This window comes from Mycobacterium sp. NGS39, from assembly GCF_059812765.1.
Window position 1 is genome coordinate 55604 of record NZ_JCALDH010000015.1, and the last position, 57671, is coordinate 113274.

Sequence of the window (57671 nt, forward strand, 5' to 3'; positions counted from 1 at the left end):
ATCTCGGGCAGGCCGGTGATGTCGTCGCGGTAGTAGCTCGTCATGACCTCGCCGTCATGCGCCGCGCCCTGCACCGCGGCGGTGATCACCGCGGGCGGCCGTGCGAGGTCTCGGGCGCGTTCGACGCTGGTGACCACCAGCGCGACTCCGCCGTCGCTCTCCTGACAGCAGTCGAGAAGCCTCAGCACGGGCTCGATCACCCACCGCGAGTTCTGGTGGTCCGCCAGCGTGATCGGCCGCTGGTAGAACCACGCGTCGGGATTGCGGGCCGCGTGAGCGCGGTCGACCACCGAAACGCGCCCGAAATCCTCATTGCTCACCCCGTAGGTCGACATGTAGCGCTGCGCGTGCAACGCCACCCATGATGCGGGCGTCATCAGCCCGAACGGGGCATAGTTCGCCATGAACAACGGCGTCTGCCCGGTCGGCCGCGCCGAGCTGCCGCCGAAGCGGAAACCGGAGCGCTCGTTGAACGCGCGGTAGCAGACGACGGCCGTCGCGGCACCGGTCACCACCGCCATCGCCGCCTGCATGACCGTGCCCGCCGCCGCCCCGCCGCCGTGCGGCACGCGCGTGAAAAACGTCAGGTCGCCGATCCCGACGCTGCGGGCGACGTCGATCTCTTCGTTCTCGTCGGCGGTGAACGTGACCATGCCGTCGATGTCCTTCGGCGACAGCCCGCATTCGTCGATCGCCGCCTTCACTGCTTCGCAGGCCAGCTGCAGCGGGCTGCGCCCCGACTCCTTCGAGAACTCGGTTTGCCCGATGCCCGCAATCGCCGTCTTGTCACCGAGCGTGCTCACGTGCCGGTCCCGTCCAACAGACTCAGCGTCGCGGTGCCCGACACATGCTCGCCTAGGCCGTTGGCGCCCTTGAAGCTCACCTCGACGAACCCTTCGCCGTCGGCCCCTCGGGACTTGCCCGTGACGGCGCCGGTGAATCGCAGCGGGTCGTTGGGGAACGCCGGCACACCCAACCGGATCGCCAGCCTCGTCACCATCGCCTCCGGACCCGCCCAGTCGGTCAGGAAGCGGGTGCAGAGCCCGTTGGTGGTCAGGATGTTCATGAACATGTTCGGCGACCCCTGCTTTCTCGCGAACTCGGGATCGTGGTGGACCGGCATGAAATCACGCGACGCGATCGCACCGGCCACGATCACCGTTGCGGTGACCGGGATCTCGAGTGTGGTGACCTTGTCGCCGACGTTGATGTCGCTCCAGGCCAGCGTGGTCGTGCGGAACGTCGCGGTCATTCGTCTCCTCCTACGTACACAGTGGCCAGCCGAGCCAAGTGCGCAGACGCGCAACCGAGCGCCAACTCGTTGTGCTTGGCCCACAGGAAGTAGCGGAACAGGGGATAGCTGATGTCGATGCCGATCCCGCCGTGGACCTGCTGGGCGGTGGCGGCAACGCGAGCGCCGGCTTCCGCGGCCCAGAACTTCGCGATCCCGGCCTCCCGGGTGGCGCTTCTACCCTCGCCGAGCAGCCACGCCGCCTGCCATGCGGTCCACCGGATCGCCTCGACGTCGATGAACGCGTCGGCCATCCGCTGCTGCACGGCCTGAAAACTTCCGATCGGCCTGCCGAACTGCTCCCGTCCGGTGGTGTACTTGGCGGCCATTCGCAACGCACGCTCGGCGACGCCCACTTGGACAGCACACAGTCCGACGAGCGCGCGATCGTAGACGTCCCTCATGGGTGCCAGCACCAAATCCTCCTGTGACGCCGCCGCCCCGTCGAGGAACACATCGGCATGCGGCTCGCGACTGGTCGTCTCGACAGGGCGCACGTCGACGCCGCCGTCATCCGCGTCGACGACGAAGACCCCGACCTCACCCTCGTCGGTGGTCGCCGGGATGAGCATCATGTGGGCGAGTTGAGCAGCCGGCACCAATTCCTTGACACCGGTGATGCGCCAGCCGTCACCGTCGCGGCGTGCTGTCGTCGAGGGTGTAGCGGGGTCGGACCTCCCCGGCTCGCTCAAACCCGTTGTGAGCAGCAGGTTTCCGGCCGTGACGTCAGGAAGATACCGCTGGTGTTGAGAATCGCTGCCGTGCCGAGCGATGGTGTCGGCGCCGAGGAGAGTGGCGTAGGCCGGCACCGGGGCGACGCTCCATCCCACTTCTGACAGAAGCAAGGCCAGCTCGAGGAAGCATTGTCCGCTGCCACCGACCTTGTCCGGCAACGCAATTCCGAGCAGATCGGCCTCCGCCATCTCACGCCACAACCCGGCGTCGAAGCGCACGTCGCCGGCTTCGAGTTCGGTGAGATGCTCTGGTGTGGCGCGGTGTTCGAACAACTGGCGGGCGACCTTGGCGATCGTCTCTTGTTCTTCGGTGAACGTGAAGTCCATGTCAGCGGGCCGGCCGGAATTGGTGCAACACCAAATCCTGGTTGTCCAGGGTGTCGAACGTCTGGTAGAAGACCTCGACGGGCATGCCGACTTCCACCTCGCCGGGCGCGATCTCGCAGAGGTTGGACACCAACCGAACTCCCTCGTCGAGTTCGATCAACGCGACGATGTACGGATACTCCATCAGGGGCATCCGGGGGTGCTGCGGAATCACGTAGCTGTACACCGCGCCGCGGCCGGACGATTCGACAGTGTCCCAGGCCACAGAGTTGCACACCGGACACATCGGCCGCGGCGGATGACGCAGTTGCCGACAGCCCGTGCACCGCTGGATCAGGAGCTTGTGATCGCGCAGGCCCTTCCAGAAAAACTCGGTGTCCCGGCTGACGGTCGGTGCCAGTCTGGTCGCCACTACTGTGCCGCCTTGAACCGGAACACCCGGAATCGTTGGCGTCCCAGCACTTCACCGTTCTGGTCGGTGTACGTGGACAGCCACGTGATGAAATGTCCGGTGCCCAACGAAGTTGTCTTCTCGTCGGAGATGTCCTCGAACACCTGGGTCACCGAGATCACGTCACCGAGGCGTGGATAGCGTTCGATCTCGAACTCCGAGTTGGTCGCCACGATGCCGGTGAACCCGGCTTCTTCGATGAACGCCGCCGGGTTCTTGCCCATCTCGATCGGGACGCCGCCGCGTTCGGCGATCCCTTCGATCTTCGGGGCCGGCATGGTCCACGCCTGCAGCATCGCCGGAGGGGACACGATTCCGCCGAATCGCGACTTCTCGGCGAAATCCGGGTCGAGGTAGACCGGGTTCATGTCGTTCATTGCGTGGCACCAATGCCGAATCATCGGTTGGTTCACCGGATCTGGAGCGACAGTCGGCTTGGGGGAGCCGCCGGTGGGTTGGCCGATGAGGGCATCGAGCTTCTTGCGGAATTCGGATTTGTCACCGCTCACGTCTGGTCCCCGTTCGTGGTTGCCGCGGTTCGGAGGTCGCGCGGCGCGCGCGGCATGAGAAGCCCCGCCATCGCGATGATGTCGCGCTGAAGTTCGTTGGCGCCACCGCCGAAAGTGTTGATCACCGCGAGCCGGTACGCCGATTCGAGAGCGCCGCGCAACGGTGCGTCGTCGCCCTTGCGTACGCCCGCGCGGTCGAGAACCTCGAGCAGTTCACGCGCGACTTGTTGCGTCAGCTCGGTACCGAAGACCTTCACCGCCGACGCCTCGGCCATACCCAGCGCACCCTTGCTCATCCCGGCGTTGGCCCGCAGGTTCATGACCTTGTACGCCGCCACCTGCGCCTCGACACGTGCCAGCGTCTGCTGCACCCACGGCTGGTCGATGACGCGGCCGCCGTCCAGCTCGCTGGTCTGCGCCCAGCGCAACGTCTTGTCGAACAGCGGTTCCAATGCGCCCAGGTTGCCCAACGCGGCGCGCTCGAAGTTCAGCTGCGTGGTGATCAGCTTCCAGCCGTCGTTCTCGCCGGCAACGAGCGAACAGGCCGGCACCCGCACGTCGTCGTAGAACGTGTAGAAGGTCTTCACGCCGGGCATGGTGTGCAGCGGCTTCCAGGAGAATCCCGGGGAATTCGTCGGCACGATGAAGATCGAAATGCCTTTGTGCTTCTTGGCATTCGGGTCGGTACGGGCGGCCAACCAGATGTAGTCGGCATATGCCGCACCGCTGGTGAACATCTTCTGTCCGTTGATGACGTAGTCGTCGCCGTCGCGCACGGCCGTGGTGCGCAGCGAGGCGAGGTCGCTTCCCGCGCCCGGCTCGGAATATCCGATCGCGAAATCGACTGTGCCGGAGAGGATTGCGGGCAGAAGCTTCCGCTTCTGCTCCTCGGTGCCGTACTCGACCAGCGTGGGCCCGACCGTGTTGAGCGTGACGAGCGGGATCGGTGCGTTGACTCGCCGGGCTTCTTCGAGGAAGATGTACTGCTCTAGGGCCGAGAAGCCGCGTCCGCCATACTCTTTGGGCCATCCGACGCCGAGTAAGTGAGCTTCGCCGAGGGCGCGCAGGCATTCCCTCACTGCCGGGCCGCCCTCCATGTGGTCGGCGACGGAGGCGATCCGCTCGGGCGTCATCACCGCTTCAAGTGAGGCGCGGATCTCGGCGCGCAGCCTTTTCTGGTCCTCGGTGAAATCCAGATACATTGCTCAGACACCCGTTCCGAGCCGTACCGGCATGCGCTTCACGCCGGGGACCATCGTCGCGCGCATCCGGTCCACATCGCCGGTGAGCTCGAGCGTGGAGTAACGCCCCAACAGCACCTCGAACAACACGCATGCCTCGAGCCGGGCCAATTGGGAACCGACGCACGAATGCTCTCCGCAACCGAATGCGATGTGTGGGTTGGGATGGCGGGTCACCTTGAATTCCTCTGCGTCGCTGCCGAAGACGTCTTCGTCTCGGTTGGCCGATCCGTAGAGCATCACGACGGCTTCGCCCGCTTTGATGCGCTGGCCGCGCAGCTGGACGTCGGCGGTCGCGGTGCGGGCCATGTGCGTCACCGGAGTCGTCCACCGCAGCATCTCCTCGACCGCTGCCGGGATCAGCGACGGATCGTCGACAAGCTTGGCGCATTCGGCTGGATGGGCGATCAGCGCCAACGTGCCCAGTGCGATGAGATTGCGGGTGGTTTCATTGCCCGCCACCAGCAACAGGAACGCAAAGTTGAGCAGATCCTCGTCGGTGAGCTTCGCGCCGTCGATTTCGGCGCAGGACAGTACCGACAGAATGTCGTCCTGAGCGTGCTTGCGTCTGGCTGCGATGAGTTGCGTGAAGTACTCGTAGAGCTCTCCCATAGCTGCGACCGAATCGAGCTCGATCTCGGGATCGGCCACTCCGGTACACGCGTCGGACCATCGCCGGAACTGTTCCCAGTCTTCCGGCGGCGCGCCCAGCAGCTCGGCGATCATCCGGGTGGGCAGCGGTGCGGCGATTCCTTCGGCGAACTCGAGAGCGCCGCCCGGCCTGACCTCGTCCAGCAGCCCGTACACGATCGCGCGGATCTTGGGCTCCAGCACCTGCACCCGTCGGCGGGTGAACCCGGTGTTGATCAGCTTGCGCAGCTGCCGATGCCGGGGCGGATCGGTGAAGATCAGATTTCCCTCCTGCACCGGGTTTCCCGGCAGCCCAGGGTCGGGGATCGTGATGCCCTTGGTCGACGTGAACAGCGCCGGATTGCTCGATACCTGGCGAATGTCCTCGTATTTGAGGAGCGCCCAGAACTTGGTGACGTCGTTCCACACGACCGGTGAACTGGCGCGCAACTCTTTGTAGGCCGGATACGGATCACCGATGAAGAAGTCCGGCGAGTGGAGAGGCACGGTCGTCTGCACTGCCTGGCCCCTCTCGCGCGGCGGCACTGTCGGACAGATACAGCATGTCTGTCGGATACGGTCCTGTCTAGTGCAACGCGATCACCTTGTCAATACAGGGGATTGACGACGTCGGTCGGACAGGTGTACACCGAATGTTGACTGCGAGCCCGATGAGGATGCAACGATGGCCGACCTGTGTGCACTCGTCGACAGCTACGGTCTCTACATCGACGGACGATGGGTCGACCCACGGGAAGGTCGCTACGACGACATCTCGCCTGCCACGGAGGCGACGATCGCTTCGGCCCCCGACGCCGGGCTCGCCGATGTCGATGCGGCGATAGCCGCGGCGCGCAGGGCCTTCGACTCCGGATGGTGGCCCACGGCCGCGCCCGAGGAACGCGGTAGGTGCCTCAACCAACTGGGCACGGCGCTGCTCGACCATGCAGACGACTTCTACGCACTGTCACAAATCGAATGGGGCTGTGTAGCCAACGAGCGCTTGATCCAGATCGACGGACCAGCCTTCATGGCGTTGCACGCCGGCGAACTCGCTGCGCAACTGACCGATCAGCCGATCGATGCATTCGGTGCCACCGGTTCGACCGTGCTCTGTCACGAGCCGCTGGGCGTCGTATCCATTCTGACGCCGTGGAACTTCCCACACAGCCTCAACGTGATGAAGGTCAGCAATGCGCTCGCCGCGGGCAACACAGTGGTGCTCAAGCCCTCCCCGCTGACACCGTTGTCGGGCCTCGCGCTTGCCCAAATCATCCACGAACACACCGATATTCCGCCTGGCGTCGTCAACGTCGTGACACCCAGAAGCGTCGAGGCCAGCAAGCTGTTGACCACCGACCCCCGAATCGACATGGTCAGCTTCACGGGAAGCTCGGCGGTGGGCCGCGAAGTGATGGCCGCGGCGGCCGGCACCATGAAGCGGATCCTGCTCGAATGCGGAGGCAAGTCAGCGGCCATCGTCCTAGACGACCTTGAGCTGAGTGACGAACTGCTGCAACGTTTTCTGTTCGACGGATGCTCACTGCACGCCGGGCAGGCCTGCATTCTGCAGAGCCGGTTGCTGCTGCCGGAGTCACGTCACGACGACGTGGTCGACCGGCTGGTCGACATGGCGGGGGCGGTGAAAGTGGGCGACCCAACGGATCCCGAGGTGCAGATGGGTCCGCTCATCAGCCGTGCACAGTTGCAGCGAGTAGAAGCGCATGTAGCGGCAGCGCTGACCGACGGTGCGACACTGGCTTTCGGCGGCCACCGCCCCGCGCAGCCGGACAAAGGCTTCTACTTCGAACCGACGATCCTGACCGATGTCGATGCTGACTCAGCCATCGCTCAGGAGGAAGTCTTCGGACCGGTTCTGGCGGTCCTTCGCTACCGCGACGACGACGACGCGGTCGCGATCGCCAACAACTCCCAATACGGGCTCTCCGGCGCGGTCTGGGGCGATGACGTCGGCCGCGCGGTCGCGGTGGCGCGACGCGTGCGCACCGGACAGATCGCGGTAAACGGTTGCATCCCAGGCGATGCGCCGTTCGGGGGGTTCAAGCAGAGCGGCTTGGGGCGCGAAGGCGGGGGCCTGGCGGGACTGCATCAGTACACGGAACCCAAGGCCATGGGAATCCCGACTTGATGGCACCCCTCGAAGGACTGCGCGTCGTCGAGATCGCGAGTGACATCGCGGGTCCGTACTGCACCAAACTGCTTGTCGACCTCGGTGCCGAAGTCACCAAAATCGAGCCACCGTCCGGAGATCCGCTGCGTAGCTGGGGGCCGTTTCCCGGTGACGTCGCGCACCCCGACCGCTCCGGTCTGTTCGAGTATCTCAACGCCGGAAAGCGCGGAGCCACAGTCGATTACGAAACAGACGCCTCGGCCGTGCATCACCTCATCGCTCGGGCGCATGTGCTCGTCGACGGCCTACGACCCGGATCGCTCGATCGCTTCGGCCTGGACGTGCCGACACTCGAGGGACTGCGACCCGGCCTCGTCGTCGTTCGCATCTCGGACTTCGGTCAGAGCGGACCCCTGCGCGACCGCGACGCGACACCGCTGACCGTGCAGGCGGCCTCTGGTTGGGTCAACAACCGGGATCCTGACCGTCCACCGGTGCAAGCCGGCGCGAGGATCGCCGAGTACGTTGCAGGAGGATACGCCGCGCTCGGCGCCTTGATCGCACTGAGAACCTTGTGCGCCAACACAACACGCGTGGTCGGGGTCGACGTGTCGGGACTCGAGTCGCTGCTGTCGACACTTCCGTATCCGATGCTGATGGCTGACAAGATGCGTCGCCTCGGGTTGCCGCCCAACACCCGGGCCGCCCCGATGATGGGCATCGTCCCCGCCGCCGACGGCTGGGTCGGAATCAACTGTCTGACCGGGCAGCACTGGCTGGACGTGTGCGCCATGCTCGGTTTGCCGGAATACGGCGAACAACAGGTCGCGATCATGCTGGGCGGCCTGGAGCGAGCGGAGTTCTTCGAGAAGGCCCAGCCATGGCTTTCCGAGCGAACTGTGGCCGAAATCGTCGAATTGGGTCAGGCGATGCGAATTCCGGTCGCGCCGGTCAACGACGGCGCAACCGTCATGGAATGTCCGCAATACCGTGAGCGCAAGTTCTTCGTCGACGGCGGCGGCGAAGGCTGGGCATTCCGCCGGCCCGGTGCTCCGTTTCGACTGTCCAGAACACCCGCTTTGCCCGTGCGGCCCGCCCCTCGTCTCGGCGAGCCGCCGAAAGCGTCTGATGCAGAGGCGAATTCGGCGTCGTTCGCGAGTGACACCGCCGATCCGGCGGCGCCGTTCAAAGACCTGAGGGTGCTCGACCTTACTACCTTCTGGGCCGGGGCATATCTGACGTGCTACCTCGGTGCCTTCGGCGCCGACGTCGTAAAAGTCGAGTCGATCCAGCGCCCCGACGGTCACCGCTATTCGGGCGCATGGGCTGACGAGGGGGATCGTTGGTACGAGCGCAGCGCAATGTGGCAGGGCACCAACCTCAACAAGCGAGACATCACACTGGATCTCACGTCCACCGCGGGGCGCGATCTGGCCCGCCGACTGGTGCGCGATTCCGACGTCGTTGTCGAGAACTTCTCGCCGCGGGTGATCGAACACTTCGGGCTGGACTACGAGTCACTCATCCAGCTGAGACCAGACGTGATACTCGTGCGGATGCCCGGCTTCGGCCTGCAGGGGCCGTGGCGCGACTACGTCGGCTGGGCACTAAACTTCGAGCAGACCTCTGGCATGGCGGCCGTCACCGGCTACGCCGAGGGGCCGCCGTGCAACCTGCAAGGACCGGCCGACCCCATCGTCGGAGTCCACGCCGGGATCGCCCTGCTCGCGGCGCTCGAACACCGGCGCCGCACCGGCCAAGGACAACTCGTCGAGATCGCGCAAATCGAGGTGGCGGCGGCTGTTGCCGCCGAACCGGTGATCGAGTACTCGATGAACGGCGTGGTTGCCCCGCGTGACGGCAACCGCCAACGCGGCCATCTGCAAGGCGTCTACCCCACAGCGGTGGCCGGCTCATGGGTGGCGATCTCCGCTCGCGACAAAGAGGACTGGCGCCGACTGGCGCGTGCGATGGGCCGCGCAGACCTACCGGATGAGATTCCCCACGACACGTTCGACGAGGTGGTCGCCGCTTGGGCCCAGACCCAGCCGCCGACCCACATTGTCGATGTCCTTGGCGCGCAACGAGTTCCGGCCGAGCAGGTCCTCACGCCCGATCGGATGTACGACATCCCTCACCTCGACGCGCGAGGGTTCTACCAGGAGTTGCGTCACCCCATCACCGGCCTGCACCGCTACCCGGGTTGGCCGTTCCGCATCACCCCGGGACCCGAGCAGCACCACCGCTTCCCGCCGCCGACGCTCGGCCAGCACAACGACGAAATACTCGGCGGCCTAGGGCTCGACACCGCGGAACTCTCGGCCCTGCGTGACCGAAGGGTCATCGGCGACGCTCTGTAGCTGCGCTCCGGCCCCGCTATGCGTTCATTGTGCGCCGAGGGCGTGGGCTACTCGAACTTTCGCGCCGTGGACGCACAGTCAACGAAGCTCAGGTAGCTGACGCTGCCGCGATCTCGGCGATCGCCTTGTCCAGCACCGCGTCGAACTCCTCGTCGCTCTGCTGCGCGGTCAGGCCCTCGGTCAGCGCGCGGGAGAAGCTCGCGATCACGCCGTTGTTGCGGGCGAGCCGGGCGCAGGCCTCGTCGCGGGAGTAACCGCCCGACAGCGCGAGCACGCGCAACACTTTCGGATGCTCGACGAGCTCGCGGTACAGGTTGTCCTCGTCGGGCAACGTCAGCTTCAGCATGACGGTCTGGTCGTCGGCGAGGCTGTCGATCCCGGCGAGCAGCCCGGCCTTCAGCTGCTGTTCCGCCTCGGCTTTCTTCGGGCTCTTGATGTCGACCTCCGGCTCGATGATCGGGATGAGGCCGGTGGCCAGAATCTGGCGGGCCACCTCGAACTGCTGCTCCACCACCGCATCGAGGCCTTTGCCCGGAAGCGAGATGAACGAGCGCATCTTGGTGCCGAAGATGCCCTTGTCGACGGCCCGCGCCAGCAGGTCGTCCAAGCCCGGCATCGGCTTCATCACCTTGGCGCCGTCCTGTTCGTCGGCCAGACCCTTGTCTACCTTGAGGATCGGCACGATGTTCTTGACGTCCCACAGGTAGTCGGCGGTGGGGCGGCCCTCGATGTCGCGATCCATGGTGTCCTCGAACAGGATCGCGGCCAGGATGCGGTTCCCATCGAAGCTGCGGCTGGTGATGATCCGGGTGCGCATCTGGTGCACCAGCTCGAACATCTGCTCGTCGGTGGAGTACTCGTCTTCGCCGATGCCGTAGAGCTTCAGCGCCTTGGGCGTGCTGCCGCCGCTCTGATCCAGCGCCGCGACGAAGCCGTCGCCCTTCGCCATCTTCTCGTACTGTTCTGCGTTCATCACTGTCCTTTGCACCTGTGAACCGCCTGCGCTGCTCATGTGCATGTTGGCACAGCGCCTGTGCCTGCAAGACGGCGGATGCGGCGCTAGGGCATCGGCAGCACGCCGGGCGCCGGTTTGCCCACGCGGGTGGCCGTCATCGGCTGCGACAGCGGGCCCGGCTCGTCACCGGCACATGCGTGGCCCACCGTGGCCACGGTGCGGGTACCCGTCAGGGCATCGGCTTGAGGCACCAGCGACCAGCTCAGCAGCTGGTTGCGGCTGTCGCCTTCTTCGCAGGGTGAGTCGTAGGGCAGCGACAGCTGCCAGGTGCCGTCGACGAACTGCAGGGTCAGGTCTGGGTTGTGGGCTGACACGGCCTCGGTGTCGTTGGTGTTCAGCAGCACGGCGCGGGCGATGCAGCCGTCGGCACCGCACGACGACGTGAACGAGTACGTCGCCGACGTGTCGGCCGTGGGCCTGGGCACGCCGTTGATAGTCCGCTGTGCGCCGTTGAACTCGACACGGTACGTGCCATCCAGTGTTGGATCGGCGGCGAAGGCGGGTGCGGTGGAGGCAAGCACACCCAGGGTGGCGACGACAGCGCAACGAAGCAGCATCCGTCGAAGGTACGTCATTCGGCGGCCAGCCGGCGCTTGATCACCTTGCCGGTCGGATTGCGCGGCAGCTCGTCGACCACGATTACATCGCGCGGCACCTTGAACCTGGCGAGCCGACTCCTGACATAGTCCTTGACGTCCTGCTCTGCCAACGACGCCCCCGGCCGCACCACGACGAAGCTGCGCAGCCGCTGCCCGTACTCGTCGTCGGGCACGCCTACAACGGCGGCGTCGAGCACGTCGGGGTGGGCGGCCAGCACATCCTCGACCTCCACGGGGAACACGTTCTCGCCGCCCGAGACGATCATCTCGTCGTCACGGCCGTCGATGAAAAGCCTTCCCGCAGAGTCGAAGTGGCCGACATCCCCGCTGCTCATCAACCCGTGCATGGTGTCCTTGGTACCTCCGCCGGTGTATCCCTCGAACTGCATGCTGTTGCCGACGAAGATTCGCCCCGTCACACCGGGGGGCACCTCCCGGCCGTCGTCGTCGAAGATCTTGACGACGGCTCCGCGCACCACTCGCCCGACACAGCCCGGTTCTTCGGCAAGGTCTTCCGGCGTGGCGACGCTGCCGTACGCGACTTCGGTTGAGCCGTAGAGGTTGTAGACCACCGGCCCGAAAGTCTCCATCGCGCGCGTACACAACTCCGCGCCCAGCTGCGATCCTGCGACGAAGATGATCCGCAACGACGACAGGTCGTACCGCGCAAGCGTCTGCGGGCCGAGATCGAGAATGCGCCGCAGCATGATCGGCACCACGATCAGCGCCGAGGCACGGTGTCGCGCAATGCTTTCCAGCGTCTGCTGCGGATCGAACCGCCGGCGCACCACCAGGGTCGAGTTCATGATCAATGCGATCAACAGGTGACCGAAGCCCAGTGAGTGGAAGAGCGGCGCGCAACACTCGGTCACCTCGCCGGCGCGAAACGGCGCCTTGTCGAGCAGCCCGGCGAGCGGCAGCAGCGATCGCGGCGCGGGCCGGGTGGCGCCTTTCGGCGTGCCCGTCGTCCCACTGGTCAAGATCACGACCGTGGGCCGTGCGCCCGGTGCCGGCGGCGGCGACGGATCGCCGCGGCGGATCAACTCGTCGAGCGTGTCGGTGCCCGGGCCGTCGGCCCAGGCGCGGAATCGGCCATGGGCCACGCCGATGCCCGCCACCGTGTCTTCGTATTCCTGGTCGTACACCAGCAGCTCGGCACCTTCTCGGCGCATCACCTCGCTGATCTGATCGCCCCCGAAGTCGGTGTTGAGCAACACAACTCGTGCGCCCACCTTCATGCCCGCGAACAACGCGTCGAGCAGGCCGCGGTGGTTGCGGGCCAGAATCGCGACACCGGATCCCGGCTTCAGACCAGTCCGCCGCCACTCGTTGGCCAGTGCGTTCGACCGCGCTTCCAGCTCGCCGAACGTCAGCTGCCCGCGCTCGTCGACAAGCCCGATCGCATCGGGACTGCGCACGGCAGCCAGCGTCAGTACCGCGCCCAGCTCCCCGTAGTCGCGGACAGCGCCCACGATTCTCGCGAGCTGTGCCGGGGATAGCGGACGCAGCAGGCCGGCCCGGCCCAGTTGCACCAGCGACCACGCTTCGTCGCCGGCCCGGGTGAGGAGGCGCCGCAGCATAGTGAGCAGTGTCGTGGATGGCCGCACAAAAATGAACCCGCAGCCGGGTTGCTCAGCTGCGGGTCCGCCTTGTCCGCCGATTACGACGACTCGACCGTGTGAGCCTCGATCGACTTGGCCTTTCCGGCGCTGGTTACTTGGATGCGGCGCGGCTTGGCAGCCTCTGCCATCGGAATCGTGATCGACAGGACGCCGTTTTCGTAGGTCGCCGAAATCTTGCTCGGGTCGATGCCTTCGCCGAGTGAGAGCTGGCGCCGATACGTTCCGTAGAACCGTTCGTTCGCAAGCCACTGGACGGAGTCTTCGGCGGGTTGGGCCGTGCGATGCGCGGTGACCGTCAGCGTGCCGTTGTCGACGTTGACGTCGACCGAACCGGGGTCGACGCCGGGCAGATCGGCGGTGAGCACGTAGTGGTCGTCGACTTTGTAGAGGTCCATTGGCATGAACCGAGGACTGCGGGCCGTTCCAGACTGGCCGGTGAGCCAGCTGCGGGTAAGGGCGTCGATGTCGCTGAACGGATCAAACCGAAGCACAGCAGTCACCTCCTGGTCACCCTCAGAGCCCGCCACCCTGGCGGGCAGCCGATTCAACTGTGCACTGACAAGATTAGCACTCAAGTGCGGCGACTGCTAATACTCGACAAGAAAATTTTCGGCAAATATCGTCGGCAGCATCCGGATGGCTGCCCGTACCCGACCATCTGACCAGCTGCCGCAAGGGGCCTGCCCGATGACCGTCGTCGCCACGGACCTCGGCTCACTTCCCGTGTTCGCCGGAATTCCGACAGACGAATTGGCGCCACTGGCCGCAGAGCTCACTCCGGTGCATGCTGCCGTCGGTGACGTGCTCATGCGCCAGGGCGACAAGGCGGTGTCGTTTTTCCTCATCGCGTCGGGTGAGGTCGAGATCCGCCATACCGACGACGACGGGCACACTTTGGTGGCCTTCCTCTCCGGGGGGCTGATCGGCGAGATCGCGCTTCTGCGCAACGCCCCACGCACCGCAACCGTGGTGGCCACCGACGAGGTGCACGGCTACGTCGGGGATGAGAAGGCATTCCATCGACTTCTGGAAATCCCCGGCATCGCGCCGCAGCTGGTCCGCACGGCCAGGCAGCGGCTGGCGGCATTCGTCACGCCGATCCCGTTCGAGGCGCGCGACGGCACCGAGCTGATGCTGCGTCCGGTACTGCCCGGCGACACCCAGCGGGTGGTGCACGGGCATGTGATGTTCTCGCCGGAGACGCTGTACCGCCGCTTCCTCTCCGTGCGGACGCCCACCGCGACCGTGCTGACGTATCTGTTCGAGGTCGATTACGTCGACCATTTCGTCTGGGTGGTCACCGACGGTGCCGACGGGCCGGTGATCGCCGATGCCAGGTTCGTACGTGATCCCCACGACCCGACGCTGGCCGAGATCGCGTTCACCGTGGCCGACGAATACCAGGGCCGCGGCATCGGCACGCTGCTGTTCGCGGCGCTGGCAGTCGCCGCGCGTGTCGACGGCGTCACCCGGTTCTATGCCCGCGTGCTGGCCGACAACATGCCCGCACGGGCGCTGCTGGACCGGCTGGACGCGCCGTGGATCAGAGACGAGCCCGGCATCGTGACCGCGACGGTGGAGGTGCCGGACCCGGCCAAGCTGCCCGTAAAAGTGAAGCAGCTCAAGGCAATTCAGGACGTCGCTCGTCAGGTCATCCGCGCGTTCGAGTGACGCGTCAGTTGGCGCAGTACAGCGAGATCTGCACGGTGCGGCTGACGATCACCGGAACCAGAAACGTCGGCCCGTCTCTGCGGCCGCCCACCCGCACCGGGCGGGTGATGGTGTTCGGGTTGCGGACGCTGGTGACGACGCAGTCCCGCAGCGGCCCGCTGCCCACCCGGTCGATGTTGACCGTGTACCCCTGCTGTTCCCAGTAGTTGATGGTGTCCTGTGCCGACTGGTCGGCTGCCGCCGTCCCGGCCGGTGCCGCCACGACGACGCCTGCTGCCACCACCGCTGCGGCGAGGGACAATGCCGTGCGCACAGCCCCGCCTCCTCTTTTCGAGTACTCATGAAGTACATCGCGTTTGGGGCGCCGAACGTTCCCGAATGGCGCGGCCAATCTGTGGTATCAACGGGCGTGCGCCTGCGCCGGTTCACCCTACTGGCGGCGCTCGCGCTCGCCGCCTGCTCGGTGCCGGCACACGGCCCGTCGGCGCCGTCGACCACGGCGCCCTCGGCCGGTCAGCCGATTGTCATCGACCCGGCCAACATTCGGCGTCTGCGCGGATCGTTTCCGCCCGGCTACGAGATCTCTGAGGTGCACGGGGTGGTGTCGCCGGCTGCCTACTGGGGCCTGCAACCCGGCTGGTCCGCGGAACCGCCGGCATGTGCAGCTCTCGCGGACCCCGGCGGCGCCTCGGCAGGCGACGGCCTGTCCGGATCCGGAAGCGGCGGAATCATCTACGCGGTGGTGGCCGGCGCACCGCCGGCGAGAGGACCTGACCCCGACATCGTCGACACCTGCCGGCACTGGTCCATGACCTCCGGGCGCACTACCGCCGCAATCCAATTGTCGGGGGCCCCGGCGATCGCGGGGGTCGCGACAATCGGCATGACTGCGGCGATCCGCACCGTCGTCGAAGGCGGCACCAAGACCGACCTGCACGCCACCACCGCCACCGCGTACCTCGGCGATCACGTCGCGTTCGTCACCGTCCTCACCGATCCCGGCTCCGCCGCGTCGTCGCTGCCGCCCGATTTCGCATCGACGTTTCTGGCGCGCACCGTGGCGACGTTGCGCGGCTGAGGACTCGGCGTTCGGTACATTGCCCGGGTGCGGCGGAGGCTGGCGAGTGTCGTCGGAGTGGTGCTGATCGGGGCCTGCTCGGCCAACGGGCCCAGCGGGACAGCGACGACGACGTCGGCTGCGCCGGTCGTCGACATCAGCAAGGTGCTGTCGGTCAAGCGCAGCTTCGGCCCCGACTTCCAGGTGGTCACCACGGGGCCAGCCGGGATCGACCCGAAACTGCTTGCGCCGCAGAAGATTCCGGATGGCGTCACGTTCGACCCGGCGGCGTGCGCCCAATACGCCACCAAGCAGACCCTGCCAGCGGGACTGCAGGGCAACATGGCTGCGGTGATCGCGACGGGCCAAGGCAACCGCTTCATCGCGATCGCGTTGGAGACCTCGCAGCCGGTGCCGTTCCAGCCGCCGGCCGACAACTGCCGCCACATCGCGTTCTCCGGGCCGAACATGCGCGGCGCAGTCGACGTGGTCGACGCGCCTCACATCGACGGTACGCAAACCCTGGGTAGCAGGCGCGTGCTGGAAGCCACCGTGGGTACCACGACGGGTGCCGGGCAGTTGTACACGTTCGCGGCGTACCTCGGCAGGTACATGGTGCTGGTGACCGCCGACCCGCTGATCGTGCCGAACCAGCCGGTGGCTGCGGTGAATGTTCCTCGCGCGCAACGACTTTTCACTGACGGGGTGGCTGCGGTGCGCGGCTGATCACCGCACGCCGCGGGGCCTGAACTGAATGCTGATCCGCGGTCCGCACGGCCTGCTGGTCTTGGGCACACAGTGCTCCCAGGTGCGCTGGCACGAGCCGCCCATCACCAGGAGATCGCCGTGCGCCTGTGGCAGTCGCAGCGATGCGCCGCCGCCCTTCGGCCGCAATGCCAGCACGCGTGTGGCGCCGAGGCTGACGATGGCGACCATGGTGTCTTCGGTCCGGCTGCGGCCGATCCGGTCGCCGTGCCAAGCGACGCTGTCGTGGCCGTCGCGGTACAGGCAAAGTCCGGCAGTGGTGAACGGCTCGCCCAGTTCTGCTGCGTAGGAGTCATTGAGGCGCTCGAGCAGTTCCGCGACGCGCGGATGCGGCGGCGCTTCGGTGGTGAGGTCGTGAAAGCTGAGCAGTCGCGGGACGTCGACCACGCGGTCGTACATCGGGCGGCGTTCCGCGCGCCACGGCGTGACGGCCAGTAACTCGTCGAACAAGGCGCCGCTGTCGTGCAGCCATCCGGAGCAGACGTCGATCCACGCGCCGTCGCCGAGCATGCGGCGGTCGGCGTGCTCGAACAGCGCGGTTTGCACTGCGATCGCCATTCCGCCACTGTATCGCACGAGTGTTCGATTTCAGAGCCTGACGGCGCCTGGTCCCTGCTGGGCGAGCACGTCATCGGGATTGGAAAGGGCACAGCTCTTCAGGCTGAGGCAGCCGCAGCCGATGCAGTCCGCCAGGTTGTCGCGCAGCCGCTGAAGATGCAGGATGCGGTCGTCGAGATCTTGGCGCCATCCCGCGGAGAGTCGTGCCCAGTCCTTGCTCGTCGGCACTCGGTCGACCGGCAGCGTGGCCAATGCCTGGCGCACCTTGGCCAATGGGATACCCAGGCGCTGCGACATGCGGATGAACGCGACCCGACGCAGCGTCTCGCGCGGGTACCGGCGCTGGTTTCCCGCGGTGCGGCGGCTAGCGATCAGCCCCTGGCGCTCGTAGAAGTGCAGAGCAGAGATCGCGACGCCGCTTCGCTGGGCGAGCTCGCCGGGTGTGAGCTCATGGTCGTCCATACCACCTCAACCATAGTTGAGGGGCTACGGTGCTATCTCGTGGCTGGCGTCGCGTTGGGCGTGGATTCAGAAGTGGGCAGGCTGCGCGCGGTTATCCTGCACCGGCCCGGGCCGGAGCTGCAGCGGTTGACGCCGCGCAACAACGACGCACTGCTGTTCGACGGACTGCCGTGGGTGAGTCGTGCCCAGGAGGAACACGACGCTTTCGCCGAGCTGTTGCGCTCGCGGGGTGTCGAGGTGATGCTGCTGGCCGACCTGTTGACCGAGGCGCTGTCGAGCGGGGCCGCGCGGATGCACGGAATCGGCGCCGCCGTCGACGCTCGGCGGCTGGGACACCCTCTGGCACAAGAGCTTTCGTCTTACCTTCGGAGTCTGTCACCGAACGCGCTGGCGCGGGTGCTGATGGCCGGGATGACGTTCACGGAGCTGCCGTTCACCGCGTCGGCCGACGTATCGCTGGTTCGCCGCATGCACCACGGCGGCGACTTCGTCATCGACCCGCTGCCCAACCTGATGTTCACCCGCGACTCCTCGTTCTGGATCGGGCCGCGGGTGGCGATCACGTCGCTGGCGCTGCCGGCGCGAGTTCGTGAAACGTCGTTGACCGACATCATCTACGCCCACCATCCCAGGTTCACCGGTGTGCGGCGGGCCTACGAGTCGCACACCGCGCCCGTCGAGGGTGGCGACGTGCTGCTGTTGGCGCCGGGCGTGGTGGCGGTGGGCGTCGGGGAGCGGACCACGCCCGCGGGCGCAGAAGCGTTGGCGCGCAGCCTTTTCGACGACGGACTTGCACACACGGTGCTGGCCGTTCCGATCGCTCAGGAGCGTGCGCAGATGCACTTGGACACGGTGTGCACGATGGTGGACGTCGACGCCGTGGTGATGTACCCCAACGTCGTGCACACCTTGTCGGCCTTCACGATCACGCGCACGGAATCCGGCGTGCGGATCGCCGATGCGGAGCCGTTCATGGCGGCCGCGGCCCGTGCGATGGGCATCGATCGGCTGCGGGTGATCGACACCGGCCTGGACCCGGTCACCGCCGAACGCGAACAGTGGGACGACGGCAACAACACGCTGGCGCTGGCCCCCGGTGTGGTCGTGGCCTACGAGCGCAACACCGAAACCAATGCACGCCTTGAGGATTCGGGTATCGAAGTACTACCGATCTCAGCGTCGGAGCTGGGTACAGGCCGCGGTGGACCCCGATGCATGTCCTGCCCAGCGGCCCGGGATCCGTTGTAGCCAGAGCGCAAACTTCTGGCGTAATTTGAAATCGGGTTCGGCGGTGGAGGTGCCCGGTGAACGAAAACCCAACTGAACAAGCCAAACGTCGGGCCGAGCAGGTGGCCGCTCGCATGAAGATCACCCGCCAAGACGCCGACGAAGCTCACCGGCGGGCAGAGCATGCGCACGCCCGCGCTCGGCAAGCGCATGAATCCGCGGCCAGACTCCACGAGCAAGCGGCCAGGCTGCATCAAAGAGCTGCCGAAGCCCACGAAGTACATGCGGCCCACGAACCGCATCGTGCAGACATGCACCTGCGCACAGCAGCCCAGGAGCGCAATGCAGCGCAACGGGAGAGTGACGCCGCGGTCAGCCAATCGCGCAAGGCCGATGAGGAACAACGTGGTTAGTGCCGCTTTGCGCTCGGCCGCGACAATGGCGGCGGTGATACATACTCGGCAAACATGGTGATCCGTCGCCGCAGGCGGCCGGACAATCGGTCAACCCTTTTGCGCAGGCATGATTCGGCTTCTGGTCGATATCGATACGTCGGTTGTAACTTCGATCAGTGAAACGCGCTGCCACGTCGCGGCCATGACGGAGCTGACCGGAGGGCTTTGCTAAGCTGCCGCGAAAGCACCAACTTCTCGATGTCGCGGGGTTCAATGTGGCCAGCGGGACGCAGTGGCGCGGTGTCCGCACACCGGCGCACGTCCTCACTCTCTTTGCCGGCACGGCGGCTGTCGCGTGGGCGATCTGGCGAATTGCCGGCTGGGGCGATGCGAGCACCCGCGTAACGCTCACGTTTGCCGGTTTGATCACAGCCGGGACGTTGGCCGTGGTGTGCGCGGTGCTGGCCGCTTGGCGCGGACACGGCCGGCAGAGGTTTGCGTGGCTGCTGTGGGCGGTCGCGTTCGCCGGCTGGACGCTCAGTATCGGGTCGTGGGCACACGAGCACGCACCGAAGGGCGCCTCCGCGCCGTTGTTCCCGTCGCCCTTGTTCGGCATTACGATGCTGCCGATCCTCAGCTGTGCCGCACTGATGGCCTTTCCGTTCGGGCATGCCGGCCGATCACGCTGGCGGATTTTTCTGGACGGGATACTCGTCGAAAGCTCGCTGTTCTTGGTCAGTTGGGTGTTCGTCCTCAACGATCTGTACACCTCCGGTCGGGTCGATCCGGTTGCGCTCAATGCCGGGTTGTTCGCTTCCATGGCCGGCATCGTCACCGTCACCGTCGCCGTCTTGCTCTTGGTGCGCGCCCGCAGCGGGCAGCGCCTGAGGCTCGGGCTGCTCGTCACTGCGAGCGTGGCAATGGCTGCGTCGGACAACTGGTTTCTGGGATTGATCGCTGCGGGCAGAGAGGATCTGGACGGACCCGTAGCCTTGGGCTGGTTCATGGGCATGCTGCTGTTCGCTGGTACGGCGGTTGTGCGGCCGCCCGTACGCCCGGTGGTCTCCGCGGCGGGACCCTTGCTGCCGCCGGTTATTTCGTCGTGGCTGCCGTATATTCCGGCTGCCGCGGCCGGGGCGGTTGCCACAGTGGCTTACCGCACCGCGGTTGTTCCCAATGCCGCCCTGGTCGCGACGATCGTGATGACGAGCAGCCTTTTCGCCAGACAGTTCATGACCGTTTCGGAGAACCGTCGTCTGCTGCAGCGGGTCGCTGAACAGGCGCTGCACGATCCGCTCACTGGGCTGGCCAACCGAGCGCTGTTCCGCGATCGCCTGGCGCATGCCGTCGCACGGCACAACGTGGAGCGTAATGCGATTTCGGTGATGCTGATCGATCTCGACGACTTCAAGATGGTCAACGATCACATGGGGCATTCGGCCGGTGACCTGGTGCTGGTGCAGACCGCGCATCGGCTCGTAAGCTTTCTCCTTCCCACCGACACCGTGGCACGTGTCGGCGGCGACGAATTCGCTGTGCTGATCGAAGGTGAGGTTGGCCGCGCGCATCTGGTGGCGTATCGCATAGTCGAGGCGTTCGACCGGCCGTTCGTGGTCGCCGGTGAAGAGGTCACAGTCAAACCCAGCGTCGGGCTTGCGGTGGCGCCCCGCGGAAAGCTCGTCGACTCCCCAGAGGTATTGCTCAACCACGCCGACATTGCGATGCGTACCGTCAAGCGTTCGCGACTCGGTAACCTGCAGATCTTCACCAACGAGCTGACCTCCGACACGGACCAGAACCATGCCCGGAACGCGAGGAACGGCGGCGGATCCGCAGCGGTGCGCTTGCTGGGTGAACTGCGCAACGCGATCGAAAATCGCACGCTGACAATGGTTTATCAACCCAAGGTGAACCTGCGGACCGATCAGATCGTCGGCGTGGAAGCGCTCGTCCGGTGGCCACACCTCAAGCGGGGCCTGATCGAGCCGGAGAACTTCCTGGCGCTGGTCCGCCAGCACGGCCTGATGCGAGACCTGTCCGATCTTGTCATCGCCACAGCGCTCGATGACGCCGCGCAGTGGCACGGCCTCGGACAGCGCATCCCCGTGGCGGTCAACCTGTTCCCGCCGCTGTTCGCCGACACCCGGCTGCCTAGGCGCATTGCCGACGAACTCAGCAGCCGCAACCTCGGGCCGGAATCACTTGTCCTGGAGATCACCGAAGACCTGCTTATCGACGAAATGAAAACGACCGCAAGCATTCTGGCGAATCTGCGCCAGGGCGGTGTTCGTATCGTGCTCGACGATTTCGGCAGCGGCTACTCGGCGCTGCGTTACCTTCGTGAGCTTCCGATCGACGAGATCAAACTCGAGAAACGTTTCATTGCAGCTATTCTGGATGACCCGCGGACAGCGGCGATCGTGCGCGCGGTGATCAACTTGGCGCACACCCTCAACCTGTCGACTGTGGCGGAGGGTGTCGAAGACGCCGAAACCGCCGACCGGCTGAGAGAATTCGGGTGCGAGATGGCCCAGGGTTACCTTTTCAGTCCGCCGCTCACCGCGCCGGCGCTTCACGAGCTGTTTGTGTCCAGCACCTCGCCGGCGGTTTCCTAGCAACCGGGCGGTCGACCGACCCGCGACCTCACGCGTGCTGAGATTGGTTGCCCCCGTTACGTTTCGCGACGTACATCGCGGCATCGGCCGCAGCGATGAGCTGCTCGATGAGCTCAGCGTGCGCCAGCCTGGCGGCTCCCGGTAACACCGCAGAGCTGAGCCCGATGCTGGCGGTGATGCCGAACGACAGGCCCGAGATGGCGTCACGCAAGCGGTCGGCAAGGTGCAGCGCGTTCGGTGACTCGCCATATAGCGCGATGAGAAACTCTTCGCCACCGGCGCGGCACAGGACCGCGCCGGGCGGGCTGTGATCTCGCAGCAGCTCGGCGACCGCGCGCAGGGCGCGGTCGCCGACGGGGTGACCGTGGTTGTCGTTGACGCTCTTGAAGTCGTCGATGTCGATCAAGAGCACCGCCAGCCCGGTGTCGTCCGGTCGCGCGTCGGCCAGCCGGCTGCTGACGGTGTCGACGAACGCCCGCCGGTTCAACAGCCCGGTGAGCGGATCTTCGTCGGACCGTGCGGCGTAGCGGCTCATCGCACCCGCCAAGCCGCGAATCACCAGCGGTACCGACACGTTGAGGAACCAGATCACCCAGAACGCCGCCGAGGCCGTCGCTACGTCGACATCGCGAGCCAGCCGAAACGCCGCGACCGTGGCGGTCAGCACCGCCACCGAGAAGTTGAACAGCAGGACTCTGGGGCTGTGGAAAAAGGCGATGTATCCACCGGTGATCGCCGTTGCAGTGGCAGCCAGGGCCGCCACGGCGGCGCTGGGTTGCGTGAGGCTCCATCCTGCGATGCACACTGTGCCGGCCACCGCGGCGAATTGCGATTGGCGGCGGGTCGGCCACCTCGTGAGCCAGAAAGCCGTCATGCTCACGGTGAAGAGGACGGTGACGATACTCAGGACGGTTGCCGGAGTGCCGGCGTCGCGGTCGGTGGCCAAGGCCGTGACGGGCACCAGCGACGACGTGGCCACGACCACCGCCATGATCGACTGTGCAGAGCTCTGCAGCTTGCGCTGACGCAGAAACGCCGTCATGCGGGCGAACTGGTCGGGCCGACCCAGCCAGCCTCTCACTCGTGACATTCGACGCCGTCTCCGCTCGGTCATCAGACCGTACAGCTAACTCAACGATCAATAAGATACGTGATCTGTGCATTTGCTAGATCACTAATTTCGGTCCGTGACGCGCCCATGCCCAAATTTGGTAAAGCAATCCCACCTTCGGGAATACCTGCAGTTCTGATGGATACGGCGACTGCCGAAAGGGCATGTTTCGACAGTCGCGATAAACCTACCCTTCGAAGTTTATTTGCTGCCGCAAACACCGTAGATGCGAGTAGCGAACTGGCGCCATGACGCGATCAGCGCCAGCTCGGCAGCCAGATCTCCATGTTCCACGTCGCCTGCGAGATCGGAATGCCGGTGAGGATCGGGAACAGCCAGGTGAAGTTCGCGATCACCGCAGCGACGTAGAAGCTGGCGACCAGCAGCCCGAGCGTGCGCCGCTCGCGGGACTGACCCGGCGCATACAGGATGTCGCCGAGGATCAGCGCGATCATGATGACCAGAAACGGCGCCATCGGCGCGGCGTAGAAGAAGTACATCTGGCGGCCGATGTCGGCAAACCACGGCAGCCAGCCCGCGCAGTAGCCGACCAGTGCTGCGCCATACCGCCAATCATGTTTGACCGCAGCGCGCCACAGCGCCCAGAGCAGCACCGGCAGCGCGATCCACCACAAGGCCGGCGTGCCGACCATCATCACCGCCTTGACGCATGACTGCGCACCGCAGCCGGAAATGTTCTGCTGGTCGATCGCATACAGCACCGGCCGCAGCGACATCGGCCATGCCCACGGTTTCGATTCCCACGGGTGATAGTTGCCCGCCGCGTTGGTCAAGCCCGCGTGAAAGTTGTAGACGCCGTAGGTGTAGTGCCACAGCGAGCGGATCGCGTCGGGCAACAGCCCGCCCGGCCCGATCGACCGGCCCACCTCGTAGCGGTTGATCGCCGTCTCGGACGCGAACCACGGCGCATACGACGCCATGTACACCGCGAATGCAATGAGCCACATCGCGTATAGCGTTGGCGCGGTGTCGCGGCGCAGCACACCGAGCCACGGCCGCGGCACCTGATACTGCCGGCGCGCGGCCACGTCGAACGCCAGCGACAGCGCGGCGAAGAACACCATGAAATACAGCCCCGACCACTTGGTGGCGAAAGCCAATCCCAGCAGTACGCCTGCGCCGAAGCGCCACCACCTCACGCCAAACCTTGGCCCCCAAGGGGTTTCGGCGATGCGTCCCTCGGTGAACGCGACATGCATGCGGGCGCGCATCTGGTCACGGTCGACCATCAGCGCTGCGAACGCCGCGACCACGAACGTAGCGAGGAAACCGTCCAGAAGCGCGGTGCGCGCGGAGACGAAACTGACGCCGTCGGCGATGATCAGCAGTCCCGCGATACCGCCGACCAAGGTCGAGCGGCTCAGCCGACGGGCGATCCGCGCCACCAGCACCACCAGAACCACCCCGGCCAGTGCGCCGCTGAACCGCCAGCCCCAGCCGTTGTAGCCGAAGATCGCCTCTCCGACCGCGATGAGCATCTTGCCCATCGGCGGGTGCACCACCAGCCCGTAGCCCGGATTGTCCTCGACGCCGCCGTTGTGCAACATCTGCCAGGCCTGCGGCGCGTAGTGCTTCTCGTCGAAGATCGGCGTTCCGGCGTCGGTGGGATAGCCGAGGCTGACGAACCGCGTGATCGCGGCGAGCGCGGCGACGACGGCCGTCATCGCCCAGCCTTGCAGCCGGTCGGTCGGGCCGAAGTCGGCGACCGGCGCCGTCGGCCCTGGGCTGATTATGGGCGCCTCGCGGTCGTCGGTGCGCGGTTGGACGTCAGCCACGGTCACATCGGCGATCGTAGGCTGTCGGCATGGGCGGCCGACTGTTGCTGGGCGCGACACCGCTGGGGCAGCCGGCCGACGCGTCGGCCCGCCTGGTGTCCGCGCTCGGTTCCGCCGATGTCGTGGCCGCCGAGGACACCCGCCGCGTGCGTACGCTGGCCACCGCGCTCGGAGTTCGGATCCCCGGTCGGGTGGTAAGCCTGTTCGACCAGAACGAGGCGGCCCGGGTGCCTGCGCTGGTCGCGGACATGAAGGCAGGCGCCACCGTACTGGCCGTCACCGACGCCGGCATGCCGCTGGTCAGCGATCCCGGCTATCGGCTGGTGACAGCGTGCATTGCCGCGGACATTCCGCTCACCTGCTTGCCCGGCCCGTCGGCGGTGACCACGGCGCTGGCGGTGTCGGGACTGCCGTCGGAGCGGTTCTGCTTCGAAGGGTTCGCGCCGCGCCGACCGGGCGCCCGCCGAGCATGGCTGGCGGGGCTGGCGGCCGAGCAGCGCACATGTGTCTTCTTCGAGTCACCGCGGCGGCTGGCGGCCTGCCTGGCTGATGCGGCCGAAGAGCTCGCCCCGTCGCGGCGGGCGGTCGTCTGCCGGGAGCTGACCAAGGTGCACGAGGAAGTGGTGCGCGGGTCGCTGGCGGAGCTGGCCGAGTGGGCGACGCACGGAGTGCTGGGGGAGATCACGGTCGTGCTGGCGGGCTCGCAGCCGCAAGCTGACGTGGTCGCGTTGGTTGCCGAAGTGGCTGCGCTCGTGGACGCCGGCGCTCGGGTGAAAGATGCCTGCGCCGAGGTGGTCTCCGCGAATCCCGGCGCGCCGTCGCGTCGCGAGCTCTACGACGCATTCCTGCGGGCGAGGGGTTGACCAAGCCCGAGGATCGGAGCTGCCTTGTGCAGGCACTCCTGCCATTCGGCGTCTGGATCTGAGTCTGCGGTGATCCCGCCGCCCACCCCGAGCACGGCGCCACCGTCGGCGGCGAACTCCACCGTGCGGATCGCGACGTTGAGTTCAGTGCCGGCCAGTGGTGACGCGAAACCGATTGTGCCGCAGAAGATCCCGCGCCGTCGCGGCTCCCATTTCGTCAACAGCTGGCGCGCCCTGGTTTTCGGCGTGCCCGTGACCGACGCCGGCGGGAACGTCGCATCCAGGACGGCTGCCATCGGCACGTCGCGGTCCACCTCGGCCGTGACCGTCGACACCAGATGCCACACGCCCGGGGCCGGCTGCACCACCAGAAGCTCTGGGACGGTGACTGTTCCGTTGACGGCGACCCGGCTCAGGTCGTTGCGGACGAGATCGACGATCATGATGTTCTCGGCGACATCCTTGACCGACGTGCGCAGCGCCGACGGGTCCGCATGCCGCGGCAGCGTGCCCTTGATCGGACTCGACGCCAACGCGGTACCGCGCCGCCGCAGAAACAATTCCGGCGACAGCGACGCCACCGCGCCCCACTCGCCGGACACGAAAGCTGCACGGGCGGGACGCGTGCGGGCGACCGCGTCGGCGAAGAAGTCGACGGGCCTGCCGACAACTCTGCCGGCGAATTGCGTGCAGACGCATGCTTGGTAGATCTCGCCCGCGGCAATGGCCTCCAGGCATGCGTGCACCCCGTGCGTGTGCGCGTCGCGGTCGGCTTCGCGCCATTCGACGTGGCCGGGCCCGGGCGCAACGGGTGACCGCAAAGCCTCGGCGATCCAGGCGGGAAGCCTTGTGCCTGAGAGGCATTCGTACCACCAGACCCCGTCACGGTCCTGGCGCAGCACGCTGTCCGTCCAACTGCCGGCCGCCTCGGGAATGCGCGGGCCGAGACCGTCCGAGCCGGCATCGGGGTAGGAGAGGTAGCTGAGCCAGCCGCCGCCGATGGCGTCGCCATGCGAACCCGGCGCCACGGTGAAGACGTCGCGGCGTCCGACGGGCGCGGCCTGCAGCTGTGGTGCGATGACCGCCCGGGAGCCGAACCAGTCGCCGAGCAGCGCGGCCGGATGTCCGCGACGTGAGAGAGCTCGCAGCACCGCCGGCGCGTCGCCCAGGTCACCGAGCCGCTCGATCCGCATGCCCGCAAGCCTGACGTGCCGGGAGAGCAGACGCAAAGTCAGCGGCTGATCGCCCGCGGCACGTCGATACCGGCCAGCTTGTCGGGATTGCGCATCACGTAGAAGTGCGTGATGCGCCCGTCGACGATCTCCACAGTGACCAGCCCTTCGAAGTTGTCACCGAGATACAGCTTCAGCGCCGGGGCGTTGTTGTACATCGCCGGTTCCAGTCGCCCGTTCTCGCCGCCCAGGCGGATCAAACCCATGACCAGTCGGGCGACGCGTTCGGCACCACTCACCGGCCGCCGTGCAGCGCTGACCTTGCCTGCGCTGTCGGCGGTCCACACCACGTCCGGCGCCAGTAGCTGCAGCAAGCCGTCGACGTCGCCGGTGGCTGCGGCGGTGAAGAACCGGGTCGTGATCTCCATCGACAGTTGCGGATCGACGGGCTCGAACCGCTTGCGCCGCGACTGCACGTGCTCGCGTGCCCGGTGCGCAATCTGGCGCACCGTCGACACCGATTTGCCGACGGCAGAAGCGATTTCGTCATAGTCGAAGCCGAACACCTCCCGCAAGACGAACACCGCGCGCTCGTCGGGACCGAGGGTCTCCAGCACCACCAGCATCGCCATCGACACCGACTCGGCCAGGACCACATCAGAGGACGGGTCGCTGGTGTCCAGCAGGAGCGGCTCGGGCAGCCACGGGCCGACATAGTCCTCGCGCCTGCGTGACTGGGCCCGCAGCGCGTTGAGGGCTTGCCGGGTCACGAGCTGGGCGAGGTAGGCCTTGGTGTCGTGCACCGTGGTCAGGTCTACCTCGGCCCAGCGCAGATAACTCTCCTGCAGCACGTCGTCGGCTTCTGTTGCGGTGCCGAGGATTTCGTAGGCAATCGTGAACAGCAGCGGCCGCAACAGGGTGAACCGCTCGGCGCGCTCGTCGACCGCGTGCTGGGCACGCGAATCATCGTGGGTCATGGCAGCGAAATCGGTTCTGCCGCAGGCCGCTTGCCGCCGCGCAGCCAGAACGCCGAGCCGGGTTTGCGGGCTTCCCGCGCGATTCCCCGCACGGTGCCCTTGCAGATCATCTCCTTGACCGTCGCGGCCACGCGGCCGCCGAGATACAAGCGCCGCGGAGTGTCGTCGGCGTGGGTGAGCTGGAACGTCCCCAGCGACCGGCCCAAGCTGAGGCACTGCCCGACGAACGCCTGGTCGATTACCGCGGGCGCCTCGCCGGCGATCCGGCTGAGCACTGTGTTGGCCGCCTGTGCGCCCAGCGGCCCGGCGGCCTGGCAGCTCATTCGCAGCGGCTGACCCGACGGCGCGGCCGCATCACCTGCAGCGACGATCCGCCGGTCGTCGATGCTCGTCAGCGTCTCGTCGGTGAGCAGACGGCCCACCGCGTCGGTGCTGAGTCCGCTGCGCGCCGCCAGATCCGGCACATCGAAACCGGCGGTCCAGATCGTCACGGCGCTGGGCAACTCGACGCCATCCTCGAGCACCACCCGGTGCTCGTCCACCTCCACCACCGCGGTGCCTTGCAGAACCCGAACGCCGAGACGGTCGAGCTGGCGGGCCACCGACCGGCGCGCGGCGTCGCCCAGCGACGGCCCCAGCGTCGGACCGCAGATCAGCGTCACGGCGGCCCCAGGGCGCTGATCGGCGAGCTCGGCGGCCATCTCGATGCCGGTGAGGCCACCACCGACCACGCACACCGGCGCGTGGGGATGCAGGTTCTCGATCCGCTCGCGCAGGCGCTGTGCATGGTCGAAATCGCTTACTTGCCAAGCGAACTCAGAAGCTCCGGGCACACTCGGCTGGGCACCGGTGCTGCCTACGGCGTAGATCAGGTAGTCGTAGCGCAGTGCACTGCCCGACGCCAGCTTCACCGCTTGGGCGTCGCGGTCGATCTCGGTGGCGGTGTCGACGACGAGATGCGCCTTCGGGTTCAGCAGCTCGCCGTAGTCGACGGTCGCCGGGCCCGAGTTGGCCACGAACTGGTGCAACCGGATGCGTTCGACGAAGTGCGGGCGCGGGTTCACCAGGCTGACGGTGACGTCGTTGCGCATGTACAGATGATTCGCCGCGATGGTTCCGGCGTAGCCGCCGCCGATCACGACAACTGAGATGGGAGTGTTCGAGTTGGTCATGCCCTCCAGACACCGGCCCGCGCCCGGACGTGACACGTTGTGACCCACATCTCACTCGGCCTGGTAGCGCGGGAACACGCCCGTCGGCGCCGGCAGCGCGGTTCCCGGCGCCAACCGCGTGCCGATCGCGGCGAACGAGCGGGCATCGGCAGGCTGGCCGAGCAGGTCCAAAAGCTTGTCGGCCGAGTCGGGCATCACCGGCTGCACCAGCAGTGCGGCGATCCGCACCACCTCCAGCGTCGTGTACAGCACGGTGCCGAACCGCGCGTGGTCTGCCTGCGCCTCGGACTTGCGCAGCACCCACGGCTGCTGCGCCGAGAAGTACTTGTTTGCCGCACCCAGCACCAGCCAGATCGCTTCGAGCGCAAGGTGCATGGCCGGCACCTCGAAGTGCGCGCGGACCCGCTCGAGCAGCCCGTCGGCGGCCGCCAGCAGTTCGCGGTCGTCGTGGGTGAACGCCACCGGCTCCGGCACCACGCCGTCGAGGTTTTTGGCCACCATCGACAGCGAGCGTTGGGCGAGGTTGCCCAACTCGTTGGCCAAATCGGCGTTGACGCGGGTGATGATCGCGTCGTCGCTGTAACTGCCGTCCTGACCGAACGGCACCTCGCGCAAGAGGAAATACCGCACCTGGTCCACTCCGAACTCGTCGATCAGCGCGACCGGGTCGACGACGTTGCCCACCGACTTGCTCATCTTCGTGCCACGGTTGAGCAGGTGGCCGTGCGCGAAAACCCTTCGGGGCAGCTCGATTCCGGCCGACATGAGAAACGCCGGCCAGTACACCGCATGAAACCGGATGATGTCCTTACCGATCATATGCAGATCGGCCGGCCAGAACGTCTGGAACAACTCCGATGACGTATCGGGAAACCCAACGCCCGTAAGGTAATTCGTCAATGCGTCCACCCACACGTACATGACGTGTTCGGGGTGGTCGGGCACCTGCACGCCCCAATCGAACGAGGTGCGGGAGATCGACAGGTCGCGCAGTCCGCCCGAGACGAAGCTGATTACCTCGTTGCGGCGCACCTCAGGGCCGATGAACTCCGGATGGGCTTCGTAATGGGCCAGGAGTTTGTCCGCGTATGCCGACAGTCGGAAGAAATACGTCTGCTCCTCGGTCCACACCACCGGCGCGCCGTTTTCGACCGCTACGCGGGTGCCGTCCGGTTCCAGCCTCGTCTCGCTCTCGCTGAGGTAGTTCTCGTCGCGCACGGAGTACCAGCCCGCATACGAGCCTAGATAGATGTCGCCGGCGTCCACCATCCGCTGCCAGATCGCCTTCGACGCTTCCAAGTGATCGGGGTCCGTGGTCCTGATGAACCGGTCGTACGACAGGTTGAGCTTGTCGTACAGCTGTTGGAACACGTCCGAATTTCGCCGGGCCAGCTGCGCAGTGGGCAGTCCCTCGGCCGCGGCGGCCTCGGCCATCTTCAGCCCGTGCTCGTCGGTGCCGGTGAGGAACCGGACATGGTAGCCGTCGAGCCGTTTGAACCGCGCGATGGCGTCGGTGGCGATCTTCTCGTAGGCATGCCCGATATGCGGCGCCCCGTTCGGGTAGTCGATCGCGGTGGTCACATAGAAAGGCCTCATTATCTGATCACAATATGGTGTGCCAGTCAGTCGTTCTTGTCCCGCGCCGCCGCCGCCTGAGCCGCTGAGCCCGCTGGTCGACGCCCATACGCACTTGGACGCGTGCGGGGCCAGTGATCCCGACGACGTGCGCCAGATCGTCGACCGCGCCGAGGCGGTGGGCGTCGCGGCCGTCGTCACGATTGCCGACGACCTCGCCTCTGCGCGGTGGGTGGTGGACGCCGCCCACGCCGATTCCCGCGTGTACGCCGCGGTCGCGCTGCACCCCACCCGCGCTGACGCGCTCACCGAGGCGGCCCGCGCGCAGATCGAGTCGCTGGCCCGCGACGAGCGGGTGGTGGCGGTCGGCGAGACCGGCCTCGACCTGTATTGGCCAGGCCGGCTGCACGGGTGTGCCGAACCGGCAGTGCAGCGCGAGGCCTTCGCATGGCACATCGACGTGGCCAAGCGACTGGGCAAGCCGCTGATGATCCACAACCGCGACGCCGACCGGCAGGTGCTCGACGTGCTGCGGGCCGAGGGCGCCCCGGACACCGTGATCTTCCACTGCTTCTCCTCCGATGCGGCGATGGCGCGCGAATGCGTGGATGCCGGCTGGGTGCTGAGCCTGTCCGGAACCGTGAGTTTCAAGAACGCCGCCGCGCTGCACGAGGCGGCGCAGCTGATCCCCGCCGAGCAGCTGCTCGTCGAAACCGACGCGCCGTTTCTGACTCCGCATCCCTACCGGGGCGCGCCCAACGAGCCGTACTGCCTGCCATACACCGTGCGGGCGCTCGCCGAGTTGACGGGCCGCCCGGCCGAAGAAATTGCGGCATCGACGACAGCAAACGCGCGGCGGGTGTACGGGCTGCCCGAAGAAGATTAGCCAGGCTATTGCCGCGGGCAGCCCTCAACTGCACAAACAGCGGTATTGATGGCAGCAAACACCTAGCGACGCGCGTCGGTTGTCCGCGGCTGGCCCAATCCGTCCGCAACACAACGCATCTGAACTCGGGATGTGACTCATGCCTCAACCGGCGCTTCAGATTTGCCTCAGGTATGGCTCTTCGTTACCGTCTTGTGATCATGATTCGGCCCGAGCGGCCTAGCAAATGACGCCGACAGTCGGGATAGACGACTCTTGAACGTTCTGACCAAGCTGTACCAAAGCAATTCACCTGTGTTGCGCGCCCTCGTCGGCGCGCTTTTGCTGACATTGGCCTTCGGCGGAAGCTACGCCGTGGCGGCACACAAGACCGTCACTTTGGACGTCGACGGCTCCCCGGTGACCGTGTCGACGATGAAGTCGCGGGTGATCGACGTCGTCCGCGAGAACGGCTTCACGGTGGGTGAGCGCGACGACCTGTACCCCGCAGCCGACCAGCCCGTCAACGACGCCGACAGGATCGTGCTGCACCGCAGCCGCCCGCTGCAGGTGTCGCTGGACGGTGGTGAGAGCCACCAGCTGTGGACCACCGCGGCGACGGTCGACGAGGCGCTGCAGCAGCTGTCGCTGTCCGACGCGGCGCCCGCGGCGGCGTCGCGGTCAAGCCGGCTGCCGCTGGCAGGCATGGCGCTGCCGGTGGTCAGCCCCAAGAACGTGCACCTCGACGACGGCGGGGTGATGACCGATCGTCGGCTGGCCGCACCGACCGTCGGTGAGCTGCTGACCGCGGCCGGGGCGCCGCTGGAGCAGGCCGACAAGGTGGTGCCGCCGCCGTCGACCCCGGTCACCGAGGGGATGACCGTGGTCGTCACGAGGATTCGGATGCAGAAGGTCACCGAGCGGGTGCCGCTGCCGCCGCCGGCGCAGAAGATCCCGGATCCCGAGATGAACATGAGCCGGCAGGTGGTCGACGATCCGGGTGCCCCGGGGGAGCAGGACGTCACGTTCGCGGTGTCACTGGTCAACGGTGTGGAAACCGGGCGGCTCCCAGTAGCCAACGAGGTGATCACGCCGGCGCGGCCGTCGGTGCTGCGGGTGGGCGCGAAACCCGGCACAGAGGTACCGCCGGTGTCCAACGGCGCCGCCTGGGATGCGCTGGCGTCCTGTGAGGCGGGCGGCAACTGGGCGATCAACACCGGCAACGGCTTCTACGGCGGCGTGCAGTTCGACCAGAACACCTGGGAACGCAACGGCGGCCTGCGCTACGCGCCGCGCGCTGATTTGGCGACCCGTGAGGAGCAGATCGCGATCGCGTCGGTGACCCAGCAGCGGCAGGGCTGGGGCGCTTGGCCGGTGTGTAGCGGACGCATCGGGGCCCGCTGACCATCCGGCTGCTGGGCCGCACCGAAATCCGCAGGCTGGCCAAAGAGCTCGACTTTCGTCCCCGAAAGTCGTTGGGCCAGAACTTCGTTCACGACGCCAACACGGTCCGCCGGATCGTGAGCGCGGCAGGCGTGGGACAGGGCGACCATGTTGTGGAGGTGGGCCCGGGATTGGGCTCGCTGACGCTGGGCCTGCTCGACAAGGGTGCCACGGTGACGGCGGTGGAGATCGACCCGCTGCTCGCCGAGCGACTGCCGCTGACCGTGGCCGAGCACGCCCCCGCCGAAGCCGAGGGGCTGAGCGTGCGCAACCAAGACATCCTGACGCTGCGCCGCGGCGAGCTCGAGAGTGAACCGTTCGGCCTGCCCAGCGCACTGGTGGCGAACCTTCCCTACAACATCGCGGTGCCGGCGCTGCTGCACCTGCTCGCAGAGTTCCCGTCCATCCGCGTGGTGATGGTCATGGTGCAAGCCGAAGTGGCCGAGCGGTTGGGCGCCGAGCCGGGCAGCAAGGAATACGGAACCCCCAGCGTCAAGGCCCGATTCTTCGGCCGAGTCCGCCGCTGCGGGACGGTGTCGCCCACAGTGTTCTGGCCGATCCCACGCGTCTACTCCGGGTTGGTGCGCATCGACCGCTACGACACCGCACCGTGGCCCACCGATGACGTCTTCCGCCGCGAGGTGTTCAAGTTGGTCGACATCGCGTTCGCGCAGCGCCGCAAGACAGTGCGCAACGCGTTCGCGGAATGGGCCGGCTCGGGCAACGAGTCGGCGCGCCGGCTGCTAGCGGCCAGCATCGACCCCGCCCGTCGCGGTGAGACACTGGGCATCGCCGATTTCGTGCGGCTTCTGCAGCGCTCCGGCCTGCCCGAATCTACGAACGGCTGAGGATCCGCACGACGGCGCCGACGAACTCGGCGCAGGTCGGGTAGCGCAGCTCGGGATCCTTGGCCATCGCCTTGCCGATCACACCGTCGAACGCTCGAGGCAGCCACGGGTATGTGCGAGACGGATACGGCGGCGGTGTGGTCAAGTGGGCCTTCGCGAGCTCTGCCGGCGTAGCAGCCGCGAAAGGCGGTGCGCCGGTCAACAATTCGACGGCCGTGCAGGCCAACGCGTATTCGTCGGTGGCTGCCGACGGCGACCGGCCGCGCAGCATTTCCGGCGCCAGGTAGGGCAGCGACGCCAGCAGCGGCTGCGGCCGTTTGCGGTTGTCCTCGGCGACGGCGTACGCGACACCGAAGTCGATGAGCACCGTGCCGCCATCCGAGAATGGCTGATGCACAAGCAGATTGGACGGCTTGACGTCGCAATGCACGATCCCGCACCGATGCACGTAGTCCAGCGCGTCGGCGACTTGCTGCATCGCGGTGAGCCGGTCGGCGAGCCGTTGCAGCGCCATCGCGGTGCCGCCGTCCACCAGTTGCATTGCCAGCCAATAGTCCCCGCGCCGATACACCGACACCACGTGAGGATGGCTGAGCTGGCGGGCGAAGTCGAACTCGCGTTGCAGCCGCGTGGTCTCTGCCGGACCGCGGCGATCCTCGGCGAGCACCTTCAGCGCCACCGTGCGGCCCGCGTCGTCGTGCGCCCGGTACACCGCGGCGGAGCCGCCACGGCCGAGGAGGTCCTCGACGCGATAGCCCTCGAACGTCTGCCCAGGGCACAGCACCGCCTCAGCGTATGCCGGTGGCTCGTTTGCCCTCGCCGAGTTGCGGGTACCGACCACACCAAGGAGTGGTGCAGACGGTCGAGGGGTGCGTCTGGCCACTCTTTTCCATGTGCTCGGCCATATCGGCGTCTTCACGGTGTCGTGGCGGATCGTCGTCGCGCGTTAGTCTCTTGCCGTGTCCGACGGCAGCACCGCGCCCGAATGGGTGGCCACCGGTTCTGTCACAGTGCGAGTGCCGGGCAAGGTCAACCTCTTCCTGTCCGTCGGGGACCGTCGCGACGACGGCTACCACGAACTGACCACTGTGTTCCACGCGGTGTCCCTGCTCGACGAGGTGACGGTGCGCAACGCCGACACGCTGACGCTGGAGATCACCGGCGAAGGCGCCGACTCGCTGCCGGCCGACGAGCGCAACCTGGCCTGGCAGGCCGCCGAGCTGATGGCCGAGCACGTCGGCCGCTCACCGGACGTCGAAATCTCGATCGAAAAGTCGATCCCCGTCGCGGGGGGCATGGCCGGCGGCAGCGCCGACGCCGCCGCGGTGCTGGTGGCGATGAACAACCTGTGGGAGGTCGGCGTGCCGCGGCGGGACCTGCACGCGCTGGCCGCCAAGCTGGGCAGCGACGTGCCGTTCGCGCTGCACGGAGGCACCGCGCTGGGCACCGGCCGGGGCGAAGAACTCGCCACGGTGCTTGCCCGCACCACTTTCCATTGGGTGCTGGCGTTCTCGGCCAGTGGGTTGTCGACGGCGAAGGTGTTCTCCGAGATGGACCGGCTACGCAGCGCCGGCGATCCGCCGCGACTGGGCGAACCGGAGCCGCTGCTGGCGGCGCTGGCCGCCGGCGACCCGAGGCGGCTGGCGCCGCTGTTGGGTAACGACCTGCAGGCCGCGGCGATCAGCCTCCAGCCGGGCCTGCGCCGCACCCTGCGGGCCGGCGTCGAGGCGGGTGCCCTGGCGGGAATCGTGTCCGGGTCCGGGCCGACGTGTGCATTCCTGTGCCCGACGGCCGCGTCCGCGGTGGACGTCGGGACGCAACTGGCCGGGGCGGGAGTCTGCAGGACGGTGCGGGTAGCCAGCGGGCCCGTGCAGGGGGCGCGGGTGGTCCCGGCACCGACGCATGGGCTGTGACGCACTTCTCAAAACTGCGTCGGGTTTGCCGCTTAGTCTAAGAGGAGTTTAAGATCATCGGCGGTGTACGTCAGCGGTCCGGCTTGCCTCATGTGGTCGCCCATCCAACGCGCGGGTGGGCGATCGTCATACCTTGGGTCCGCAGCGCGGAAAAGATCACGGACTCGCAACCGAACCGCTGCGCAATCGTATGCGCGCGCCTGCTGCCAAGGGCCATCTAGCAGGCGCAACATTGATGCCCGGGCGTTTGCGCCTGAGCCGGCGGGTGCCGAACCCAGGAGGTCGTCGTGAGCAGATTCACCGAGAAGATGTACCGCAACGCCCTGAGCACCACCCGGGGCATGGTGACGGGTGAACCGCATGCTCCGGTCCGCCACACCTGGGGCGAGGTACACGAGAAGGCCCGGCGGATCGCGGGCGGTTTGGCCGCGGCCGGCATCGGGCACGGTGACGCGGTCGGCGTGCTGGCCGGCGCCCCGGTGGAGATCGCGCCGACCGCACAGGCGTTGTGGATGCGCGGCGCCAGCCTGACGATGCTGCACCAGCCCACCCCGCGCACCGACCTGGCGATGTGGGCGCTGGACACCACCACCGTCATCGACATGATCGAGGCCAAGGCCGTCGTGGTCTCCGAGCCGTTCCTGGCAGCGATCCCGGTGCTTGAGGACCGCGGCGTCAAGGTGCTTACCGTTGACAGCCTGCTGGAAGCCGCACCGATCGATCCGGTGGACACCAGCGAGGACGACGTCGCGCTCATGCAGCTGACCTCGGGATCCACCGGGTCGCCCAAGGCCGTGGTGATCACCCACCGCAACATCTATTCCAACGCCGAGGCGATGTTCATCGGCGCGAAGTACGACGTCGACAACGACGTGATGGTCAGTTGGCTGCCGTGCTTCCACGACATGGGCATGATCGGATTCCTCACGGTGCCAATGTATTTCGGCGCCGAGCTGGTCAAGGTCACCCCGTTGGACTTCCTGCGCGACACGCTGCTGTGGGCCCGGCTGATCGACAAGTACAAGGGCACCATGACCGCCGCGCCGAACTTCGCGTACGCGCTGTTCGCCAAGCGGCTGCGCCGGCAAGCCAAGCCGGGTGAATTCGACCTTTCCACACTGAGGTTCGCGCTATCCGGCGCCGAGCCGGTCGAACCGGCCGACGTCGAGGACCTCATCGACGCCGGGAGGCCGTTCGGACTGCGGCCCGAGGCGATCCTTCCCGCCTACGGGATGGCCGAGACCACGCTGGCGGTCTCGTTCTCCGAGTGCGGCGCGGGCCTGGTGGTCGACGAGGTCGACGCCGACCTGCTGGCCGCGCTGCGCCGCGCCGTGCCCGCCACCAAGGGCAACACCCGGCGGCTGGCATCGCTCGGCCCGCTGCTGCGCGACCTCGAGGCTCGGATCGTCGACGAGGACGGCAACGTGCTGCCGCCCCGCGGCGTGGGCATCATCGAGCTGCGCGGCGAGGCGCTCACCCCCGGCTACGTCACGATGGGCGGCTTCGTGCCCGCGCAGGACCGGCACGGCTGGTACGACACCGGCGATCTCGGCTACCTGATGGAAAACGGTCACATCGTCGTCTGCGGCCGCGTCAAGGACGTCATCATCATGGCCGGCCGCAACATCTACCCGACCGACATCGAGCGGGCCGCCTGCCGCGTCGAAGGCGTGCGACCCGGGTGCGCGGTCGCCGTGCGCCTTGACGCCGGCCATTCCCGCGAGACGTTCGCGGTGGCTGTCGAGTCGAATGCCTGGGAGGACCCGGCCGAGGTGCGCCGGATCGAGCATGAGGTCGCCCGCGAAGTGGTCCGCGAGGTCGACGTCCGTCCGCGCAACGTCGTGGTCCTCGGCCCCGGCACCATCCCGAAGACGCCGTCGGGCAAGCTGCGCCGGGCGAACTCGGTCGCGCTCGTCAGCTAGTCGTTGCCGCGAGCGTGCGTGTCGGCACAGCGACACGCCGCTCAGCACGTGCATCTGCGCACCCTCGCGCCGCCGCCGGCGGAAATCGGTTGGCCGCACGTCGGTGCCGATCGTTACGGTCGAGGTATGTCTGCTTCCGGCCCCGCGATCGAGGCGATCGATCTGGTCAAGAGATTCGGCGCGTACGTCGCCGTCGACGGCGTGAGTTTCGTCGTTCCGCGGGGCACTGTGCTCGGGCTCCTGGGTCCCAATGGCGCCGGCAAGACCACCACGGTGCGGATGATGACGACGCTGACCGAGCCCACCAGCGGCACGGCGCGGGTTGCCGGCTACGACGTCCGTGAGCAGCCGGACATGGTGCGTCGCAACATGGGGTTGACCGGTCAGGTCGCCACTGTCGACGAATTGCTCACCGGCCGCGAGAACATCCGGATGATCGGCGGCCTCTACGGCATCCGCCGGCGCGAACTCGCGCGATTGAGTGACGAACTGCTGGAACAGTTTTCGATTGCCGACGCGGCCGACCGGCCGGTCAAGTCGTATTCCGGCGGCATGCGACGGCGTCTCGATCTGGCCGTCAGCCTGCTGGCCGGGCCGCCGGTGCTGTTCCTCGACGAGCCCACCACCGGGCTGGATCCCCGCAGCCGCAACGAGTTGTGGGACGTGCTGCGCGGGCTGGTGCGGGAAGGCACCACGCTGCTGCTCACCACGCAATACCTCGAGGAGGCCGACCAGTTGGCCGACAACATCGTGGTGATGGACAAGGGCCGGATCATCGCGGAAGGGACGCCGCTGCAACTCAAGCAGCAGGCCGGCAACGCCAGCCTGGTGGTCACCGTGTCGAGGTCCGAGGATCTGCCGGCGGCTGCGGCGCTGTTGCGCAAGACCGGCGCCGAGGTGTTCGTCGACGCCGGTGCACGTCAATTGACCGCTGCGGCCGACGGTCTCGCGGACATGACCCGCGTCGCCGGCTGGCTGCGCGACAGCGAGATCGAGGTGGACGACATCGGGTTGTCGCGGCCCAGCCTCGACGACGTGTTTCTGTCGCTGACCGGGCACCGAACCGAGCCCGAGGATCAGGAGGAATCGGCATGACCGCTGTCACCCAGCACTTGCCCACGCAGTCGCGCCGGCCGGCGATTCGGCCCACCAACATCGTGCAGCAGTCGTGGATCATGGTGAAGCGCAACATGATCCACACCAAGCGGATGCCTGAGATGCTCAGCGACGTGACCACGCAGCCGATCATGTTCGTGTTGTTGTTCGCGTTCGTGTTCGGCGCGTCTATCACCAACACCGGCGGACCGTCGTACCGGGAGTTCCTTCTGCCCGGCATTCAGGCGCAGACCATCGTGTTCAGCGCGTTCGTCGTGGCCTCCGGCATCACCAACGACATCGAGAAGGGCATCATCGACAGGTTCCGGTCGCTGCCGATCGCCCGGTCGTCGGTGCTGATCGGTCGCAGCGTGGCGAGCCTTCTGCACTCGTCGCTCGGCATGGTGGTGATGGCGCTGACCGGCCTAGCCATCGGGTGGCGGATCCGCGGCTCGGTCGCGGAGGCCGTACTGGGGTTCGCGCTGGTGCTGGTGTTCGGTTTCGGCATCATCTGGTTCGGCATCCTGGTCGGCTCGCTGATGCGGTCGGTCGAGGCGGTCAACGGGGTGATGTTCACCGTCCTGTTCCCAATCACCTTCCTGGCCAACACCTTTGCGCCGACGGAGCCGATGTCGCATTGGCTACGGGTGATCGCCGAGTGGAACCCGGTGTCGTCTCTGGCGCAGGCGATGCGCGAGCTGTGGGGCAATGGGCCGCCCGCGCCGGCATCGGCGCAGCTTCCGTTGCACCATCCGGTGCTGGCGACGATCATCTGGGCACTGCTGCTGACGGCCGTGTTCGCGCCGGTGGCGCTGCGGGCGTACGCACGCCGCACCGCGGACTGACGAGCAGGCCAGCGTTCAGTCCCAGGCGTGCACTTGGTTCTGGGCGGCTTCGAGGCCGAGCTTGATCAGCAGTTCGGTGGCGTCGGCGGCCTGCTCGCAGATCACCGGCACCTCCGGCCGCTCGGCTGCGGTGAAGGTTTCCAGCACGAACGTGGCAGGGTCTTTGCGGCCGGGCGGGCGGCCGATGCCGACCCGCACCCGGTAGAAGTCGTTGCTGCCCAAGGCCGAACCCACCGAGCGCAAGCCGTTGTGCCCGGCGACCCCGCCGCCGAACTTCAGCCGGATCCGGCCGAAGTCGATGTCGAGTTCGTCGTGAATGACGACGAGCTCGCCGGGTGCCACGGAGTAGAACTTCGCCAGCGCAGCGACCTGCCGGCCAGACTCGTTCATGTAACTGCGCGGCTTGCCCAGGATGACCGGCCGCCCGGCCAGCCGGCCGGTGGCCACTTCGGCCCCAGACTTCTTGTGCGCCTTGAATGTCGAGCCGGCACGAGCGGCCAGCAGATCGGCCACCATGAACCCGAGGTTGTGCCGGGTCTTGGCGTAGACCGGCCCTGGGTTGCCGAGGCCGACCAGCAGTCGGGGTTCGGGCACCAGCTACTCGTTGTCGGGCGCTTCGCCCGGCTCTTCCGCTGACGTCTCGCCAGCGCCTTCCGCGGCGGCCTGCGCGGCCTCGGCCGGCTCGGCTTCCATCTGCTCGGCGGTCGGCGCAGGGACCACGTTGACCACCAGCGTCTCGGGATCGGACACCAGTGTGACACCGCGAGGCAGCTCCACCTGGCTCGCCAAAATTTGGGTGCCTTCCTCGGCCCCTTCGACCGAGACGACCAGCTGCTCGGGAATCGACAACGCCTCGGACTCGATCTGAATCGTGGTGGCGTCCTGCGTGACCAAGGTGCCCGGCGCCGGGTCGCCCTCGATGATGACGTTCACGTCCACCGTCACCTTCTCGCCGCGGCGGACCACCAAGAGGTCGGCGTGCTGGATGTTGCGGCGAATGGGGTGAATGTCGAGCGCCTTGGTGAGGGCGAGTTGTTCCTTGCCCTCGATGTCCAATGTCAGCACGGCGTTCGTGCCCGAACTGCGCAGCACGGCGGCGAAGTCGTGTGCGGACAACAGCAGGTGGCGCGGCTCGGAGCCGTGGCCGTACAGGACGGCTGGCACCTTGCCCTGGCGACGAGCGCGCCGCGACGCGCCCTTGCCGGTCTCGGTACGGACCTCGGCGGTCAGCTGGTTGGTGGTGGTCTTCGCCATGCGGTTGCTCCTGTAGTCGGTTCAAGGCACGACGCGGGAGAAAGCAACCAAGCAGGTCTCCGTCGATAACGGTGGCTGCCCACCCTCGCCGTGACGTCGTCCGAGGGTAGCCGATGAGCGCGTCAGAGCGGAAATTTGGTGCCCGTGAGCTGCTCAGACAGCTCCCAGAGCGCCTTCGCGGTGTCCGCGTTGCGGGCGCGTCGACTGCGGCCCACCGGCTGAGTACGGCCGACATAGCCGAATCGAGGGCCGACATAGGTGTCGCCGGGCAGGTCCTGCGACACCGCATACAGGGTGGGTCTCGCCCCGAAGTCGGCGTCCGTGGCTATCCGCGCGCCGAGCCGCATCAGCGCGGCGCTGACCCGGCTCGCGGAGTGGCCCTGCAGGTTCGTCGCCGAGTAGCCGGGGTGTGCGGCCAGCGCGCGCACGCGCGAGCCCGCCCCCTCTAGGCGCCGCTGCAGCTCGCTGGTGAACAGCAGGTTCGCGAGCTTCGACTGCGCATACGCCAACCACGGCCGGTAGCGCCGCGACTGCCAGTTCAGATCGTCGAGGTCGATCCGCCCCAGCTGGTGTGCCTGCGACGACACCGTCACCACGCGGTCGGTGATCTTCGGCAGCAGCAGGTTCGTCAATGCGAAGTGGCCGAGATGGTTTGTGCCGATTTGGCTTTCGAAGCCGTCCTTGGTCACCGCGTGCGGGACGGCCATGATGCCGGCGTTGTTCACCAGCACGTCGACCGCGGACACGCCTGCGGCGAATTCGTGCACCGACGCCAGATCCTGCAAGTCGAGTCTGCCCACTTCGACGTCGCCACGGATCGTCCGTGCCGCCTCGTCTCCGCGCTCGGTGTTGCGCACGGCCAACACCACATGCGCTCCGACGCGGGCCAATTCACGGGCGGTGACCAGTCCGAGGCCGCTGTTGGCCCCGGTGACGATCACGGTGCGTCCGGTGAAGGGAGGCAAATCTTCAGCGGTCCAGCCGGTCATGAGAAGTCACCCTAACGTGTCGCGGCCGGCGGCGAGCAGGCGCGGAATCGCACTGCAAAGACCTCGATCGTGCGATTTGGTGTCTGCTCGCGGTACAGCCACCGCCCGCGGGGCCGCGCTGGGATCAGCGCACCGCGACGGTGAATCCCTTGATGATCGTCAGCACGTCGGGATCGGATTCCTGCGCCGGATCGGCCAGAGTGGTGACCGAGAACTGAATGAGGTAGCGCTGATTCGCCGGCGGCTTCGCCGTGGCGATCACGATCCTGTTGTAGCGGTGCACCCGCTGGCCGGTGGTGTCGGGGTAGGACGCCTCGATCTTCGCCGAAGGCATGCCGTTGAACGGCTCCTGTATTGCGCCGGGCATCTCGTAGGCGTGCTTGAGCGCCTCGACGGGATCGAATGGGGCGCCAGTCAGCTTGAACACCAACAGCATTGCGGTCGGCTGGAACGTTCCCACCGCGGTTTTGCGGATGATCTCGAACGCCGACGGCTGATTCGGGTCGGTGACCACCGCCCAGCCCGGCGGGTGCGGCATGGACACCGTCAACTCGGTCAGCGTCTGCGGTGTCATTGGCGTGCCGTCGACGCCTTTCTGCTGCAGATACTGCGAAAAGGGAACGGGCGCTTGGCTTGTGGGCGTCGGTGTCGCCGGCGTCGACGACCACACTGCTCGATAGTCCGTCGGCTTGGTGGTACAGCCGGCAACCGCGCAGAGCACCGCCACCGCAAATACGAACTGGCGCAACGTCACACGATCTCGTACAGCACGTCGACCGGACGGGCCAGCCGGGTGCCCTTCGGGGTGACGACGAACGGCCGCTCGATCAGGATCGGATGCTGGGCCATGGCGTCCAGCAGCTCGTCGTCGCTGGCATCGTCGAGGCCCAGTTCCGAGTACTGCGCCTCTTTCTTACGCACCGCTGCGCGCACCGGAATTCCAGCGTCGCGGATCATGTCAGCAAGCTGCCCGCGTGTCGGCGGAGTCTTCAGATACTCGACGATCTGCGGCTCGATTCCGTTGTCCTGCAGCAACTTCAGCGCGTTGCGCGAGGTCGAGCACCGGGGGTTGTGGTAGATGACACTCGCGGAGCGGTCAGCCATCACGCTTCTCCGTCGAAAAGCCCTGTCACCGAACCGTTTTCGAACACCGCGCGGATGGTGCTGGCCAGCAGGGGCGCGATCGACAGCACCGTCAGCTGTGGGAAGCGCTTGTCTTCGCCGATCGGCAGCGTGTTGGTGACGATCACCTCTTTGGCGCCGCTGGCCTGCAGCCGCTCGGCCGCGGGTTCTGAGAGCACGCCGTGGGTTGCGGCAATGATCACGTCGCGCGCGCCGTCGTCGTGCAGGAGTTTCACCGCCCCGGCGATGGTGCCGCCGGTGTCGATCATGTCGTCGATCAGCACGCAGGTGCGCCCCTGCACGTCACCGACCACGCGGTTGGACACCACCTGATTCGGCACGCGGGGGTCGCGAGTCTTGTGAATGAAAGCCAGCGGAACGCCGCCCAGCGAATCGGCCCACTTCTCGGCGATGCGCACGCGACCGGAGTCCGGGGAAACCACCACCATGTCGTCGGTCGAATAGTTGTCCTTGATGTAGCCGGTGAGCAGGTTCTGCGCCCGCATGTGGTCCACCGGCCCGTCGAAAAACCCCTGGATCTGATCGGTGTGCAGGTCGACGGTGACGATGCGGTCAGCGCCGGCCGTCTTGAGCAGGTCGGCGACCAGCCGAGCCGAGATCGGCTCGCGGCCGCGGTGCTTCTTGTCCTGCCGCGCATAGGGGTAGAACGGCACGATCGCCGTGATGCGCTTGGCGCTGCCGCGCTTGAGCGCGTCGAGCATCAGCAGCTGCTCCATCAACCACTTGTTCAGCGGCGCGGGATGTGACTGCAGCACGAACGCGTCGCAGCCGCGGACGGATTCCTCGAAGCGGACGAAGATCTCGCCGTTCGCGAAGTCGCGGGCCGTCTGCGCGGTGACCTGAACGTCGAGTTCCTTGGCCACCTCTTCGGCGAGCTCAGGGTGCGCGCGGCCCGCAAAGAGCATCAGGTTCTTGCGGTTATCGGTCCAGTCGGTGCCCACGGTGCCTCGCCGATTCGTCGGGAATGTCGGCCCAATGGTACGTGGTTGCGGGCAGGCGAATAACGGGTGACCGGATCAGGTTTTTTCCTCGTCTGCAGTTGCCTTACGCGCCGCCTCGTCCGCCGCGGAACCCGGCCGGTTGCGGGCCACCCAGCCCTCGATGTTGCGCTGCGGACCCGCCGAAACCGCCAGCGCACCGGGCGGGACGTCCTCCCGCAGCACGGTGCCCGCACCGGTGTAGGCACCGTCGCCGACGGTCACCGGTGCGACGAACATCGTGTCCGAGCCGGTGCGCACGTGCGATCCCACCTTGGTGCGGTGCTTGGTCTGGCCGTCGTAGTTGACGAACACGCTGGACGCGCCGATGTTGGTGTGCTCGCCGATGTCGGCGTCGCCGACGTACGTTAGGTGCGGCACCTTGCTTCCGGTGCCGATCGTGGCGTTCTTGGTTTCGACGAAAGCGCCCAGCTTGCCGTCGGCGCCCAGCACGGTGCCCGGCCGCAGGTACGTAAACGGCCCGACCTGGGCGTTGTCGCCGATCGTCGACGACACGCCGTGCGTGCGCACCACCGAGGCGCCAGGGCCGACGGTCACGTCGACGAGAGTGGTGTCCGGTCCGATCGCGGCGCGTTCGCCGACGCGCGTCCGACCCAGCAGCTGCGTGCCGGGCTGGATCACGGCGTCGCGGCCGATCGTCACGTCGACGTCGATCCACGTGGTTGCCGGATCGGTGACGGTGACACCCGCGCGCTGATGGCCCGCGACGATGCGGCGGTTGAATTCCGCCGCCAGCATGGACAGCTGAACGCGGTCGTTGACGCCGGCCACCAGCATCGCGTCGTCGACGTGCTGGGCGTGCACGGTCAGGCCGTCTTGGCGGACGATCGACACCACGTCGGTGAGGTAGCGCTCGTGTTGGGCGTTGTCGTCACGCAGCCGGCTCAGCGCGGAGCGCAGCGCCGCAAGGTCGAACGCGTAGACGCCGGCGTTGACTTCGCGGATCTGGCGTTGCGAGGCCGTCGCGTCGGCCTGCTCGACGATCGCGATCACCTCGCGGTCCTGGGTGCGCAGGATGCGGCCATAGCCGGTCGGGTCGGGCAGCGTCGTGGTGACCACGGTGACCGCCGCCGGCTCGGCGCGATGGGTTGCGACGAGCTCGGCCAGCGTGTCGGCGTCCAACAGCGGGATGTCGCCCGAGGTGACGACGACGATGCCGTCGAACCCGTCCGGAAGCGCGTCGAGCCCGCACGCCGTGGCGTGGCCGGTACCCAGCTGCTGATCCTGCACCGCGACCTCGATCGGGCGGCCCAGCTCCTGCGCCAATGCGGCGACGGCCGGGGCGATCCGGTCGCGGTCCTGGCCGAGCACCACGACCAGGTGCTGCGGCGCGAGTTTGCCAACCGAGTGCAGCAAATGTGCCAACATGCTGCGGCCGGCCAGGGTGTGCAGCACTTTCGGGGTGTCGGACTTCATGCGGGTGCCTGCCCCGGCGGCCAGCACGATCACGGCCGTATCGGAATGTTCAGTCACCAGGACCTCCCGCCTTGCCTTCGCCCCCACATCGCGAGCGTGCGTGTCTGTTCACCGACACGCCGTCAAGCGTGTCATTTTGTGCACGCTCGCGGCAAAAAGTTGACGCCAATCAATCGTGGTCGTCGACCGAGCGCCCGAGATAAGCCATCAGCCGGGCGGTCGGCGTCGCGTCGTCCGGAGCGGGTTTGGCCGGTCCGAAGGCTCCCGAGCGTCGCGTCACCTCCTCGGGGATCGACTCCACGAGCTGGCGGCAGAAGCGCACCAACTGCTCGGGCAGCTCGATCAGCCTGCCCTGCGAGCGGTAGATATCCCAGCTGTGAATGGCCAGGTCTGCGACCGGGAAGGCCAATGCCTGACGCAGCGGCACCTCACCTGCAGGTGACGGACGCGGCGCTTCGAGGTCGGGATCAGTCGACACGTCCCGCAACCGCGCCGACAGGTCGCGAAGCCGTGCGGCCGGGTTCTCGCTCACCCAATCCGCCGGCTCCGAACGGCCCCACACATCTGCGCCCTCGAAGAGCGCGACGATCTTCGCCGCGCTGCCCGTGGCGTGGCCGACGAGCTCGCGGATGGTCCAGTTCTCGAGGTTCGACGGCCGGTCCCAGCTGTCCGGCGGGATCTGCTCGACGGCTGTGAGCAAGAACTGCAGCGCCTCTGCCGCGAGTACGTCGATGTGCCCGCTCGGGTCGTCCATCATGGCAAGCCTCGCTCCGTGCCGATTGTCGCTCGGACAAGCCTCGCTCCGTGCCGATTGTCGCTCGGGCAAGCCTCGCTCCGTCGCCAGGACTCGAACCTGAACTCTCAGAACCAAAATCTGATGTGCTGCCGATTACACCACGACGGACTGTTCACCAGTGTCAGCGTGACTCTAACCGAACCTCTCGGGCCGGCTCGTGATCAGGGAGTGAGCACGAGCAGCAGGCGAACCAGCTCAGCTTGGCGGTGGGTGTCGGTTTTCTCGAAGACGTGCTGCAGATGTGTGCGAACCGTCGTCCGCGAAACAGACAGTTCTTCGGATATCTGCTTCAGCTCGTGGCCGTGCAAAACGCGTAACGCAACGTCGGCTTCGGAATTGGTCAGACGATAAAGACGCCGCAGCAACGCCATGGTTGGCTCAGGTTCCTGTTCCGGGTCGATCAGAAGCATCAAGGCCGACTTGTTTGCTCGCGGCTCGTTGATGTGGTGAAAAGGCAACACATGCACCACGTACGGCCGCTTTCCGGAGGGCCGCTCGCACGTGAACGAATGACCGGTGCGAACATCTGGGTCTTCGTCGTCCACCAAAGCAGCATGGATCGCACGGGTCAGCTTGCGGTCCGCCAGCATGCTGGTCGCTGCGACGCGGCCCGATCTGATTGCCATCCCGTCCCGTGAGCGAAGTATCCGTTCTGCGGCTGCATTGAGATGCAGGACCTCGTGGCCGGGCCCGAAGAGGATGACCCCCTGCCGGACAAGCTCGAGGGCCGCTTCGAGTTCGGCGGCGCTGTCGAGCAGCCCGGCGACCTTGTGCTGGGTGCGGAGCGCCTGCTGCAGGTGCACAACCAGGCCGCTCACGACGTCGATGCGTTCGGAGCTGTCGAACGCAGACGTCGACGACGTCACGAGAAAACATGCCGGCCGCGGCGCCTCGTTCAGCCGCACGAACAACCCGTCTTCCAGGAGGTTGGGGCGCATCCAGCCGGCATAGAACTCCGGGTCACGGTTCGGGACGACTATTTCGGCACCGGTGCGCACCGCACCGACTGGCCCGCGTTGGACCGCCGCGATCACATAGTCGGATTTGCGGTAGTGCTTGGCATAGCTCGCCAACGCCGACGCGGGGATCGTCGAGTTTTCAAATGACCAGACGGAGTCGTCGCCGACGAGAAGCGAGGCGCCGGTTCCGCCGAGGGTGCGCTGAATGTCGCGAAGGGCAACCGCCCAGTGCCGCGGCTCAACGGCCGCCGCATAAATTCCGGACACTAGACGCGAGAAGTCATCGAACGTGACCATGGCCACGTCTCCCAGGCGCCGATCATCACCGATGACATCACGCCGTCGCAGTTAGTCCACTGTGGACAATAGGCGATTTCATCCATTCAGATGAGGAATTTCGACGTCGACGGTGGTTGTGTTCTGTCACCGACAACACCGTGTCGCAAGAAGGAAAATGGAAAATGACCACCGCACCGGAAATGCCAAGTGAATCAAAAGAATTCGTCGTCGCCGCGAGTATCGAGACCATTCCCGAACCGGTATCCCCGCCGCCGGTACTCATCACCGAGCAGGAAGTCATGTTCAACACGGCGGCGCGGGCTCTGGTACCGCCCGCAACCACGCACCATCACTGGCGCCACATGAGCTTGATGACGGCGATTCGCCATCTCCACATCCGGCTGCCTGAGCCGCGGCCCATCTACCCGCGCCGTGACTCCAGCTATTTCGAGGACGCGCGGATGTCTCGCTGCATAGATCACCTGTGATGAGCCACTTCGCATCTTCGCCGACGGCGACACGGCGATGATGGAACGCGTGTACGGCAAGAAGCAGGTTGCCGCGCGCTGAAAGCGTAGCCTGGCCCCGTGGTGGCACCAGACAAGGAAGCCCGCGCCCCCCGCGCTCGCATGACCGGGGCGGAGCGCCGCCATCAGCTGATCGACGTCGCCCGCTCGCTGTTCGCCGAGCGCGGCTACGAAGGCACTTCCATCGAGGAGATCGCCCAGCGGGCGAATGTGTCCAAGCCAGTCGTCTACGAGCACTTCGGCGGCAAGGAGGGCCTGTACGCCGTCGTCGTCGACCGCGAAATGTCCGCACTGCTCGACGGCATCACCTCGTCGCTGACCAAGACCACCAACAACCGCTCGCGACTGCGCATCGAGCGCGTGGCGCTGGCGCTGCTCAGCTACGTCGACGAACGCACGGACGGCTTCCGCATCCTCACCCGCGACTCCCCGGTCGGCATCACCTCGGGAACGTACTCGACGCTGCTCAACGAGGCCGTCAACCAGGTGTCGTCGATCCTGGCCGGCGACTTCTCCCGGCGCGGCCTGGACCCTGAGATGGCGCCGTTGTACGCGCAGGCGCTCGTCGGTTCGGTGTCGATGACGGCGCAGTGGTGGCTGGACGTACGTGAGCCGAAGAAGGAAGTGGTTGCCGCGCATCTGGTGAACCTGTGCTGGAACGGGCTGATGCACCTCGAAGACGACCCCGTCCTGCACGACGAATAGGACGAATAGTCAGCCTTCTGCCGGCCACGCCACGGCGTTACCATGAGTGCTTCCGCAGGGAGCTAGCCGTGACTGACACCCCCGAGTTCCACCTTCTCGCCCAAGAGCTGCACGCTGCCGACCGGCTGGAAGATCTTCAGCAGAAGGTCAAGGTCGCCGCCCGCCGCCTCGCCGACGCCCAAGGCGCGACGTTCGTGCTGCTCGACGGCGACTGCTGCTACTACGCCGACGAAGACTCGATGAGCCCGCTGTGGAAGGGTCAACGCTTTCCGGCGTCGGCATGTATCAGCGGTTGGGCCATGATGCACCGCACGGCCGTGGCGATCGGCGACATCCGCCACGACGAGCGCATCCCGCAGGAGGCCTACCGCCCGACGTTCGTCCGCAGCCTCGTGATGGCGCCGATGCTGGCGCCCGAGCCGCTGGGCGCCGTCGGGGTGTACTGGTCGCGGCCGGGACGGCCGACGCCGGAGGTGGTGGCAGCCATGGAACGCCTGGCCGGCCTGGCGGCGCGTGAACTTCGGCGCTTCCCCGACGGGCTGCCCGATCCCAGCTTCAAGCCTGCCTGGGCCACCGCGCCGGCCTGACCTCGTCGCCGTCGCCGCGTCGGACTTGGGCGGCACCGCAACGGCTTTGGCGCGTTGCTTACGATGGATGACATCATGACCGACACCCCGATCGCGGGGCTCGTCAACCTGGCGCTGCGCGACCCGTCGCTGCAAGACGTCGCCCGGCGCGCCGCCGCTTCGCCCCTTGAGCTGAACGTGGTCGGCCCGGCCGGCGCCCGTCCGTTCGTGACGGTCGCGCTGGCGCAGGCCGGCCCGCTGCTGGTCGTCACGGCCACCGGCCGGGAAGCCGACGACCTGACCGCTGAACTCGAAGGCGTCTTCGGTGACGCCGCCGCGCTTTTTCCGTCGTGGGAGACGCTTCCGCACGAGCGGCTCTCGCCGGGCGTCGAGACCGTCGGTGCCCGCATCACCGTGCTGCGCCGGCTCGCTTTCCCGGGCGACGAGCCGCTGAAAGTCGTTGTCACCACGGTGCGTTCGCTGTTGCAGCCGATGGCGCCCAACCTGGTCGACATCGAACCGGTGACGCTCACGGTAGGCAGCGAAGCCGAGTTCGAAGCCGTCGTGGCCCGGCTGGTCGACTTGGCCTACACCCGCGTCGACATGGTCGGCAAGCGCGGTGAGTTCGCGGTGCGCGGCGGCATCCTCGACATCTTCCCGCCGACCGCCGAGCACCCGGTGCGGGTGGAGTTCTGGGGCGACGAGGTCACCGAGATGCGGATGTTCGCCGTCGCCGACCAGCGTTCGATCCCCGGGCTGGACGTGCACACCGTCACAGCCGTCGCCTGCCGCGAATTCCTGCTCACCGACGAGGTCCGCGCTAAAGCCGCCGAGCTGGCCGGGACAACCGCCAAGGGCGGACCGATCGGCAGCGTCGGCGACATGCTGGCCAAGCTCGCCGAAGGCATCCCGGTCGACGGCATGGAAGCACTGATGCCGGTGCTGGGCGCGGGACAGCTCAGCCTGCTGCTCGACCATCTGCCGAAAGGCACCCCGCTTCTGGTGTGCGAGCCCGAGAAGGTGCGCACCCGCGCGGCCGACTTGATCAAGACGGGCCGTGAGTTTCTGGAGGCGTCCTGGTCGACGGCCGCGCTGGGCGCCGAGGCGCCAGTGGACGTGGAGCAGTTGGGCGCGTCGGGCTTTCTGGAGCTTGACGACGTGCACGCCGCCGCGATCGACGGCGAGCATCCGTGGTGGACGCTGAGCCAGCTGCCCGATCCCGACGCCGTGCAACTCGAGATGCGGGCGGCACCGTCGGCGCGCGGCCACCAGCACAGCGTCGAGGAGATCTTCGCGATGCTGCGCGCGCACGTCGGCACCGGCGGCACCGCGGCGATCGTCGCGCCCGGCACCGGCACCGCGCACCGCGTGGTCGAGCAACTCAAAGACGCCGACGTCGCCGCCGTCTGCCTCGAGCCCGGCGACGCCCCGAGCCCCGGTGTCGTCGGCGTGCTCAAGGGCACGCTGCACGACGGCGTAGTACTACCGGGCGCCGCCCTCGTGATAATTACCGAAACCGACCTCACCGGCAGCCGGGTCGCGGTCACCGAGGGCAAGCGGCTCGCCGCAAAGAGGCGCAACGTCGTCGACCCGCTCGCACTGACCGCAGGCGACCTCGTCGTTCACGACCAGCACGGGATCGGCCGCTTCGTCGAGATGGTCGAGCGCACGGTCGGCGGCGCCCGCCGCGAGTACCTGGTCCTCGAATACGCATCCGGGCGCCGCGGCGGGCAGGACCGCCTCTACGTGCCGATGGACTCCCTCGACCAGCTGTCGCGCTACGTGGGCGGCGAATCGCCGACGCTGTCGAGGCTCGGCGGCAGCGACTGGGCAAACACAAAAACTAAGGCGCGCAGGGCTGTTCGCGAAATCGCCCAAGAACTCGTCGCGCTGTATGCGAAACGGCAGGCCTCGCCAGGACACGCGTTCAGCCCCGACACCCCGTGGCAAGCCGAGATGGAGGACGCGTTCGGGTTCACCGAGACCGTGGACCAGCTGACCGCGATCCAAGAGGTCAAGGCCGACATGGAGAAGCCGATCCCGATGGACCGGGTGATCTGCGGCGACGTCGGCTACGGCAAGACCGAGATTGCGGTGCGGGCGGCGTTCAAGGCGGTGCAGGACGGCAAGCAGGTGGCGGTGCTGGTGCCGACGACGCTGCTGGCCGACCAGCATCTGCAGACGTTCACGGCGCGGATGGCGGGGTTCCCGGTGCGCATCAAGGCGCTGTCGCGGTTCACCAGCACCGCCGAATCCCGCGAAGTGCTCGAGGGCATGGCCGACGGCACCGTCGACATCGTGATCGGCACACACCGGCTGCTGCAGACCGGTGTGCGCTGGAAAGACCTGGGCCTGGTGATCGTCGACGAGGAGCAGCGGTTCGGCGTCGAGCACAAGGAACACATCAAGAGCTTGCGTACCCACGTCGACGTGCTGACCATGAGCGCCACCCCGATTCCGCGCACGCTGGAGATGAGCCTGGCCGGGATCCGCGAGATGTCGACCATCCTGACTCCGCCGGAGGAGCGCTATCCGGTGCTGACGTACGTCGGTCCGCACGACGAGAAGCAGATCGCCGCGGCGCTGCGGCGTGAGCTGCTGCGCGACGGCCAGGCGTTCTACATCCACAACCGGGTCAGCTCCATCGACGCCGCCGCTGCGCGGGTGGCCGCGCTGGTGCCGGAGGCGCGGGTGGTGGTCGCGCATGGCCAGATGCCCGAGGACCTGTTGGAGCGCACCGTCGAGGGGTTCTGGAACCGCGAGTACGACATCCTCGTCTGCACCACGATCGTCGAGACCGGGCTGGACATCTCCAACGCCAACACGCTGATCGTCGAGCGCGCCGACACGTTCGGGCTGTCGCAGTTGCACCAGCTGCGCGGCCGGGTGGGGCGTTCTCGGGAACGCGGCTACGCCTACTTCTTCTATCCGCGCGAGCAGCCGCTGACCGAGACGGCCTATGACCGGCTGGCCACGATCGCCCAAAACAACGAACTCGGTGCGGGCATGGCCGTCGCGATGAAGGACCTCGAGATCCGCGGCGCCGGCAATGTGCTGGGGGTCGAGCAGTCGGGGCACGTCGCCGGCGTGGGTTTCGACCTGTACGTGCGGCTGGTCGGCGAGGCCGTGGAGGCGTACCGCGCCGCGGCCGACGGCCAGATGGTCAGCACACCCGAGGAGCCCAAGGAGGTGCGCATCGACCTGCCGGTCGACGCACATCTGCCGCCGGATTACATCGGCAGCGATCGGCTGCGGCTGGAGGCCTACCGACGGCTGGCCGCCGCCGCCGACGACGATGCCGTCGCCTCCGTCGTCGAAGAGCTGGTCGACCGGTACGGGCCGCTGCCCGAGCCGGCGCGGCGGCTGGTGGCGATGGCCAGGCTGCGGCTGCTGGCACGCCACTACGGCGTCACGGAGGTGCTGGCGACCGGCACCACGCTGCGGCTGTCACCGTTGACGCTGCGCGACTCCCAGCAGCTGCGGCTCAAGCGCCTGCATCCGTCGGCCAGCTATCGGGCGACCACGTCGACCGTGCAGTTGCCGATCCCCCGGGCCGGCCAAGGCGTCGGCGCGCCGCGCATCCGTGACCTCGAACTGGTGCAGATGGTGGCCGACCTGCTCTTGGCGCTGGATGACAAGGCGCCGGGAAGTATTGATATAACCGAGGTCACCGACACGCGCGAGGGGGCGAGACCATGACCGTGATCCTGGTCGACCCCCGGCGCCCGGCGATGGTTCCGGTCGAGGCGGTCGGTCTGCTCGCGGGTGACGTCCAGTACACCGAGGAAATGCCGATCCGGGTGCCGTGGTCGCTGCCGGCGGCGCGGCCGGTGTTCGACGGGTCCGACGCCCCGGTGCTGCTGTCGTCGGACTCCGAACACCCTGCGGTGAAGGCGCGGTTGGCTGCCGGCGACCGGGTGATCGCGGCGCCTGCGCCGCAGCCGGGGGAGCGGCTGGTCGACGCGGTCGCGCTGATGGACAAGCTGCGCACCAACGGGCCGTGGGAGAGCGAGCAGACTCACGACTCGCTGCGTCGCTACCTGCTGGAAGAGACCTACGAGCTGTTCGACGCAGTGCACAGCGGCAACGCCGACGACCTTCGCGAAGAACTCGGCGACGTCCTGCTACAGGTGCTGTTCCACGCCCGGATCGCCGAGGATGCGCCACAGCATCCGTTCACCATCGACGACGTGGCGGACTCGCTGCTGCGCAAGCTCGGCAACCGCGTGCCGGGAGTGCTTGCCGGAGAAGAGATTTCGCTCGAACGCCAAATCGCCGAGTGGGACGAACGCAAGGCCCTGGAGAAGGCTCGAGGGTCTTGCCTCGACGGCATCCCGACGGGCCAGCCGTCGCTGGCACTTGCGCAGAAGGTGCTCAGTCGGGTGCGGGACGCCGGGCTGCCGGCGGACCTGGTTCCGCACGGCGTGACGACGGTCGCGGTGACCGCTGACGGGGATGCCGAAAACGCTTTGCGTTCAGAGGTTTTGCATTTCATGGAAATGGTGCGGACAGCTGAGAAACACATCGCGGCGGCGCGTCGCGGTACCGACGTACCGGAGGAGCTCGACGTGGCGGTGCTGGACGCGATCACCGAAGACGAGTGGCGGGCGGCGTGGCCGGCCACCGAGCCGACGGACACCGAGCCCGGCGAGCCGGCGCCGGAGCCTGGTGAGCCCGCGCCCGACCGCATCCCCGAGCCGGCCCCGGCCGACGTACCCGAGCCCGGGCCCGTCGAAGTGCCGGAGCCGTCGCCGGTGGAGACGCCGGAGCAGTCACCCACGCATTCGACTGTGCAGTGAGGGTGCGACCTACTCGCACTTCTGCGCCCTAGGCGCACAGTCAAAAGCAAAGCAGCTCAAGCGAACAGCGTGGAACCCCAGAAGCCTGACGAGTCGTGCTCCCGAACGCCGGGCGGGCAGGCGAACACCGCGCTGCTGGTGTGAGTGATGTATTCGTTGAGCAGGTCCTTGCGCGACAGCACGGTTTGCATCGGCACGAAGTGCGTCAGCGGATTGCGCACGAACGCGATGAAGAACAGGCCGAAGTCCAGGTGGCCGAATCCGTCGGCGCCATCGGTGAAGTTGTAGCCGCGGCGCAGGATCTCGATTCCGCCGAGCTGCTCCGCCGAGGCCAGCCGCACGTGGGCGTCGCGGTCGATCAGCGGTTCGCCCTTGCTGGTCTTGCTGGTCAGGTCCAACTCGTCGAACTCGTCGGCATAGCCGATCGGCGCGCCGCTGCCCTTGTGCCTGCCGATCACCCGCTCCTGCTCCAGAAGCGTTGTGCGGTCCCAGTTTTCGATCCGCATCCGAATGCGCCGGGTGATCAGGTAGCTGCCCCCGGTCATCCAGTCCGGCCCGTCACCCGGCGGTACCCAGACGTGCTGGTTCAGCTTCTCGGTGTCCTCGGCCTTGAGGTTGCGCGTTCCGTCCTTGAAACCGAAGAGGTTTCGTGGCGTCGACTGGTCGCGAGAGGTGGACGACGTGCGCCCGAAGCCCAGCTGCGTCCAGCGCACCGCGGCGGTGCCGAACGCGACACGGGCCAGATTGCGGATCGCGTGCACCGCGACCTGCGGGTCGTTCGCGCACGCTTGCACGCAGATGTCGCCGCCGCACCGCGCCGGATCCAGCGTCTCGTTGGGGAACTTCGGCAAGTCCGCCAGCGCAGGCGGCTTGCGGTGAGCGATACCGAACCGGTCCTTGCCGTCTTTGACGAAAAGCGAGGGCCCGAACCCGATCGTCAGCGTCAACGCGGAGGCCGGAAGACCAAGAGCCTCACCGGTATCCAATGGCGGCGCATGCGGGTTGAGCCCCACCGCCCCGCGCGGCACGGTTTCGTCGCCCGCGGTCATCCGCTCCGCCATCGTTGTCCACTGCCGCAGCAGCGCCACCACGTCGTCGCGCGAATTGGTGGTGACGTCGAACGCGCAGAAGTGCAGCCGGTCCTGCTGTGGAGTGACGATGCCGGCCTGATGCTCACCGCGGAACGGAATCGGCCGGTGGATGTCCACCGCTTCAGCGGCGGCCGTCGCTCGCCCGGCCAGCGCGCCCGCTCCTGCGGCGCCCACCACCGCCGCGGTCACCCCGGCCGCGCCGAATAGCGTGCGCCGAGAGATGCCGCGCCGCTCGCCGGTGCCGGCGGCAACGGCGTCGGGCTCGACCGGATCGTTACTGCGGGGCGATGACACCTTGAACCTGGCTGACTTCCTTGGACAAAGCGTCGATGGCGCGCGAAAGTTCTTGGCGCGCAGGTTCGGTCACGGTCTCATACGAGACGAATGCGTCGCCTTTGCGGTATTTGTCGAGCAGCGCGAACACGTCGGTGAACCGCTGGTCCACCCGCTTGCCTAGCTGCGCATCACGCTGGTCGAGGATCGGGCGCACCGAGGCGACCGCGGCCTGGGAGCCCTCCACATTGGCGTGGAAGTCCCACAGGTCGGTATGGCTGAAGATGTCTTCTTCGCCGGTGATCTTGCTGATTGCGATCTCGTCGAGCAGTCCCTGTGCGCCGCCGGCGATCTGGGTGGAGTCGATTTTGTAGTCGGGCGACGCCACCTGCTGGTGGAGTTCGCGGACGTCGTTCATCAGCTGGTCGGCGATCGCGTTCGTATCGGGCTGGGGGCCGGTCACCCACAGGTCCTTTTCCAGCCGGTGGAAACCGGTCCACTTCTGGCCCGGCTCGAGGTCGGCCTCACGCAAGTCGATGCGCGGGTCCAAGTCATTGGGGAACGATTCGGCGACCGGCTCGATCCGCTCGTAATACGTTCGGGCGGTGGGGTATTGGGCCTTGGCCGCAGCGATGTCGCCCTTCTTGATCGCATTGACGAAGGACTCCGTGGCGGCGAGAAGCGCCTCGGTCTGCGACAGCACGTAGCGCTTGTAGTTGTCCGAGGCTTCCTGGAACTTGCCCTCGGCGCTGGTGTTCACCGCTTCGCCGGTCACGGTGAAGTCGCCGCGGATGCCGTCGCCCACCATGCCCGGCTTGCAGGCGGTTTGGTACTTGCCGGGTTCGTCGAGGGTCACGACGAGCTTGCGCTGCAAGCCGGGGGAGATGTTCTCGACCTCGCCCATCACCCGCTGGCCCTCGCCGTAGACGTAGAACTCGGTGACCTTGTTGCCGTTGTTGGTGATCACGAAGGTGGTTGGGCCCGTTGTGGCTTCGGTCTTCGACAGCTGACAGCTCGTGTCGGTTGCGGTGACTGTGACCTCCGTCGCGGCTCCCGCCGCCGAGGATCTGTTCTTGGCGGAATCCTTGGCGGCACAGCTTGCCAGCGAGGCGCCGGCCAGCACGGCAGCGATCGCCGCCAAGCCTGTGCTCGCGGAAGAACGACGGCTCACGTAGTGGACCTTTCCGGGGTGGGATGGGGCGCCGGCTGCGCGGCGCTCTCGGCGGGACGTGCGGGCGTGCGGGTGGGACGCAGGAACAGCGCGAGCACCACGACCAGGTAGGTGAGGTAGACCACCAACTGCAGCACCGATGGCATCGGGCTGATGTTGAAGATGCCTTGGATCAGTTCGCCGTACCAGGAGGACCAATTGATCCAGTGGCTGATGTCGAACGCGGTGGCGCCCAGGCCGGGAAGCCAGCCGACCGTCTGCAGCGCGTGCACGCCGTAGCCGAGGATGCCAGCGGCGACCAGGATGAGGAATACGCCGGTGTAGGTGAAGAACTTGGCCAGGTTGATGCGCACCGCACCCAGGTACATGCCCCATGCGATCGCGGCGGCCACCAGCACCCCGAGCAGCAATCCGACCAGTGGCCAAGCGGTTTCGGCTTCGGCGTAGCCGACCATGAACAGCGCGGTCTCGAATCCCTCGCGGCCGACGGCCAGGAATGCCAGCGCGAATACCGCCAGCGCACCGGTTTCCAGCGCCTTGGCCATACCGGCGCGCAACTCACCGGAGATGCCGGCCGCGGCCTTCTTCATCCACAGCACCATGGTGGTGACGATCGCGACCGCGACCAGGGACGCGATACCGGCGATCGCCTCAGCGCCGAGGTCGGTGACGGTGTAAGCGCTGTACTGGATGATCAGGAACACGCCGACGGTCATCGCAACCGCTGCGCCCACACCCAGCCACACCCACTTGAGCGCGTCGCGCCGCTGCGCCTTGACCAGAAACGCCACGAGCACCATCACGACGATCCCGGTTTCCAGGCCCTCGCGCAGCCCGATCAGTCCGCTGCCAAGCAGCTGAGAGGAAAGCGTCGGGGCGGCCGCGGTCACGCTCACGGAGAGGTCTGGACCTGCAGTCATGCGCTTCCTTACGTCACTTTGGCACGCCGAGTTAGGTTCCGCTCACCTTACCAATTCACAGAATTTCACGGTATACGTCGTCAACCGCATGGAGGAGAGCCGAGGGTCGTCGTTCTCATGGGACCATGAGGTGAACCGAAGCACGTTGAGGAGATGTGTTGCCGCCGCAGGGCTGGGGGTTGGACCCTCGTGCGAGTGATGCCGGGAAGGCCCGGGCTTTGACCGGGGGGCGCTGGCTGCAGGTTGTCGTCGTGCTGGCGGCGACGGCCGTGCTGATGGCCTCGAGCTGCTCCTGGCATCTCGGGACGCCGATCCCCGAGGGTGTGCCGCCCCCGGCGGGCGACCCGGTCCCCGAAATCGACACCCATGCCGCTGGGCGTCCGGCTGATCAGCTGCACGCCTGGGCCGCCGCCCGCGCGCCCGCGCTGCACATGCCGGTGAACGCGCTCGAGGCGTACGCCTACGCCGCCCGGGTCGCCGAGGTGGAAAACCCCGACTGCCACATCTCTTGGACCACGCTGGCCGGCA

Annotated in this window: 54 protein-coding genes and 1 tRNA gene (2 of these 55 running past the window's edge); 21 read left to right on the forward strand and 34 right to left on the reverse strand. The window is 67.1% G+C overall.

Annotated features, from left to right (window positions below; all coding sequences use genetic code 11):
* The 7 genes in view from AC5Y39_RS19230 to AC5Y39_RS19260 are tightly spaced (at most 3 nt apart) and all read right to left on the reverse strand, a layout consistent with a single transcriptional unit that may run on beyond the window.
* Positions 1-803, reverse strand: the 5' portion of a protein-coding gene (locus tag AC5Y39_RS19230; protein ID WP_500019342.1) for a lipid-transfer protein. The gene continues 367 nt to the left of window position 1, outside the view; 803 of the gene's 1170 nt are visible here — the first part of the coding sequence; it begins with the start codon at positions 801-803; its stop codon lies beyond the left edge, outside the window.
* A complete protein-coding gene (locus AC5Y39_RS19235; RefSeq protein ID WP_500019340.1) occupies positions 800-1252 on the reverse strand; it encodes a MaoC family dehydratase in 453 nt (150 codons plus the stop codon). The genes AC5Y39_RS19230 and AC5Y39_RS19235 overlap by 4 nt, the downstream gene beginning before the upstream one ends.
* Entirely contained in the window at positions 1249-2352 is a 1104-nt protein-coding gene (locus tag AC5Y39_RS19240; protein ID WP_500019338.1) for an acyl-CoA dehydrogenase family protein, read from the reverse strand. The genes AC5Y39_RS19235 and AC5Y39_RS19240 overlap by 4 nt, the downstream gene beginning before the upstream one ends.
* Before the next feature lies 1 nt (position 2353).
* A complete protein-coding gene (locus tag AC5Y39_RS19245) occupies positions 2354-2764 on the reverse strand; it encodes a Zn-ribbon domain-containing OB-fold protein (protein WP_500019336.1) in 411 nt (136 codons plus the stop codon).
* Positions 2764-3312, reverse strand: a complete 549-nt coding sequence (locus AC5Y39_RS19250; protein ID WP_500019334.1) for an FAS1-like dehydratase domain-containing protein — start codon at positions 3310-3312, stop codon at positions 2764-2766. The genes AC5Y39_RS19245 and AC5Y39_RS19250 overlap by 1 nt, the downstream gene beginning before the upstream one ends.
* Positions 3309-4514: an acyl-CoA dehydrogenase family protein gene (locus AC5Y39_RS19255; protein ID WP_500019332.1), complete on the reverse strand. Its 1206-nt coding sequence runs from the start codon at positions 4512-4514 to the stop codon at positions 3309-3311. The genes AC5Y39_RS19250 and AC5Y39_RS19255 overlap by 4 nt, the downstream gene beginning before the upstream one ends.
* Positions 4515-4517: 3 nt before the next feature.
* On the reverse strand, positions 4518-5702 hold the full coding sequence (locus tag AC5Y39_RS19260) for a cytochrome P450 (RefSeq protein ID WP_500019330.1): 1185 nt from the start codon (positions 5700-5702) through the stop codon (positions 4518-4520).
* A gap of 166 nt (positions 5703-5868) precedes the next feature.
* On the opposite strand from AC5Y39_RS19260, the gene AC5Y39_RS19265 reads away from it, so the two are divergent.
* Entirely contained in the window at positions 5869-7332 is a 1464-nt protein-coding gene (locus AC5Y39_RS19265; RefSeq protein WP_500019328.1) for an aldehyde dehydrogenase family protein, read from the forward strand.
* Positions 7329-9674, forward strand: coding sequence for a CaiB/BaiF CoA transferase family protein (locus AC5Y39_RS19270; RefSeq protein WP_500019326.1), 2346 nt, complete (start codon positions 7329-7331; stop codon positions 9672-9674). Before AC5Y39_RS19265 ends, AC5Y39_RS19270 begins: the two co-directional genes overlap by 4 nt.
* Positions 9675-9762: 88 nt before the next feature.
* On the opposite strand, the gene AC5Y39_RS19275 is transcribed toward AC5Y39_RS19270, so the two are convergent.
* The 4 genes from AC5Y39_RS19275 to AC5Y39_RS19290 all read right to left on the reverse strand — a co-directional run bounded on the left by AC5Y39_RS19275 (position 9763) and on the right by AC5Y39_RS19290 (position 13401).
* Positions 9763-10647 carry a fructose bisphosphate aldolase gene (locus AC5Y39_RS19275; RefSeq protein WP_500019324.1) on the reverse strand — a complete coding sequence of 295 codons (885 nt, stop codon included), beginning with the start codon at positions 10645-10647 and terminating at the stop codon, positions 9763-9765.
* A gap of 86 nt (positions 10648-10733) precedes the next feature.
* A complete protein-coding gene (locus AC5Y39_RS19280; protein WP_500019322.1) occupies positions 10734-11246 on the reverse strand; it encodes an Rv2253/PknI dimerization domain-containing protein in 513 nt (170 codons plus the stop codon).
* A gap of 14 nt (positions 11247-11260) precedes the next feature.
* Entirely contained in the window at positions 11261-12868 is a 1608-nt protein-coding gene (locus AC5Y39_RS19285; RefSeq protein ID WP_500019320.1) for an acyl-CoA synthetase, read from the reverse strand.
* An 80-nt stretch (positions 12869-12948) separates the two neighbouring features.
* Positions 12949-13401, reverse strand: coding sequence for an Hsp20/alpha crystallin family protein (locus AC5Y39_RS19290; RefSeq protein WP_500019318.1), 453 nt, complete (start codon positions 13399-13401; stop codon positions 12949-12951).
* 196 nt (positions 13402-13597) lie between these two features.
* Between AC5Y39_RS19290 and pat the strand changes: the two genes are divergently transcribed.
* Positions 13598-14581, forward strand: a complete 984-nt coding sequence (gene pat, locus AC5Y39_RS19295) for an acetyltransferase Pat (protein ID WP_500019316.1) — start codon at positions 13598-13600, stop codon at positions 14579-14581.
* A 4-nt stretch (positions 14582-14585) separates the two neighbouring features.
* Here pat and AC5Y39_RS19300 read toward each other — a convergent pair whose 3' ends face one another.
* On the reverse strand, positions 14586-14894 hold the full coding sequence (locus AC5Y39_RS19300) for a hypothetical protein (RefSeq protein WP_500019314.1): 309 nt from the start codon (positions 14892-14894) through the stop codon (positions 14586-14588).
* A 27-nt stretch (positions 14895-14921) separates the two neighbouring features.
* On the opposite strand from AC5Y39_RS19300, the gene AC5Y39_RS19305 reads away from it, so the two are divergent.
* Positions 14922-15659, forward strand: coding sequence for a DUF5642 family protein (locus AC5Y39_RS19305; protein ID WP_500019312.1), 738 nt, complete (start codon positions 14922-14924; stop codon positions 15657-15659).
* A 27-nt stretch (positions 15660-15686) separates the two neighbouring features.
* Positions 15687-16364 carry a DUF5642 family protein gene (locus AC5Y39_RS19310; RefSeq protein WP_500019310.1) on the forward strand — a complete coding sequence of 226 codons (678 nt, stop codon included), beginning with the start codon at positions 15687-15689 and terminating at the stop codon, positions 16362-16364.
* On the opposite strand, the gene AC5Y39_RS19315 is transcribed toward AC5Y39_RS19310, so the two are convergent.
* Both AC5Y39_RS19315 and soxR read right to left on the reverse strand, forming a co-directional pair.
* Positions 16365-16961: an alpha-ketoglutarate-dependent dioxygenase AlkB gene (locus tag AC5Y39_RS19315; RefSeq protein ID WP_500019308.1), complete on the reverse strand. Its 597-nt coding sequence runs from the start codon at positions 16959-16961 to the stop codon at positions 16365-16367.
* Between the two features lie 30 nt (positions 16962-16991).
* Positions 16992-17423 (reverse strand): redox-sensitive transcriptional activator SoxR, encoded by a 432-nt coding sequence (gene soxR, locus AC5Y39_RS19320; RefSeq protein WP_500019306.1) that lies wholly within the window; start codon positions 17421-17423, stop codon positions 16992-16994.
* Between soxR and arcA the strand changes: the two genes are divergently transcribed.
* Both arcA and AC5Y39_RS19330 read left to right on the forward strand, forming a co-directional pair.
* Entirely contained in the window at positions 17412-18671 is a 1260-nt protein-coding gene (gene arcA, locus AC5Y39_RS19325) for an arginine deiminase (RefSeq protein WP_500048272.1), read from the forward strand. The two genes, soxR and arcA, sit on opposite strands and share 12 nt — an antisense overlap.
* A gap of 649 nt (positions 18672-19320) precedes the next feature.
* Entirely contained in the window at positions 19321-21660 is a 2340-nt protein-coding gene (locus tag AC5Y39_RS19330) for a putative bifunctional diguanylate cyclase/phosphodiesterase (protein ID WP_500019302.1), read from the forward strand.
* Between the two features lie 28 nt (positions 21661-21688).
* Here the strand turns inward: AC5Y39_RS19330 and AC5Y39_RS19335 are convergent, their stop codons facing one another.
* Positions 21689-22741 (reverse strand): GGDEF domain-containing protein, encoded by a 1053-nt coding sequence (locus AC5Y39_RS19335; protein WP_500019300.1) that lies wholly within the window; start codon positions 22739-22741, stop codon positions 21689-21691.
* Positions 22742-23028: 287 nt separating this feature from the next.
* Positions 23029-24573, reverse strand: a complete 1545-nt coding sequence (locus AC5Y39_RS19340) for a dolichyl-phosphate-mannose--protein mannosyltransferase (protein ID WP_500019298.1) — start codon at positions 24571-24573, stop codon at positions 23029-23031.
* Between the two features lie 23 nt (positions 24574-24596).
* On the opposite strand from AC5Y39_RS19340, the gene rsmI reads away from it, so the two are divergent.
* On the forward strand, positions 24597-25430 hold the full coding sequence (gene rsmI / locus AC5Y39_RS19345) for a 16S rRNA (cytidine(1402)-2'-O)-methyltransferase (protein ID WP_500019296.1): 834 nt from the start codon (positions 24597-24599) through the stop codon (positions 25428-25430).
* Here the strand turns inward: rsmI and AC5Y39_RS19350 are convergent.
* Genes AC5Y39_RS19350 through metG form a run of 4 tightly spaced genes read right to left on the reverse strand, consistent with a single transcriptional unit; the run spans position 25400 to position 30347 of the window.
* Complete coding sequence (locus tag AC5Y39_RS19350) at positions 25400-26623, reverse strand: aminodeoxychorismate synthase component I (protein ID WP_500019294.1); 1224 nt, start codon at positions 26621-26623, stop codon at positions 25400-25402. The genes rsmI and AC5Y39_RS19350 overlap by 31 nt on opposite strands.
* Before the next feature lie 38 nt (positions 26624-26661).
* Positions 26662-27579, reverse strand: coding sequence for an RNA polymerase sigma-70 factor (locus AC5Y39_RS19355; RefSeq protein WP_500019292.1), 918 nt, complete (start codon positions 27577-27579; stop codon positions 26662-26664).
* Complete coding sequence (locus AC5Y39_RS19360) at positions 27576-28751, reverse strand: NAD(P)/FAD-dependent oxidoreductase (protein ID WP_500019290.1); 1176 nt, start codon at positions 28749-28751, stop codon at positions 27576-27578. Before AC5Y39_RS19360 ends, AC5Y39_RS19355 begins: the two co-directional genes overlap by 4 nt.
* Positions 28752-28802: 51 nt before the next feature.
* A complete protein-coding gene (metG, locus tag AC5Y39_RS19365) occupies positions 28803-30347 on the reverse strand; it encodes a methionine--tRNA ligase (protein WP_500019288.1) in 1545 nt (514 codons plus the stop codon).
* Positions 30348-30366: 19 nt separating this feature from the next.
* On the opposite strand from metG, the gene AC5Y39_RS19370 reads away from it, so the two are divergent.
* From AC5Y39_RS19370 to rsmA, 3 genes are all read left to right on the forward strand, one after another.
* Positions 30367-31212, forward strand: a complete 846-nt coding sequence (locus AC5Y39_RS19370; protein ID WP_500019286.1) for a TatD family hydrolase — start codon at positions 30367-30369, stop codon at positions 31210-31212.
* A 255-nt stretch (positions 31213-31467) separates the two neighbouring features.
* Positions 31468-32595, forward strand: coding sequence for a resuscitation-promoting factor (locus AC5Y39_RS19375; protein WP_500019284.1), 1128 nt, complete (start codon positions 31468-31470; stop codon positions 32593-32595).
* Entirely contained in the window at positions 32592-33482 is an 891-nt protein-coding gene (rsmA, locus tag AC5Y39_RS19380) for a 16S rRNA (adenine(1518)-N(6)/adenine(1519)-N(6))-dimethyltransferase RsmA (protein ID WP_500019526.1), read from the forward strand. The genes AC5Y39_RS19375 and rsmA overlap by 4 nt, the downstream gene beginning before the upstream one ends.
* Here the strand turns inward: rsmA and AC5Y39_RS19385 are convergent.
* Positions 33469-34266 carry a serine/threonine-protein kinase gene (locus AC5Y39_RS19385; protein WP_500019282.1) on the reverse strand — a complete coding sequence of 266 codons (798 nt, stop codon included), beginning with the start codon at positions 34264-34266 and terminating at the stop codon, positions 33469-33471. The genes rsmA and AC5Y39_RS19385 overlap by 14 nt on opposite strands.
* Before the next feature lie 175 nt (positions 34267-34441).
* Here AC5Y39_RS19385 and AC5Y39_RS19390 point away from each other — a divergent pair, with 175 nt between their 5' ends.
* From AC5Y39_RS19390 to AC5Y39_RS19405, 4 genes are all read left to right on the forward strand, one after another.
* Positions 34442-35395 carry a 4-(cytidine 5'-diphospho)-2-C-methyl-D-erythritol kinase gene (locus AC5Y39_RS19390; protein ID WP_500019280.1) on the forward strand — a complete coding sequence of 318 codons (954 nt, stop codon included), beginning with the start codon at positions 34442-34444 and terminating at the stop codon, positions 35393-35395.
* A 287-nt stretch (positions 35396-35682) separates the two neighbouring features.
* Positions 35683-37317: a fatty acyl-AMP ligase gene (locus AC5Y39_RS19395; RefSeq protein WP_500019278.1), complete on the forward strand. Its 1635-nt coding sequence runs from the start codon at positions 35683-35685 to the stop codon at positions 37315-37317.
* 126 nt (positions 37318-37443) lie between these two features.
* Positions 37444-38412, forward strand: coding sequence for an ATP-binding cassette domain-containing protein (locus AC5Y39_RS19400; RefSeq protein WP_500019276.1), 969 nt, complete (start codon positions 37444-37446; stop codon positions 38410-38412).
* Positions 38409-39257: an ABC transporter permease gene (locus AC5Y39_RS19405; RefSeq protein WP_500019274.1), complete on the forward strand. Its 849-nt coding sequence runs from the start codon at positions 38409-38411 to the stop codon at positions 39255-39257. Before AC5Y39_RS19400 ends, AC5Y39_RS19405 begins: the two co-directional genes overlap by 4 nt.
* Before the next feature lie 15 nt (positions 39258-39272).
* Here AC5Y39_RS19405 and pth read toward each other — a convergent pair whose 3' ends face one another.
* The 10 genes from pth to AC5Y39_RS19455 form a co-directional block, all read right to left on the reverse strand.
* A complete protein-coding gene (gene pth / locus AC5Y39_RS19410) occupies positions 39273-39851 on the reverse strand; it encodes an aminoacyl-tRNA hydrolase (protein ID WP_500019272.1) in 579 nt (192 codons plus the stop codon).
* 3 nt (positions 39852-39854) lie between these two features.
* A complete protein-coding gene (locus tag AC5Y39_RS19415) occupies positions 39855-40511 on the reverse strand; it encodes a 50S ribosomal protein L25/general stress protein Ctc (protein ID WP_500019270.1) in 657 nt (218 codons plus the stop codon).
* A gap of 122 nt (positions 40512-40633) precedes the next feature.
* Positions 40634-41500: an oxidoreductase gene (locus AC5Y39_RS19420; RefSeq protein WP_500019268.1), complete on the reverse strand. Its 867-nt coding sequence runs from the start codon at positions 41498-41500 to the stop codon at positions 40634-40636.
* Between the two features lie 124 nt (positions 41501-41624).
* Positions 41625-42254 (reverse strand): LpqN/LpqT family lipoprotein, encoded by a 630-nt coding sequence (locus AC5Y39_RS19425; protein WP_500019266.1) that lies wholly within the window; start codon positions 42252-42254, stop codon positions 41625-41627.
* On the reverse strand, positions 42251-42604 hold the full coding sequence (gene arsC / locus AC5Y39_RS19430) for an arsenate reductase (glutaredoxin) (RefSeq protein WP_500019264.1): 354 nt from the start codon (positions 42602-42604) through the stop codon (positions 42251-42253). The genes AC5Y39_RS19425 and arsC overlap by 4 nt, the downstream gene beginning before the upstream one ends.
* A complete protein-coding gene (locus AC5Y39_RS19435) occupies positions 42604-43584 on the reverse strand; it encodes a ribose-phosphate diphosphokinase (protein WP_499909387.1) in 981 nt (326 codons plus the stop codon). Before AC5Y39_RS19435 ends, arsC begins: the two co-directional genes overlap by 1 nt.
* 75 nt (positions 43585-43659) lie before the next feature.
* On the reverse strand, positions 43660-45114 hold the full coding sequence (glmU, locus tag AC5Y39_RS19440) for a bifunctional UDP-N-acetylglucosamine diphosphorylase/glucosamine-1-phosphate N-acetyltransferase GlmU (RefSeq protein ID WP_500019262.1): 1455 nt from the start codon (positions 45112-45114) through the stop codon (positions 43660-43662).
* Positions 45115-45226: 112 nt separating this feature from the next.
* Positions 45227-45811 (reverse strand): TIGR03086 family metal-binding protein, encoded by a 585-nt coding sequence (locus AC5Y39_RS19445; protein WP_500019260.1) that lies wholly within the window; start codon positions 45809-45811, stop codon positions 45227-45229.
* A 78-nt stretch (positions 45812-45889) separates the two neighbouring features.
* Positions 45890-45961, reverse strand: a tRNA-Gln gene (locus AC5Y39_RS19450).
* 53 nt (positions 45962-46014) lie between these two features.
* A complete protein-coding gene (locus tag AC5Y39_RS19455; RefSeq protein WP_500019258.1) occupies positions 46015-47109 on the reverse strand; it encodes a helix-turn-helix transcriptional regulator in 1095 nt (364 codons plus the stop codon).
* A 164-nt stretch (positions 47110-47273) separates the two neighbouring features.
* Here AC5Y39_RS19455 and AC5Y39_RS19460 point away from each other — a divergent pair, with 164 nt between their 5' ends.
* The 5 genes from AC5Y39_RS19460 to AC5Y39_RS19480 all read left to right on the forward strand — a co-directional run bounded on the left by AC5Y39_RS19460 (position 47274) and on the right by AC5Y39_RS19480 (position 53688).
* Complete coding sequence (locus AC5Y39_RS19460; RefSeq protein ID WP_500019256.1) at positions 47274-47579, forward strand: hypothetical protein; 306 nt, start codon at positions 47274-47276, stop codon at positions 47577-47579.
* 141 nt (positions 47580-47720) lie between these two features.
* Positions 47721-48323: a TetR/AcrR family transcriptional regulator gene (locus AC5Y39_RS19465; protein ID WP_499951830.1), complete on the forward strand. Its 603-nt coding sequence runs from the start codon at positions 47721-47723 to the stop codon at positions 48321-48323.
* A gap of 68 nt (positions 48324-48391) precedes the next feature.
* Positions 48392-48910 carry a GAF domain-containing protein gene (locus AC5Y39_RS19470; protein ID WP_500019254.1) on the forward strand — a complete coding sequence of 173 codons (519 nt, stop codon included), beginning with the start codon at positions 48392-48394 and terminating at the stop codon, positions 48908-48910.
* A 75-nt stretch (positions 48911-48985) separates the two neighbouring features.
* Positions 48986-52588, forward strand: coding sequence for a transcription-repair coupling factor (mfd, locus tag AC5Y39_RS19475; protein WP_500019252.1), 3603 nt, complete (start codon positions 48986-48988; stop codon positions 52586-52588).
* On the forward strand, positions 52585-53688 hold the full coding sequence (locus AC5Y39_RS19480) for a nucleoside triphosphate pyrophosphohydrolase (RefSeq protein WP_500019250.1): 1104 nt from the start codon (positions 52585-52587) through the stop codon (positions 53686-53688). The genes mfd and AC5Y39_RS19480 overlap by 4 nt, the downstream gene beginning before the upstream one ends.
* 56 nt (positions 53689-53744) lie before the next feature.
* Here the strand turns inward: AC5Y39_RS19480 and efeB are convergent, their stop codons facing one another.
* Genes efeB through efeU form a run of 3 tightly spaced genes read right to left on the reverse strand, consistent with a single transcriptional unit; the run spans position 53745 to position 57143 of the window.
* A complete protein-coding gene (efeB, locus tag AC5Y39_RS19485) occupies positions 53745-55073 on the reverse strand; it encodes an iron uptake transporter deferrochelatase/peroxidase subunit (RefSeq protein ID WP_500019248.1) in 1329 nt (442 codons plus the stop codon).
* Complete coding sequence (gene efeO, locus AC5Y39_RS19490; RefSeq protein ID WP_500019246.1) at positions 55054-56223, reverse strand: iron uptake system protein EfeO; 1170 nt, start codon at positions 56221-56223, stop codon at positions 55054-55056. Before efeO ends, efeB begins: the two co-directional genes overlap by 20 nt.
* Positions 56220-57143 carry an iron uptake transporter permease EfeU gene (gene efeU / locus AC5Y39_RS19495; protein ID WP_500019244.1) on the reverse strand — a complete coding sequence of 308 codons (924 nt, stop codon included), beginning with the start codon at positions 57141-57143 and terminating at the stop codon, positions 56220-56222. The genes efeO and efeU overlap by 4 nt, the downstream gene beginning before the upstream one ends.
* Positions 57144-57361: 218 nt before the next feature.
* Here efeU and AC5Y39_RS19500 point away from each other — a divergent pair, with 218 nt between their 5' ends.
* A protein-coding gene (locus tag AC5Y39_RS19500; protein WP_500019242.1) for a lytic transglycosylase domain-containing protein crosses the window boundary here: on the forward strand, positions 57362-57671 show its 5' portion. It continues 422 nt past the right edge of the window; 310 of the gene's 732 nt are visible here — the first part of the coding sequence; the start codon lies at positions 57362-57364; the stop codon falls past the right edge of the window.

What these genes read in the sequence shown, in the direction of transcription:
- AC5Y39_RS19265 (WP_500019328.1), top strand. Translation starts at nt 5,869, where the DNA reads ATGGCCGACCTGTGTGCACTCGTCGACAGCTACGGTCTCTACATCGAC.
- AC5Y39_RS19305 (WP_500019312.1), top strand. Translation starts at nt 14,922, where the DNA reads ATGAAGTACATCGCGTTTGGGGCGCCGAACGTTCCCGAATGGCGCGGC.
- metG (WP_500019288.1), bottom strand. Translation starts at nt 30,347, where the DNA reads ATGAGGCCTTTCTATGTGACCACCGCGATCGACTACCCGAACGGGGCG.
- AC5Y39_RS19280 (WP_500019322.1), bottom strand. Translation starts at nt 11,246, where the DNA reads ATGCTGCTTCGTTGCGCTGTCGTCGCCACCCTGGGTGTGCTTGCCTCC.
- mfd (WP_500019252.1), top strand. Translation starts at nt 48,986, where the DNA reads ATGACCGACACCCCGATCGCGGGGCTCGTCAACCTGGCGCTGCGCGAC.
- AC5Y39_RS19460 (WP_500019256.1), top strand. Translation starts at nt 47,274, where the DNA reads ATGACCACCGCACCGGAAATGCCAAGTGAATCAAAAGAATTCGTCGTC.
- AC5Y39_RS19350 (WP_500019294.1), bottom strand. Translation starts at nt 26,623, where the DNA reads ATGCGGATCGAGCGGCTCGGTGACCTGGGCGACGCGCCGGCGGTGCTG.
- AC5Y39_RS19285 (WP_500019320.1), bottom strand. Translation starts at nt 12,868, where the DNA reads ATGCTGCGGCGCCTCCTCACCCGGGCCGGCGACGAAGCGTGGTCGCTG.
- AC5Y39_RS19360 (WP_500019290.1), bottom strand. Translation starts at nt 28,751, where the DNA reads ATGACCAACTCGAACACTCCCATCTCAGTTGTCGTGATCGGCGGCGGC.
- arcA (WP_500048272.1), top strand. Translation starts at nt 17,412, where the DNA reads ATGGTCGTCCATACCACCTCAACCATAGTTGAGGGGCTACGGTGCTAT.
- soxR (WP_500019306.1), bottom strand. Translation starts at nt 17,423, where the DNA reads ATGGACGACCATGAGCTCACACCCGGCGAGCTCGCCCAGCGAAGCGGC.
- AC5Y39_RS19480 (WP_500019250.1), top strand. Translation starts at nt 52,585, where the DNA reads ATGACCGTGATCCTGGTCGACCCCCGGCGCCCGGCGATGGTTCCGGTC.
- AC5Y39_RS19400 (WP_500019276.1), top strand. Translation starts at nt 37,444, where the DNA reads ATGTCTGCTTCCGGCCCCGCGATCGAGGCGATCGATCTGGTCAAGAGA.
- pat (WP_500019316.1), top strand. Translation starts at nt 13,598, where the DNA reads ATGACCGTCGTCGCCACGGACCTCGGCTCACTTCCCGTGTTCGCCGGA.
- AC5Y39_RS19275 (WP_500019324.1), bottom strand. Translation starts at nt 10,647, where the DNA reads ATGAACGCAGAACAGTACGAGAAGATGGCGAAGGGCGACGGCTTCGTC.
- AC5Y39_RS19420 (WP_500019268.1), bottom strand. Translation starts at nt 41,500, where the DNA reads ATGACCGGCTGGACCGCTGAAGATTTGCCTCCCTTCACCGGACGCACC.
- AC5Y39_RS19455 (WP_500019258.1), bottom strand. Translation starts at nt 47,109, where the DNA reads ATGGTCACGTTCGATGACTTCTCGCGTCTAGTGTCCGGAATTTATGCG.
- AC5Y39_RS19240 (WP_500019338.1), bottom strand. Translation starts at nt 2,352, where the DNA reads ATGGACTTCACGTTCACCGAAGAACAAGAGACGATCGCCAAGGTCGCC.
- efeU (WP_500019244.1), bottom strand. Translation starts at nt 57,143, where the DNA reads ATGACTGCAGGTCCAGACCTCTCCGTGAGCGTGACCGCGGCCGCCCCG.
- AC5Y39_RS19315 (WP_500019308.1), bottom strand. Translation starts at nt 16,961, where the DNA reads ATGGCGATCGCAGTGCAAACCGCGCTGTTCGAGCACGCCGACCGCCGC.
- AC5Y39_RS19415 (WP_500019270.1), bottom strand. Translation starts at nt 40,511, where the DNA reads ATGGCGAAGACCACCACCAACCAGCTGACCGCCGAGGTCCGTACCGAG.
- rsmI (WP_500019296.1), top strand. Translation starts at nt 24,597, where the DNA reads ATGGGCGGCCGACTGTTGCTGGGCGCGACACCGCTGGGGCAGCCGGCC.
- AC5Y39_RS19445 (WP_500019260.1), bottom strand. Translation starts at nt 45,811, where the DNA reads ATGGACGACCCGAGCGGGCACATCGACGTACTCGCGGCAGAGGCGCTG.
- AC5Y39_RS19405 (WP_500019274.1), top strand. Translation starts at nt 38,409, where the DNA reads ATGACCGCTGTCACCCAGCACTTGCCCACGCAGTCGCGCCGGCCGGCG.
- AC5Y39_RS19465 (WP_499951830.1), top strand. Translation starts at nt 47,721, where the DNA reads ATGACCGGGGCGGAGCGCCGCCATCAGCTGATCGACGTCGCCCGCTCG.
- AC5Y39_RS19255 (WP_500019332.1), bottom strand. Translation starts at nt 4,514, where the DNA reads ATGTATCTGGATTTCACCGAGGACCAGAAAAGGCTGCGCGCCGAGATC.
- arsC (WP_500019264.1), bottom strand. Translation starts at nt 42,604, where the DNA reads ATGGCTGACCGCTCCGCGAGTGTCATCTACCACAACCCCCGGTGCTCG.
- AC5Y39_RS19355 (WP_500019292.1), bottom strand. Translation starts at nt 27,579, where the DNA reads ATGACCCACGATGATTCGCGTGCCCAGCACGCGGTCGACGAGCGCGCC.
- AC5Y39_RS19235 (WP_500019340.1), bottom strand. Translation starts at nt 1,252, where the DNA reads ATGACCGCGACGTTCCGCACGACCACGCTGGCCTGGAGCGACATCAAC.